This is a genomic window from Alkalilacustris brevis (assembly GCF_003350345.1).
Classification (GTDB): Bacteria; Pseudomonadota; Alphaproteobacteria; order Rhodobacterales; family Rhodobacteraceae; genus Alkalilacustris; species Alkalilacustris brevis.
On the sequence record NZ_QNVJ01000077.1, the window covers coordinates 1 to 56,439 of the forward strand.

The following is a 56,439-nucleotide window of genomic DNA, read 5'->3' on the forward strand; positions in this document are numbered from 1 at the left end:
AACACGCCCAAACGGCAAAAACGACCAGTTTTTCCAAAAATAGCCGAGTTTTCACACACCCTCCGGACTTTGCGGACGTTCACTTGACATGCTGACGAAATCAGGGGCTTCAATACCGAGATTTTCGGGGTTAGACATTCTCAATGGACGAGCATCCGAACATTCATAAGCGCCGGATACGTCTGCTTTATTCGTTGAGAGATGTTCAGCTCGCCCTTAGCGCAGCCGATTTCCTTCGGGAATGTGACCCTGATGCCAAGATCGGTAAAATCGAGCTTCGCCGCTACAAGTGCTACGAAACGACCGCAATCTTAGCTTACGCGCGCCCGTTTTCGGATTCGCGGGGTGGCTTCCCGAAGCTTTCATTGAAGATGATTGATGTTCGACTCGATGACCAAAGCCAAGTGCTGCACGACAAAATTCTAGACCTAAGAAACCGTGTGATAGCACATTCAGATGCCGCGATGATGAGGCTGGCCGTGCGGTTTCGCGAGTTGCACATTGGAAATGGCCAGACGATGGCACACATTGAGACCGCGTTTGACGAGGGGTTGGATTTCGTTGGTTTTGGTTCGGTAACGAAAATGCTGACGCTATTCCATACAGTTTATGACGGGATATTCTCGAAAATACAGGAGGACGCACGCAATAACCCCGGCAAGTATGATTTTCGTCACGACTATCTCGATCCAGATTGCCACTAGTGTGGTGCCGACCGAGCAGCATTCAATTGCTTCAATAAGCACCGACCCGTGTGAGCCGTAGGTCTGCTGTGGACTCAAACCCACCCCACGTCAGCCCATCCCCCAACGCAAAAGGGGCGCCCAATCCCGGGCGCCCCTCTCCATTCCTTGCGGATCAGTCTGGCCCCGCCTCACGCCACCTCGAACTGCAGCGGGCGCACCTGCCGGAAGAACCCGCTTTCGCGCAGTTTCTCCAGCACGTCTTCGGGCGGCTGCTCATCGAGGTAGAGCAGCGCGATGGCCTCCTGGCGGCTGGCCGAGCGGCCAAGGGTGAAGTTGGCGATGTTCACGCCGTTCTCGCCCAGGGTCTGGCCCAGGGTGCCGATGATGCCGGGCACGTCCTCGTTGGTGGTATAGAGCATGTGGCTGCCCACCTCGGCGTCGATGTTGATGCCCTTGATCTGGATGAAGCGCGGCTTGCCATCCGAAAACACCGTGCCGGCGATGGTGCGTTCGCGCGTGTCGGTCACCACTGTCAGCTTGATATAGGCGTCGAACACGCCCGATTTCTCCTGCCGGGTGGTGGAAAGCTGGATGCCGCGTTCTTTCGCAACCACGGGGGCCGAAACCATGTTCACATCGGGGTTGGAGGCCTTCATCACACCCGAGATCACGCCGCAGTTCAGCGCCTCGAGGTTCATGTCGGCCACGCCGCCGTCATAGAGCACGTTGATCGCCTTGATCGGCTCATCCGTCATCTGGCCCACAAAAGCCCCCAGATGGCCCGCCAGTTGCAGCCACGGCCCCATCACGGCGGCCTCTTCGGCGGTGACGGACGGCATGTTGAGCGCGTTCTGCACCGCCCCCGTCAGCAGGTAGTCCGACATCTGCTCGGCCACTTGCAGGGCCACGTTCTCCTGCGCCTCGGTGGTGGCCGCGCCCAGATGCGGGGTGCAGACCACGTTGGGCAGGTTGAACAGCGGGTTCGCAGTGGCCGGCTCTTCCGTGAACACGTCAAAGCCTGCGCCGGCCACATGGCCCGACTTGATCGCCTCGGCCAGCGCGGCCTCGTCGACCAGCCCGCCGCGGGCGCAGTTGATGATGCGCACGCCCTTTTTCGTCTTGGCCAGGTTCTCGGCCGACAGGATATTGCGGGTCTTGTCGGTCAGCGGCACATGAAGCGTGATGAAATCGGCCCGTGCGAGCAGCTCGTCCAGCTCCACCTTGGTCACGCCCAACCGCTTGGCGCGCTCTTCGCTCAGGAACGGGTCATAGGCGATGACCTTCATCTTCAGCCCCTGCGCCCGGTCGCAGACGATCGAGCCGATGTTGCCCGCGCCGATCACGCCCAGCGTCTTGGCGGTCAGCTCGACGCCCATGAAGCGGCTCTTTTCCCATTTGCCGGCGTGGGTCGAGGTGTTCGCCTCGGGGATCTGCCGCGCCACGGCCATCATCAGCGCGATGGCGTGTTCGGCCGTGGTGATCGAGTTGCCGAAGGGCGTGTTCATCACGATCACGCCTTTCTTCGACGCGGCCGGAATGTCGACATTGTCAACGCCGATGCCGGCGCGCCCGATGACCTTGAGGTTGGTGGCTGCGGCCAGAACCTTGTCGCTGACCTTGGTGGCCGAGCGGATCGCCAGCCCGTCATATTCGCCGATCACTTCAAGGAGCTTGTCCTTGTCCTTGCCGATCGTGGGGTCGAAGGTGACGTCGATGCCGCGATCGCGGAAGATCTGCACGGCGGTTTCGGAAAGCTTGTCGGATACGAGAACCTTGGGTGCCATTTTCATGGGCCTCCGATGAATGGGGTCTGTGGGGCCCCCGCAGGCAATGCGGGGACTGGTCATCGTGGAAAACCGGGCTAAAGTGTTTCGGCTTTCCGTTGAAACCCTTTAAACACTTTAACTTCTTGATTTATCACAATTTCGAACCGAAAAAGTCTATCAACTTTTTCTGAAATTGCTCTATGCCCTCAGGATGCCTGTGCGGCGATCTCGGCCTCGAAGGCCCATTCGATCCACGGCATCAGCGCCTCGATATCGGCGGTTTCCACCGTCGAGCCGCACCAGATCCGCAGCCCCGCCGGCGCGTCGCGATAGGCGCCGATGTCATAGGCCACGCCCTCAGCCTCAAGCCGCTTGGCGACGGCCTTGGCGAAGGCGGCACCATCGATGATGCGCGAATCGGTGAACTTGAGGCAGACGCTGGTGGTCGAGGCCGTGGCCGGATCTTCGGCGAGGTTGGCGATCCAGTCGCGGCTGTCGACGAATTTCGCCACCGCCGCGGCATTGGCATCGGCCCGTGCGATCAGGGCCGGCAGCCCGCCGATCTCGCGCGCCCAGGCCAGTGTGACAAGGTAATCTTCCACCGCCAGCATCGAGGGGGTGTTGATCGTGGCGCCTTCGAAGATGCCCTCGATCAGCTTGCCGCCCTTGGTCATGCGAAAGATCTTTGGCAGCGGCCAGGCGGGGGTGTAGCTCTCCAGCCGCTCGACGGCGCGGGGGCTGAGGATCAGCATGCCATGCGCGGCCTCGCCGCCCATAACCTTCTGCCAGGAGAAGGTGGTCACATCGAGCTTGTCCCAGGGTAGATCCATCGCGAAAGCGGCCGAGGTCGCATCGCAAATGGTCAGGCCCTTGCGGTCTGTCGGGATCGCATCGCCACCCGGCAGACGCACGCCCGAGGTGGTGCCGTTCCAGGTAAAGACCACGTCGGCGTCGAAATCGACCTGCGCGATGTCGACGATCTTGCCGTAATCGGCGGTGCGCACCTTGGCGTCCAGCTTGAGCTGCTTGACCACATCGGTGACCCAGCCCGCGCCGAAGCTTTCCCAGGCCAGCATCTCGACCGGGCGCGCGCCCAGCATCGACCACATCGCCATTTCCATCGCGCCGGTGTCCGACGCGGGGACGATGCCGATGCGGTAATCGGCCGGCACGCCCAGCAGTTCGCGGGTTTCTTCGATGGCGGCTTTCAGCTTGGCCTTGCCCACGGCGGCGCGGTGCGAGCGCCCAAGCGCGGCGTCAGACAGTTTGTCGATGGTGAAGCCGGGGATCTTGGCGCAGGGGCCAGAGGAGAAACGCGGGTTGGCCGGCCGCGTCGCCGGTTGTGCGGGTACAGTCATGGTATCCTTCCAGATAAGCGCCCTTCGTTGGGGAAGGGTGTCCCGACACCGCCTTTACGGCGCGTCCGGCTCTGGCGCAAGCGGCAAATCTGCCGTATTGGGCCTGCCGAGCGGCCGAAAACGACAGGCCGGGGCGAAACAATCCACTATCGGAAACCTGCATGTATATCGTGACTCTGCTGACCGACCCGGCCAAACCCTGCCTTGATGGCGCCACTGTCGAGGCCCTGCGCAATGCCTGGGGCGGTGGAGCGGCGGGCTGGCTGGCGCCGGATGTGGCGGCGGAATTTCCTGTGGAGAAAGTGCCCGCGAACCGCTGGGAAATCTGGGAGGAGCTTCAGGCGCGCGGCGTCGATCTTGTGGTGCAGCCCGACGCGGGCCGGCGAAAGAAGATGCTGTTGGCTGACATGGATTCGACCATGATCGAGCAGGAATGCATCGACGAGCTGGCCGATGTCGCGGGTGTGGGCGAACATGTGGCCGAAATCACCCGCCGCGCCATGAATGGCGAACTGGAGTTCGAGGGTGCCCTGCGCGAACGTGTCGCACTGCTGCGCGGGCTGGATGCCGGAGTGATCGAGCAGGTGCTGGCCGAACGGATCAGCTATACGCCGGGCGGTGCCGAACTGATCGCCACGATGCGCGCGCATGGGGCGCACACGGTGCTGGTTTCGGGCGGGTTTACGGCCTTCACCCGCGCGGTGGCGGCGCATCTGGGTTTTGACGAGCAGCGCGCGAACACGCTGCATATCGAAGACGGGCGCCTGACCGGCACCGTGGCCGAGCCGATCCTCGGGCGCGAGGCCAAGGTGGCCACACTGCGCGAGGTCGCGGCGCGCCTGGGCATTGGCACCGAGGATGTCATCGCCGTGGGCGATGGCGCCAATGACTTGGGGATGCTGGGGCTGGCCGGCGCTGGCGTGGCGCTGCACGCCAAGCGCTCGGTTGCCGCGCAATGCGATATCCGCATCAACCATGGCGACCTCACGGCGCTCCTTTTCGTTCAGGGATACACGCAGGCCGAGTTTGGCGGAGCGTAAGCCAGAGGCAAAAGGCGCGTGATCTCGTCCTCCTGCCCGGAGCGTCAGCCGATCATGCTGTCAACGGGCCGGTAGGGGGCGATCCGGGCGGTTTCCGCGCGCAGGCGCCGAGCAAAACCGCAGGCGCGCAGCAATGGCTGGCTGCGTTCGCTGCGGCCCCACAGTCCGCCGGTTTGCAGCCAGTAGCCATCGGGATGAAAGATCATGTGGTGGAAAAGTGTTGTCGGACTGAAGCGAAACACGGTCACGACCGCGCCTGCCGCAAGATGTCTGCGCGCCGCGCGCCGCAGCTTCCGGCCCTGCCAAGTCCAGCCGGCCAGAATGCGCCCGGGCCGTGGCCCGTGGGCGGGCGCGAACAGCCGGAACGGGGCTTGCGGGTCGCCTATGGGCGGCAGGCGCGCGATCTGGCGTTGCTGGCCGTCCGCAACTCCGGCTGCCAGACTTTCGAGAAGCCTTTTCACGTCGCGCGGTTCAAGTCGGCCGGCAACCATATGCTCGAGTGCGCGGCGGCGCTGATCGCGTGCAAGGGCGGCCAGCACCATGTCGTGCCGGGCCGGGGGGGCGTGCTTGCGCAGAAAGACCGCGGTACTGGCGCCGATCTCGAACAGGTCGAGCGGCACCCTGTCGGCCCGTCTGCGGCTGCTGGCGGCAAAGCCATGGTGCACCTGTGCCGTGGGCACGATCGCCGTGATCTGTTCTTCGGCGGCTTGCCGCATGTTCAGGTCTGTTTCATCCAGATAGAAATGAAAGGCGGGGTCGAACCCGCCCATCCGTGCCAGCATCGCGCGGCGGAATGCCATGTTGGTGCCTTCGGTCTTTACCGCCACCCCTGCGCGCCCCTGATGCAGGCTGATTGCGTGGGGGTCAGCCTCAAGCGGCATGGTGCGCCCCAGCGCATCGGCCCAGCCCGCGCGGTGCTGGAACGATATTCCATTGCGCCCACGGACAAACCCGGTCGCGGCGGCGACGCGCTCATCGGTGAAGGCGGTTGCAAGCCGGCTCAGCCAGGTCGGTTCGGGCACTGCATCGTCATCGATGAAGGCGACTATCTCGCCCGCGGCCGCGGCGATGCCGGCATTGCGCGCGCGCGAGATGTTGGCCCATTCGAAAGGCACGGTCTTGACCGCGTCCGCCAGCCCGAGCGACACGAGGGCCGCGCGCCCCTCGGCATCGGCGACCACGACCAGTTCGAAAAATGGATGGTCGAGCTGGGCCACGGCGCGCAGACAGCGGCGCAATTCGGCGGAACGCCCACGGCTGACAATGATCAGGCTGGCGCTGGCCGGGGGGATCATGGCGCGGCCCGGTGCCCCTGTTGGCGAAGGGGATGCAACCGCGCGAATATGGCGCCGCCCCCGCGCATCATGGCGCCTTCAGTTTCACGCCGGGGGCATGGGCGATGAAGAAAGGGTTTTCATAGCCCGGCTTGCCATAGGTAAGCGGCTTGTGATCGTCAAAGCGCACCACCATCCCGCCGGCGCCCAGCAGCACGGCATGGCCGGCGGCGGTGTCCCACTCCATGGTGCGGCCCAGCCGGGGGTAGAGATCGGCCTCGCCCGTGGCAACAAGGCAGAATTTGAGGGATGAGCCGGCGCTGGCGAGATCGCGCACCGCGTAGCCCGCGATATAGGCATCGGTCGCGGCATCGCGATGGGATTTTGACGCCACCACCATCAATGCGCGGTTATCGGGTTCGGAAACGGCCAGCGGGCTTTGCCTGCCGGGGGTCTCGGGGTCGAACGGGCCGCGTTCCTCGACCGCGCTGCCATCGGCGCGGGTGTAGAACATGCGCCCCTTGGCCGGGGCATAGACAATCCCCCGGATCGGCTCGCCCTGATCTACAAAGGCGATGTTGACCGTGAAATCGCCGCGTCGCTTGATGAATTCACGGGTGCCGTCCAGCGGATCGACGATGAGGAAACGGTCCGCACTCTGGCTGTGGGTGGCGGCCAGTTCTTCGGTCACGACCAGAATGTCGGGAAATGCTTCGCGCAGGCCGGCATGGATCAAGGCATCGGCAGCTTCGTCGGCGGCGGTGACGGGGCTGTCGTCGGATTTCGCGCGGATCTCGAAATCGCGGGCCTCGTAGATTTCCATGATGCGATCGCCTGCCTGCAGGGCCAGCCGGCGCATGACCTGCATCAGTCTGTCGAAATTCATCCAATCCTCCTGGCGCGGTGTCGTTCGGATCAGCCGGAGCATTGCGAAAAATCCGGCATCCCCTTATCATCGCCCGACAACGGAACGGCAAGGTTTTCCCCGGAAAATTTCCGGGCCCTTGCAAAGCCGTGGCACGATGGGGCGCGAATGACAGGCATGAACCGCCAGAATTCGGGGCTGGCCGCAGCCTTCAGCATGGCCGAGGTCATCTATCATGCCGCCGTGCGCAGCATCCGCAAGAGCCATGGCAATGCCTTCATCGGGCTGATCCTGAACATCGTGCAGACGGTGCTTCTGGTTGCGGTGTTCTATGCCGTGTTCTCGTTCTTCGATATTCGCGGGGCCGCGATACGGGGTGACTTCCTGCTCTATATCATGACAGGCATCTTCCTGTTCATGTGTCACATCAAGGCGGTGGCGGCGGTGCTGGGGGCCGAGGGGCCAACCTCTCCGATGATGAAGCATGCGCCGATGAACATCATCGTCACGATCTCGGCCGCGGCGCTTGGCTCGCTTTACATTCAGGTGCTGTCGCTGGTGGTGGTGCTGTTCATCTATCATGTCGGCTTCACGCCGATCACCATCTACGATCCGGTCGGGGCCATGGCGATGATGCTGGTCGCCTGGTTTTCGGGCGCGGGGATCGGGGTTGTGTTCATGGCGCTCAAGCCCTGGATGCCCGACCTGGTGCAGGTCAGTTCGCAAATCTACATGCGCGCCAACATGGTGGCCTCGGGCAAGATGTTCGTGGCGAACAACCTGCCTTCGACGATGCTGGTCCTTTTCACCTGGAACCCGCTGTTTCACGCGATCGACCAGGCGCGGGGCTATACCTTTATCAACTACACGCCGATGCACAGCTCGGCCATGTATCCGTTCTATTTCGGCTTGGCCTGCCTGGTGCTGGGGCTCATGGGCACATTTTTCACCCGGCAGCGTGCCTCGATCAGCTGGCAGGGGCGCCGCTGACGCCGCCAAGGCGCGGCCGGACGGCGCGGATGCGACGCCGTGGTCTGGTCCGGGGGAAAATTCGCTGCAATTTCACATCCGCGTGACGGTTGCAGGGGTCTGGCGCCCTCCCTATATACCGCAGCGAAGGATGGACGGGCCGCACGCCCGCCCACAGGGATTGGCGGGCAGGGGCCGAAACGGATCTGTCCGCCTAAACATCGCCGAAGCAAGAGGTAGTAAAAATGGGTAAAGTCATCGGGATCGACCTCGGGACAACCAACTCCTGCGTTGCCATCATGGATGGGGCGCAACCCCGCGTTATCGAAAATGCCGAAGGGGCCCGCACCACGCCCTCGATCGTCGGTTTCACCGAAAGCGAGCGGCTTGTCGGTCAACCGGCCAAGCGGCAGGCCGTGACCAACCCCACCAACACCGTGTTCGCCGTCAAGCGCCTGATCGGCCGCCGGTTCGATGATCCGGATCTGGCCAAGGACAAGAAGAACACCCCCTATGAGGTGATCGACGGCGGCAATGGCGACGCCTGGGTCAAGGTGCGCGACGACAAGTATTCGCCCAGCCAGATCTCGGCGTTCATCCTTCAGAAGATGAAGGAAACCGCCGAAAGCTACCTTGGCGAGGAGGTCACGCAGGCGGTCATCACCGTGCCGGCCTATTTCAACGACGCCCAGCGCCAGGCGACCAAGGACGCCGGCAAGATCGCAGGCCTCGAGGTGCTGCGCATCATCAACGAGCCTACGGCGGCTGCGCTGGCCTACGGGCTCGACAAGAAGGAAACCCGCACGATCGCGGTTTACGACCTGGGCGGCGGCACCTTCGATATCACCATTCTCGAAATCGACGATGGCCTGTTCGAGGTGAAATCCACCAACGGGGACACGTTCCTGGGTGGTGAAGACTTCGACATGCGAATCGTCAACTACCTGGCCGACGAGTTCAAGAAAGAGCACGGCGTCGACCTGACCAAGGACAAGATGGCCCTGCAACGGCTGAAGGAAGCCGCCGAAAAGGCCAAGATCGAGCTGTCCAGTTCCAGCCAGACCGAGATCAACCAGCCCTTCATCTCGATGGATAAGGACACCGGCCAGCCGCTGCACCTGGTGATGAAGCTGACCCGCGCCAAGCTGGAAAGCCTGGTGGGCGATCTGATCAAGAACTCGATCAAGCCGTGCAAGGCCGCGCTCAAGGATGCGGGGCTCAGCGCGTCGGATATTGACGAGATCGTTCTGGTCGGCGGCATGACCCGGATGCCCAAGGTGATCGAGGAAGTGACCAGCTTCTTCGGAAAGGAGCCGCACAAGGGCGTCAACCCCGATGAGGTCGTGGCGATGGGCGCGGCCATTCAGGCGGGTGTGCTGCAGGGCGACGTGAAGGACGTGGTGCTGCTCGACGTGACGCCGCTGAGCCTTGGCATTGAGACACTGGGCGGTGTGTTCACCCGGCTGATCGACCGTAATACGACGATCCCGACCAAGAAAGGCCAGGTGTTCTCGACCGCCGAGGACAACCAGAGCGCGGTGACGATCCGCGTCTTCCAGGGCGAGCGCGAGATGGCCGCCGACAACAAGCTGCTGGGCCAGTTCAACCTGGAAAACATCCCGCCTGCCCCGCGCGGAATGCCGCAGATCGAAGTCACCTTCGACATCGACGCCAACGGGATTGTCAATGTCTCGGCCAAGGACAAGGGCACCGGCAAAGAGCAGAAGATCACCATTCAGGCTTCCGGCGGTCTCTCCGATGACGAGATCGAAAATATGGTCAAGGAGGCCGAAGCCAACGCCGAGGCCGACAAGGAGCGCCGCGAACTGGTAGAGACCAGGAACCAGGCGGAAAGCCTGATTCATTCGACGAACAAGTCGCTGGAAGAGCACAAGGACAAGGTCGACCCCTCCACTGTCGAGGCAATCGAGCTGGCCGTGAAGGCGCTTGAAGAAGCGGTTGAAACGGATGACGCCGGAAAGATCAAGGGCGCCATCCAGAACCTGACCGAAGCGTCGATGAAGCTGGGTGAAGCTATCTACAAGGCCCAGGCAGCCGAGGCCAGCGAGGCAGACGATGCCGAAAGCGGCGCGGAAGAACCCCGCGGCGTGGATGAGGACATTGTCGATGCCGATTTCGAGGATATCGACGACGACAAGAAGCGTTCGTAAGCGCGCATAAAACTGACGGGCCGGCCTGCCGCCGCGGCGCGGGCCGGCCCGATGTTTCACGAAGGGGTCAGGCATGGCAAAGCGGGATTTCTACGAGGTTCTGGGGGTTGATCGCGGTGCTTCGTCCGAGGAGATCAAGAAGGCCTATCGCAAGAAGGCTCGCCAGTTTCATCCCGACAGCAACGCCGATGACCCTGACGCCGAAGCCAAGTTCAAGGAAGTCAACGAGGCCTACGACGCCCTGAAAGACCCCGAGCGCAAGGCCGCCTATGACCGGTTCGGCCACGCGGCCTTTGACGGTGGTATGGGCGGCGGCCCGCGCGGTGCCCGCGGCGGGATGCACCCGGGGGGCGACTTCGCCTCGGCCTTCTCCGATGTGTTCGAGGACCTGTTCGGCGATTTCATGGGCGGCGGCCGCGGCGGCGCCCGGCAGCGCGCCAGCCGCGGCTCGGACTTGCGTTACAATCTGTCGATCAGCCTGGAAGAGGCGTTCACCGGGGCGCACAAGACGATCAATGTCACCACCCTGGCGGAATGCGACGCCTGCAATGGCTCGGGTGCCGAAGGCGGGGCCGAGCCTGTTGCCTGCCCCACCTGCGGCGGCATGGGCAAGGTGCGGGCACAGCAGGGTTTTTTCACTGTCGAGCGTACCTGCCCCACCTGCAGCGGCGCGGGGCAGATCGTCAAGAACCCCTGCAAATCCTGCGCCGGTGCGGGCCGTGTCGAGAAAGCGAACACTCTGGCCGTGGACATCCCGCCGGGCGTCGAAACCGGCACGCGCATGCGCCTTGCCGGCAAGGGCGAGGCCGGGCTGCGCGGCGGGCCGCAGGGTGATCTCTATATATTCATCCAGGTGCGCGAGCATCCGTTGTTTCAGCGTGACGGGGTAAACCTCTTTTGTCGCGTGCCGGTCAGCATTGCGTCTGCGGCGCTGGGCGGCGATGTCGAGGTGCCCACGATCGACGGCGGGCGCGCGCGGGTGAAGGTGCCTGCCGGCAGCCAGACCGGGCGGCAAATGCGCCTGCGCGGCAAGGGGATGCCTGCCCTGCGCGGTGCCGGGCGCGGCGACATGATGATCGAGCTGGCCGTCGAAACCCCGGTGAACCTGACCGCGCGGCAAAAGGAACTGCTGCGCGAGTTCGAGGAATTGAGCGAGGACAACAACCCGGAATCCTCGTCCTTCTTTTCCAAGGTCAAGGGGTTCTGGGACGGGATGAAAAGCTGATCCGCGATCTGCGGCTCGGGTGTTAACCCTTCTTTCACCAAGTGACGCAAACCTGCGGGTATGACCCCGCCTGACGCATTCCATGATGTTGCGTTGCCGCTCTTTCCCCCCGCTGCGGAGAGGGCGGGCGCCGGCGCGGAGGATGAAGCCGCGACGGCAGGGCAGCCTGCCGGGCGTCTGCCGTCCTATATCCGTGATCACCGCAAACGCCTGCGCGCCCGTTTCATGCAAGGGGGCGCGGCGGCCATGCCGGATTACGAATTGCTTGAACTGGTGCTCTTTCGGGCGATTCCCCGGCAGGATGTCAAGCCGCTCGCCCGTCGCCTGCTGGAAACATTCGGCGATTTCAACGCGGTCCTCGCCGCCCCCGCCGCACGGCTGTTATCCGTCCCCGGTGCGGGTGAGGCCGTGGTGCAGGAGCTCAAGATCGTTGAAGCCGCCGCGCAACGCATGGCCCGCGCGCGGGTGCTGAACCGCCCGGTGATCTCAGGCTGGAATGCGCTTGTCGATTACTGCCACACCGCAATGGCCCATCGCGAGACCGAACAGTTCCGCGTGCTCTACCTTGACCGCAAGAACACCCTCATCGCTGATGAGGAACAGGCGCGCGGCACCGTCGATCATGTGCCGGTCTACCCCCGCGAGGTGGTCAAGCGTGCGCTGGAACTCAATGCCTCGGCCCTGATCCTCGTGCACAATCACCCGTCGGGCGACCCGACGCCAAGCAGTGCCGACATCGCCATGACGGCGCAGGTCCAGGCTGCGGCCGAGGCGCTGTCGCTGACCTTGCACGATCATCTGATCATCGGCCGCGAACGCGAGTTGAGCTTTCGCGCCGAAGGGTATCTTTCCGGCCCTTCCCTTTCCCGTTGAACGGCCAAAGCCGCGTCGCCACCGGATGAAGCCGTTATGGCACCGGAACGGGCAACATGGGCATGGCCGGCACCGCCGGTTGCCGCGGCGGCCCGGGTCTTGCCGCTGCGCTGGAGTAGTGCAGGCCCCGGGCATGTTCGCGACCGTGCTGCCTGCAAATTACCGCCAAATTGCCACAACTCGCCCCAAGCGCTGCCCGGGTGATCTGGTGAGACACCTTGACCGGCACCGGGGAGGGCGCGCCGGAGGCATTCTTGCAGTTCTTGAGGAGACATGATGAAACGCTGCGTCACCAAGGCCGTATTTCCGGTTGCCGGGCTGGGCACCCGTTTTCTGCCCGCAACCAAGTCGATCCCCAAGGAAATTCTCACCCTCGTCGACCGGCCACTGATCCAGTACGCCATTGACGAGGCCCGCGCAGCCGGGATTACCGAATTCATCTTTGTCACGTCGCGCGGCAAGAGCGCGCTTGAGGATTATTTCGACGAGGCGCCGGTTCTCGAACAGACGCTTGCCCGCACCGGCAAGACGGCGCTCCTGGAAACGCTGCGCGCGACCAATATGGAAAGCGGTGCCATTGCCTATATCCGGCAGCGGCAGGCGCTGGGGCTGGGCCACGCCGTGTGGTGCGCGCGAAAGCTGATCGGGGATGAGCCTTTCGCGGTGATTCTGCCCGATGACGTGATCGCCGGCGAGACCGGGTGCCTGAAACAGATGGTCGATGCCTATGCCGAAACCGGCGGCAACATGGTGGCTGCGATGGAAGTGCCGCAGGACAAGGTCTCGGCCTATGGCGTTCTCGATCCGGCGGGTGAGCAGGGGGACGTTCTGCGTGCCCGCGGCATGGTCGAGAAACCCGCTGTCGGCGCGGCGCCTTCGAACCTCGCCGTGATTGGCCGTTATATCCTCACCCCGGCGATCCTGCGCAACCTGGAACGGATGCAGCCGGGCGCCGGGGGCGAGGTGCAGCTTACCGATGCGATCGCCGACGAGATTTCCGCCGGCGGCGATGTTTACGGCTTCCGGTTTCGCGGAACACGTTTCGATTGCGGCTCCAAGGCGGGGTTTCTTCAGGCGACGATTGCCTTTGCGCTGGCCCGCGATGATCTGCGCGACGAGCTGTTTGATTTCATCGGTGACGTGATATCGATGCGGCAGGCAGCCCAATAAGGGGCGGGGCGGGAGGTCGTCATGCCTTCTTCAGGCGCAACACCGAAGGCTCGGTTGCTTGACCTGACGCGGCTTGTCTCGCGGGTGGGCCGTGGCCCGTTCACAGGCATCGACAGGGTCGAGATGGCCTATCTCGAGGCGCTCTTGCAGCGGCCCGAGCCTGCCTTCGGGCTGGTGCGTGGTGCGACGGGCCGGCTGCATGGTTTGCTGGCCGGGCACCTGCTGCTTGGTCGCGCGGGGCTGGCCGGGCTGCGCGACCGGCTGGCGGGCCGTGCCGGTTGGGGGCGGCCCGACTGGGTTGCCCGGCTCCACCTGCGGCAGCAAAGCTCGCGCAGGCGCGCGCTGTCCGACCTGCGCCGCATGGCCCTGGCACAAGCCACGACACCCGCGCTGGGCAAGATGCTGCGCCAGCATCTGCCTGCGGGGGTGCTGTATCTCAATGTCGGGCACAGCAATCTAGCCGCCGATACGTTCGCTGCGGTGCGCGAAGTGCCGGACGCGCGGATCGAGGCTTTCGTGCATGATACGATCCCGCTGGATTTCCCCGAATTCACCCGCCAGGGCGAACCGGAGAACTTTGCGCGCAAGCTGCGGATGATCGGAGCGCGAGCCGATCGCGTGATCTATAATTCGCAGGTCAGCCGTGACGCGGCCGAGACCCATTTTGCCCGATGGGGGCGCGTGCCGCCGGGGCTGGTGGTCCATCTGGGGGGCACGCCGGCCCGCCCAGATCCGGCGGCACTCGCCGCGGTACGCCCGGCGGCGCTTAGGCCGGGGCGGCCCTATCTTGTGGTGTTGGGCACCATCGAGCCACGCAAGAACCATGCCTTTCTTCTCGATTTGTGGGAGGGGATGGCCTCAAGGCTGGAGGCTGGCAAAATGCCGGCGCTGTGTATCGCGGGTGCGCGTGGCTGGTGCAGCGCGGCCCTGTTCGCCCGGCTCGATGCAAGCCCGCTCACGGGCAGGCATGTTTTCGAGCTTCCGGGCCTGGGTGATGGCGCGGTCGCGGCGCTGTTGCAGGGTGCTTGCGGATTGCTCTTTCCCAGCCATGTCGAAGGGTTCGGCCTGCCCGCGCTGGAAGCGGCGGCACTGGAGGTGCCGGTGCTTTGCAACGACCTTCCGGTGTTCCACGAGACGCTGGGGGATTACCCGGTTTACGTGCCGACAACCGATGACTATCAATGGCAGCGGCAGATTCTGGCGTTGGCCGGTGGTCAGGTGCCGGTGTCTGGTGGCGGCCGTCCGGCCATTCCCACCTGGGACGAGCATTTCGCGGGCGTGTTCGGCGCTGCGGGACGGTGCCGGGATAACAGCGTTGGCAGGGCAGTTTGAACATTATCGAGAAATACGGCCTGCGGCTTTCGCGTAAGCGCGCGCGATTACGTGCCTACCGCAAGGGGCTGCAATTGCGCAGCGTGGCCGACCGGACGGCCAGGATCGGTGGCCGCGATATCCTTGCCTTCACCACGCTGCGCAACGAAAGACTCCGCCTGCCATATTTTCTGAACTATTACCGCGACCTGGGTGTGAATCACTTTCTGATGGTCGATAACGCCTCGGAAGATGGCAGCCGCGAGTATCTTGCCGAACAGCCTGATGTTTCACTGTGGTCGACTACGGGCAGCTACAAGCGGGCGCGCTTCGGGGTTGATTGGCTCAATCGCCTTCAGATGCGCCATGGTCACGGGCATTGGTGCCTGACTGTCGACCCCGATGAATTCCTGGTCTATCCGTTTTGCGATACCCGGCCTTTGCCCGCGTTGACCGACTGGCTGGAGGCGTCGGCGCTGCGCTCGTTCGGGGCGATGCTGCTCGACATGTATCCAAAGGGGCCGATCGATGCGCACCCCTACCGCGAGGGGCAGGACCCATTCGAGATTGCCTGCTGGTTCGACAGCGGAAATTACACCATTCAGCGCAACCCGCGTTTCGACAACCTTTGGATACAGGGCGGCCCGCGGGCACGTGTCTTCTTTGCCGACGAACCAGCGAAGGCGCCTGCACTCAACAAGATCCCGCTGGTCAAATGGCACCGCCGCTATGCCTATGTCAGTTCGACGCACACCCTGCTGCCGCGTGGGTTAAACCACGTTTATGATGTATGGGGCGGAGAAAAGACTTCAGGTTGCCTTCTTCACGCCAAGTTCCTGCATACATTCGTGGAGAAATCGGCGGAAGAGCTTGAACGGCGCGAGCATTATGCCGGCAGCCGGGAATATCTCGCCTATGACAGGGCGCTGAAAGAGAACCCGGACCTGTGGTGCGAATGGTCCGAGAAATACATCAACTGGCGTCAGCTTGAATTGCTCGGGCTGATGTCAAAGGGAAACTGGGCCTGAAACGCTGAAATGACTGTCGGTTTCATCATGCTGTGTCACACGGCCCTGCACCGCGCCGAACAGGTTGCGCGGCATTGGGCTGTGCAGGGATGCCCCGTCGTGATTCACGTCGACAGGTCGGTTTCGCAGGCCGGTTACGCGCGGATGGTCGAAAACCTCGCACCGTTCGAGAATGTGCGTTTCTGCGCCCGCTATCGTTGTGAATGGGGCACGTTCTCGCTGGTCGAGGCGATGCAGGCGGCCTCCGCGATGATCCTGCGCGAGTTTCCCAAGGTGCGCCATGTCTATGCGGCGTCCGGGTCGTGCATGCCGCTCAGGCCGGTGGAGGAGCTGCGCGCCTATTTACAGGAGCGTCCGCATACCGACTTCATCGAATCGGTGACGACCGCAGATGTCGCCTGGACGGCAGGCGGCATCAGTTACGAGCGTTTCGTGCTCAGATTCCCGTTTTCATGGCGGCGGCAGCGCTGGCTGTTCGACCGGTGGGTCGACCTCCAGCGGCTCTTCGCAATGCGGCGGAAGCTGCCCGAAGGGATCGTGCCGCACCTTGGGTCGCAATGGTGGTGCCTGACCAGGCAGACCCTTTCGGCAATCCTGCAAGACCCGCGCCGCCGGATCTATGATGACTATTTCCGCTATGTCTGGATACCAGATGAATCCTATTTCCAGACGCTGGCGCGGCTATACTCGAACGATATCGAAAGCCGGTCGCTGACCCTTTCGAAGTTTGATTTCCAGGGCAAGCCGCACGTCTTCTATGATGATCACTTGCAGCTTTTGCGTCGGTCCGACTGTTTCGTGGCGCGCAAGATCTGGCCACGGGCTGACAAGCTCTACCGTCATTTTCTGCTGCGCGAGACCGGCACCAGGCCCCGGGCCGAACCGAACCCCGGCAAGATCGACAGACTTTTCGCCAAGGCGATCGAGCAGCGCACCCGTGGGCGCGCGGGCCTGTACATGCAAAGCCGATTTCCCAATCCGGGCTGGGAGAACGGCCGCACCGCCGCGCCCTATTCGGTTTTCGAGGGTTTCTCCGAGCTTTTCGAGGATTTCGAAACATGGCTGGGCAAGATGGCCGGAAGCCGGGTGCACGGCCACCTTTATGCGCCCGATCGGGTCGAGTTTGCTGGCGGGGATCCCGTTTTCAACGGCGCGCTTTCGGCCTCGCCCGCGCTGCGGGATCACAACCCGAATGCCTTTCTGACCAACCTGACCTGGAACACGCGGGGCGAACGCCAGTGCTTTCAGTTCGGACCGCGCGACAATCAGGAAATAAGCTGGCTGATCGCGGGTGATCCCAATGCGCAGGTTTCGGTCATTACGGGGGCCTGGGCGCTGCCATTGTTTCGCGCCAACATAGACTTCGGCGAAAAGCGGCGTGCGGCCGCCCGGCTGCAGCAGATCGAGACAGAGCATGTCCAGGTGTTGCGCTCGCCCCACGTCAAGGCGCGGGTGCGGATCTGGTCACTGGCCGATTTTGTTGCCGCCCCGATGGAGCCGTTGCAACAGGTGCTTGACGAGATCACTCCACGTGCGCTGCACCGGCCGATCGTTGCGCCGCGAATGGTTGACCTGTCAGGTTTCGGACAGTTTCTGCAGAATCTGCGGAACCAGGGGATGCAGCCCACCTTGATGGGCGAGTTCCCCCTGAATGACGAACCGTTCCCGGCCCTGCCTGTGCGCCGCAGGCCCTATCTGGTGAAATGAAGCCGATGCAGCGCCGCTTCGATTATTTCGTGATTCTCGCCGAGATGCGCACCGGCTCGAATTTCCTGGAAGAGAACATTAACGCCTATCCCGGCCTGCGTTGCCATGGCGAATTGTTCAATCCGGTCTTCGTGGGGCACCACAATCAAAGCGATTTCATGGGGCTGACACTGGAAGACAGGGTGGCTGACCCGCTGCCCTTTCTTGCGGCGTTGCGCGTGCAGCCGCAGCTTTCGGGTTTCCGGTTTTTTCACGATCACGATCCGCGCGTTCTGGATGCCTGCCTGCCTGACCCGCGCTGCGCCAAGATCATCCTCACGCGCAACCCGCTGGACTCTTACGTCTCGCTCAAGATCGCAAAGGCAACAGGGCAGTGGCGGCTGACCAATGTGACCCGGCAGAAGACCGCCGCGGCCGAATTCGACCCGGTCGAGTTCGAGCGCCACATGCATCAGTTGCAGGAATTTCAGCTCAGGATTCTGCATGGTTTGCAGGTGAGCGGGCAGACCGCGTTCTACATCGCCTACGAGGATCTGCACGATATCGATGTGCTCAACGGGCTGGCGCGTTTTCTGGGAGAGGAGGCGCAGCTTGATGCGCCTGCCTCGAAGCTGAAAAAGCAAAACCCCGAGCCGATCGAGGCCAAACTGGCGAACCCCGAGGCGCTTTCCGAAGGAATCGCGCGGCTTGACCGCTTCGACCTGGCTCGCACGCCCAATTTCGAACCCCGGCGCGGCCCCGGGGTGCCTGGCTTCATCGCTGCGGCCAAGGCGCCGCTGCTGTTCATGCCGGTGCCCGGCGGGCCGCGCGAGGCGCTGCTCGAGTGGATGGCCGCGCTGGATGGAGTTCAGGCTGATGACCTTCAGCAGGATTTCACGCGCAAGACCCTGGGGGGGTGGCTGCGCGCGCAGCCGGGGCATCGCAGCTTCACCGTGCTGCGCCATCCGGTGGCGCGTGCCCATGCCACCTTTTGCGATAACATCCTGAGCGGTCGCTTCGCTGGCATTCGTGCCGGGCTGCGCCGCAACTATGGGCTGAGCCTGCCCGAGCCGGACCAGCGCGCAGGCTATGATACCGCCGCCCGGCGCGCTGATTTTCTGGGTTTCCTGCGGTTTCTCAAGGGCAATCTGGCGGGGCAGTCGGCCATGCGGGTCGATGCCTCATGGGCAAGCCAGGGGGCCGTTCTGCGGGGCTTCTGTGAAGTTCTTGTGCCCGACCTGGTGCTGCGCGAAGAGTCTCTTGACGCGGCCCTTGGGCCGTTGTCCGAGGCGCTGGACCGCCCCGCGCCGCCAGCCGTCGTGGCCGATCCGCAGCCGGGACTGGCAGAGCTGTATGATGACGAGGTAGAACAGGCCGCACAGGCCGCCTATCAGCGCGATTACACCGAATTCGGCTTTGGCCCCTGGCGCGGATGACAGGCGAAGGGGTGCTCAGGCCGCCTGGCTGGTCGCGCCCTCGGTCAGGATGGCATGAAGCGCGACGGGATCGGCATTCGCCCGCAGCTTGGCGCAGATGTTGCTGTCGCGCATCGTGCGCGAGACCAGCGCCAGCGCCTTGAGATGCTCCACCCCCGAATCGCGCGGCGCGAACAGCCCGAACACCAGATCCACCGGCTGCTTGTCGACCGAGCCGAAGTCGATGGCCTTCTCCAGCCGGAAGAACACGCCGACAACGCGCTCCAGCTTGCCGACGCGCGCATGGGGCAGGGCGATTCCGTGCCCCACCCCGGTGGGGCCCAGGCTTTCACGTTCCTGCAGGCTGTCGACCGCCTCGCTTGCATCCAGCCCGTAAAGGCTGGAGGCCACGTCGGCCAGATCCTGGAAAAGCCGTTTCTTGCTGGTGAGGTGTCCGACGACCCGAACTGCTTCGGGTTTGATCAGGCTCGAAAGTTGCATTCGCCAATCCTGTGTCGCGCCGCGCGGGTCAGCGCGCCAATGCCCTGTTTGGCGCGCGGCTGTCGTGGGGCCGCGCGCTGCACTTGGGCAGCCTGGCGGCTCGTGTCACTTGTCCTGCGGGTCTATCCAGCCGATGTTCCCGTCTTCGCGACGGTAGACGACATTGACCCCACCATGCCTTTCGTTGCGGAACACGAGAACGGGCGTCTCTGCCAACTCCATCTGCATCACTGCCTCTCCGGCGGAAAGTGCGGGAACGCGTGTCTGCATTTCCGCAATGATGATTGGCTGCAGCGACTCCGGCTCAGATTCGTCCCCGTCTTCCGTTGAGGCGAGGATATAGGAGGAAGCGCCGCCAAACTCAACCGGCTGTGCACGGGTTCTGTGATGATCTTTCAGCCGGCGCTTGTAACGGCGCAGCTGTTTTTCCATCTTGTCGCGGCAACTGTCGAAGGCGGCATAGATTTCGGCCGCCTGGGCCTTGGCCTGCGCCGTAAGCCCGGTGGAAAGGTGCACCGTCGCTTCGCACGCATACTGATGGGCGTTGCGTGAAAACACCACGACCGCTTCGGTCGGACGCTGGGCATATTTTCCCACCACCTCGTCGATTTCGGTCCTGACATGCGTCTGCAAGGCATTCCCCACATCGATCTGTTTGCCGCTGATCTGATACCGCATCTTGCCTCCTCACGGTAAGGCGCCGGCCGGGGGCGCTCCCATCCGGGTGCGGCCGGTCGGCAGGCGTGTCGCCAAGGTGGCGCGGACTGCTTGCCTTGCGCGGGTTCACGGCCTCGCTTCGCGTTGCGTGACGCCGTCCGTGCAATGCCGGCAGGTAGCATCCACCTCCGGGTATTTGGCGACAGGTCACCGGGCAATGTCAACGTCTTCCGGGGCAAGAATTGCCGCAATCTTGCGGCAAGCCGGATGGGGGGCATCGCGGCTGCGAAGTCAATGCCGAAAAGTCACGAGATGCGAAAGCTCTGTCCGAGATACACGCGCCGGACATTTTCGTCCTGCACCACCTCGCTGGCGGTGCCGCTCATCAAGACGACGCCGTCGTGCAGGATGTAGGCCCGATCGACGATTTCCAGCGTTTCACGCACGTTGTGGTCGGTGATCAGCACGCCAATGCCGCGCCGGCGCAGGTCGGATACCAGGTTGCGGATATCTCCCACCGCGATGGGGTCGACCCCGGCGAAAGGCTCGTCCAGCAGCAGATACTTGGGTTTTGCCGCCAGACAGCGGGCGATCTCGACGCGTCGCCGTTCGCCGCCGGAAAGGGCGAGCGCGGGTGCGCGCCTCAGGTGGCTGATAGAGAACTCTGACAGCAATTCTTCCAGACGGTCGCGGCGCAAGCGGCGGTCGCGCTCGGTGATCTCGAGCACGGCGAGGATGTTGTCTTCGACGCTGAGGCCGCGGAAAATCGACACTTCCTGTGGCAGATAGCCGATGCCCAGCCGCGCGCGGCGATACATCGGCAAACCAGTAATATCCTGCCCATCGAGCATGACGGTCCCGGCCTCGGGCGTGATCAGGCCGGCTATCGCGTAAAAGCAGGTCGTCTTGCCCGAACCGTTCGGCCCCAACAGCGCGACGACTTCTCCGCGCCCCAACTCCAGGCTCACGTCGCGGATTACCGGGCGGCGGCGATAGCTTTTGCGCAGGCCGATCACTCGCAGGCCGGCATTGCCCCCTGCGATTTCAAGCTCGGGCCGATTCACGGAGTGCCGCCGCTGCCTTGCAGGATCGTGCGCACCCGGCCTTCCATGCGTGCCGTGCCGGCGGTCAGGTCAATCACCATCCGGTCGCCGCTGAGCGCGTTGCCTGCTTCTGTCAGCATCACGTTGCCGCTCATCAGCACCTGGCCGCCCTCGATGTCATAAACGGCGCTTTGCGATTCGGCGGCCTCGTCGCCGCTGACGAGCGTCACACCCCCGTCGGCGTGCATCCGGGCGATGGCGCCACCTTCGTCATACTCCACCCTGACGCTCCCCGCCGAAAGCCGCATTTCGCCCTGGCCTATCACCACATTCCCGGTGAAGATTGCGGTTCCGTCGCCCTGATTGACGCTCAACTCGTCGGCTGTCACCTCGACCGGCGCGGCGGTGTCATGGCTCAATCCGCCGAAGGGCACGCGCGCGCCCTGGGCCTGGGCCAGCGCGGGCAGCAGGATCAGCGCGAGCGCGGCGAAAAGGGAAAAACGGCGATAAGGCATGATTACTCCTGTCTATCAGGCAGATATAGCAGCTTTACCCCGTCTGTGAACACCAGAAGATGTCCGCCTCCGGTGGGGCCGTCTTCGGTGTCAGAGTTGTCATCCGCGGTCAGGATGTCGGTGTGTTTCAGAATCATTCCACCTGCGGTGATCTGCCCCGGAGGGCCTTCGGCGCGCACCGGGGCGTGGCCTTCCAGCCAGGTGCGATCTGTCGCGGCGCTCAGGCGCTCGGTCCAGAGCCGATACCCCGCCGCGCTGCGCATATGTACGGCGCCTTCCAGCTCGAGCACGCCGCCGGCCCGATCCAGATACGCATTGTCGGCGACAATCGTGCTGACCTGGCCCGCGCCGGATTCCATAATCAGTTCGATCATTTCTGCCGACATCCATTCGCCCGGCCCCGCGGGGCTGGCGCGCACGATACGGGCCGCGACCGTCATTGCCGTTCCGTCTTCGGTGACGCTGGCAAAGCGTGGCGCGCCGACTTGTGGGTCGCGGGTCAGTTCATCGACATCGATATCCGCATAAGGCAGGGCGTTGGTCGGTTCGATCTGGCGTGGAAACAGGAATATCGTGGCCAGTATGCCCAACCCGACCAAAGGCAGCAGGATCTTGAGCCCGGCGACAAGCCGGGAATACCGGTTGGATTGCGGGGTCATGTGCGGCCCGGCCCCGGCGGCACCGCCACCCTGACACTGACGGATGCCTGCCGGCAGGCGCCGCGCATGCCGCCTTGATCGGGTGTCGCTCTGGCTAGGGCATTGGTCATCGGTGCCTCGGCACAGCTACGCATATCCAGACGTCCGGCCCCGGCGCGAGCGTCAATGCGCGAAAACATCCGTTTCCGGCCATCCCGCAAGGTCGAGTGCCGCCCGCGTGGGCAGAAAATCGAAACAGGACTGCGCCAGTTCCGAGCGGCCTTCGCGGGCCAGCATTGCATCGAGCGCATCCTTCAGTCGATGCAGATAGAGCACATCCGAGGCTGCATAGGCAAGTTGCGCTTCCGTGAGCGCGCCCGCGCCCCAATCGGAGCTTTGCTGCTGTTTGGAAACATCGATGCCCAGCATCTCGGCCAGCAGAAACTTCAGCCCGTGCCGGTCGGTATAGGTGCGCACCAGCTTCGAGGCGATCTTGGTGCAGTAAACCGGCGCCGTCACCGCGCCGAACGCATTTTGCAGCGCCGCAATGTCAAACCGCGCGAAATGAAAGAGCTTGAGCACGCCCCGGTCGGTCAGCAGGCGTTCGAGGTTGGGCGCGCGGTCCTGACCCTGTGCAATCTGCACCAGGTGGGCCGTGCCATCGCCCGAGGAAAGCTGCACCAGGCAGATCCGGTCGCGATGCGGGTTGAGGCCCATGGTCTCGGTGTCGATGGCCACCACAGGGCCGAGGTCGAGATCGTCGGGCAGATCGTTCTGGTGCAGGTGGATTGTCATTGCGGCTTCCCCGGCTGCTGCAAGGCGCGTGATGCGATGCGCGGACATGGCCGCCCTAATAGGCTGCCCGGCAGGGGCAAGGCAAGCGCGGCGCACGATTTGCATGGGGCAGAGGCCGGTTTTGCGGGTGATTGCCCCTTTCGAGACGGTTCTGGAGGTTGACCACGGGGCAGTAAAGTGGCTCCATGCGGCGCAAAGCTGAACCATAACCTGAGTGGGGGACGAAAACATGACATTCGCCGGAAAGGCCGCAGCGGGGATCGCTGCGCTGACACTGAGTATGGCTGCGGCCCAGGCCGAAACCGTGACCGTGGGCATGATAACCACGCTTTCGGGCGGCGGCGCCGGGCTGGGCGTTGATGTGCGCGACGGCTTCCGGCTGGCACTTGAAAAGTCGGGTAACGAGAACCTGCACCTTGTCGTCGAGGATGACGCGCAGCGCCCCGAACTGGCGGTGCAGATCGCCGAGCGGATGATCCAGTCGGAACGCGCCGATATCCTGACCGGGATCATCTGGTCGAACCTCGCGATGGCGGTGGTGCCCTCGACCGTGGCGCAGGGGGTGTTCTACATCTCGCCCAATGCGGGGCCTTCGGCGCTGGCCGGGGCAAACTGCCATCAGGATTATTTCAACGCCGCCTGGCAGAACGACATGCTGCACGAGGCTGCCGGGCAGACAGCGAACGAGCTGGGCTATGAAAACACCTTCATCATGGCGCCCAACTATCCGGCGGGCACCGATGCGCTGACTGGTTTCAAACGCTATTACGAGGGCGAACTGGCAGGCGAGCTTTTCACCCAGGTCGGCCAGACCGACTATGCTGCCGAGATCGCGCAGATCCGTGCCTCGGAGGCGGATTCAGTGTTCATCTTCCTGCCCGGGGGTATGGGTATCAGCTTCATGCGGCAATACGCCGAATCCGGGGTTGATCTGCCCATCGTCTCGGCGGGTTTCAGCTTCGATCAGGACGTGCTGCCCGCGATGGGTGAGGCGGCGCTTGGCGTGATCAATACCGGGCAATGGTCGCCCGACCTGGACAACGCGGCCAACCGCGCCTTCGTCGAGGCGTTCGAGGCTGAATACGGCCGCCTGCCCTCGATCTACGCCAGCCAGGGGTTCGACACCGCGAACCTGATCCTTTCGGCGATGGAGACGGCAAGCGTTTCGGATCGCGATGCCTTCCGAGAGGCGCTGCGCGCGGCCGATTTCGCCTCGGTGCGGGGCGATTTCGCCTTTGCCGACAACCAGCACCCGATCCAGAGCGTCTATGTCCGCGAGGTGGTCGAGGTGGATGGTGTTTTGCAGAACCGGATCATTGGCACGGCCTTTGAAGAACATCAGGACGTGCACGGCGCCGACTGCCAGATGTGAGCAGTTCTTACACATGACCGGCGCGTGCCCTGACCCGGCGCGCGCCGTGGCGATTTCAGGAAAGCCCCCGCATGAGCCTTGCCCTGATCCTTGAGCAGTTGCTCAATGGTGTTCAGTTCGGATTGATGCTGTTTCTCATGGCCGCCGGCCTGACGCTGGTGTTTGGCGTGATGGGGCTGATCAATCTGGCACATGGCTCGCTTTTCATGATCGGCGCTTTCGTCTGCGCGGCGGTCGCTGGTGTGGCGGGCAGCTTCTGGGTGGGGCTGGTGGCAGGGCTTGCCGCCGCCGCTGCGGCCGGGGCACTGATCGAGATTCTGGTGATCCGCCGGCTCTACGGGCGCGACCATCTCGACCAGGTGTTGGCCACCTTCGCACTGATCCTCATCCTGTCTGAGGGCGTGCGGATGATCTTCGGGCCCTTTCCGCTGTATCTTTCGGTGCCCGATGCGCTGCGCGGCACGCTCGATCTGGGTGTGGTGGAGTATTCGCGCTATCGCCTTGCGCTGATCGGCTTTGGGATCGCCACCGCCATCGGTCTTTGGCTGCTGATCGCGCGCACGCGGCTGGGCATCCGCATCCGCGCCGGCGAAAGCGACCGCGAGATGATCGCTGCGCTGGGGGTCAACATCCGCGTGCTCTATACTGTGGTTTTCGCGTTGGGCGCGGCACTGGCGGGGATGGCGGGCGCGCTGGTGGGCGCAATCCAGTCGGTGCAGGTGGGTATGGGCGAGCCGGTGCTGATCCTTGCTTTCGTGGTGATCGTGATCGGCGGCATCGGCTCTATCAAGGGGGCTATGGTCGGGGCGCTCATGGTGGGCGTGATCGATACGATGGGGCGTTTTCTGCTGCCGCGCGCCTTCGCGCTGGTGCTGGAGCCTGCCCAGGCAACCGGCGTTGGTGCGGCACTGGCCTCGATGCTGATCTATGTGCTCATGGCACTGGTGCTGGTGCTGCGCCCCAAAGGACTGTTCCCTGCCCATGGTTGAAAAGCGCCGCGAATGGACCCTCAACGCCGTGCTTGCCATCGCGCTGTTCGCGGTGCCACTGGCGGCGCTTTGGCTTGACGAGCCGTTCTACATCACGCTGGCCACCCGCGTGGCGATCCTGGCGCTGGCGGGCGTGGGGCTGAACATCGCGCTGGGGCTGGGCGGGATGGTGTCGTTCGGCCATGCGGCCTATTTCGGGATCGGTGGCTATGTGGCAGGGATTCTGGCGCATCATGCCTTTTCGGGGCAGCCGTTATTTCTGGGGCTGTCGGGCAGCAACCAGATGCTGGTGATCTGGGCCGTGGCGATGGCCATTTCGGCGTTGGCCGCGCTGGTGATCGGGGCGCTGAGCCTGCGTACCTCGGGTATCTTTTTCATTATGATCACGCTGGCCTTTGCGCAGATGATCTTCTATTTCGCGCTATCCTGGCCGGCCTATGGCGGCGAGGACGGGCTGCCCATCTTCCTGCGCAACCAGTTTCCCGGCCTCAATACAATGCGCGGATGGGAAATGTTCGTGCTGTCTTACGCAGTTCTGATGCTGGCGCTGGCGCTGTTCGCGATGCTGCGGGGCGCGCGCTTTGGCGCGGCGCTCATGGCGATCCGGCAGAACCCGGCGCGGGCGGCGGCGGTGGGGATCTCGCCCTTCGGCATCAAGCTGACGGCCTTCGTGATCTCGGGCATGATTACCGGGCTGGCGGGGGCGATGATGGCGGAACTGACACGCTTTGTCAGCCCGGCGATGATGACCTGGCAGATGTCCGGCGAGTTGATCGTGATCATCATTCTCGGCGGCGTGGGGCGGCTGTTCGGTCCGGTGGCGGGGGCCGGAATTCTGGTGGCGTTCGAGGTGCTTTTCGGCGGGCTGACCGAGCACTGGCAGTTTTTTCTGGGCCTCGTGCTGCTGGGGGTGGTGCTGTTCGCGCGCGGCGGCCTGATCGGCCTGCTGGCAGGGAGGGAGCGCCATGGCTGATCCCGTTCTGCGGCTGGAGGGTGTCAGCAAGTCCTTCGCTGCGCTTCGCGCGGTGCAGGACGTGTCGCTGAGCCTGGCGCCCGGCGAGATTCACGCGCTGATAGGCCCGAACGGCGCGGGCAAGTCCACCCTCATGGCGCTGGTCAGCGGTGCACTGGCGCCCGATGCCGGGCGTATCGTTTTTCGCGGGCAGGATGTGACGCGGTTGTCGGTCGCGCAGCGGGCCCGCATGGGGCTTGGCCGCAGCTTTCAGGTGTCGTCGCTGATCCCGGAATATTCGGCGCGGCGCAATGTGATGCTGGCACTTCAGGCGCGGCAGGGTCATTCCTGGCGGTTCTTCCACCCGGTCTCGCGCGACAGGTCGCTGATGGATCCCGCGCGCGAGATCCTGCGCCGTGTGGGGCTGTCGGGGCGGGCCAGCGTGCCCTCGGCCGAGTTGAGCCATGGCGAGCGGCGGCTGCTGGAAATCGCCCTGGCGCTGGCGCTGCAGCCTGCGGCCTTTCTGCTGGACGAGCCGATGGCAGGCATGGGCACCGAGGGCACGCGACAGCTTACCGGCTTTCTGGACGGATTGCGCGCCGAGGCGCCGATCCTGCTGGTCGAGCATGACATGGATGCGGTCTTCGCACTGGCCGATCGGATTTCGGTGCTCGCGGGCGGGCGGGTGATCGCCAGCGGGACAGTGGCCGAGATCCGCGCCGATGCCGATGTGCGCCGCGCCTATCTGGGCGAGGAGGAAGGCGCATGACCGCGTTGCTGGACGTCGAGGAGCTTGAAGTCTTCTATGGCGCAAGCCAGGCACTGTTCGGCGTGAACCTATCCGTGGCCGAGGGGCAGGCGGTCGCCCTGATGGGGCGCAACGGCATGGGCAAGACGACCACCATTCATGCGCTGTGCCGGATGCTTCCGATCCGTGGCGGGCATGTGCGTTTTGCCGGGCGCGACATCACGGCGCTGCCCTCGTTTCGCGCTGCGCGGTTGGGGATCGGGTTGGTGCCCGAGGGCCGGCGCTGTTTCCCCAACCTCACGGTGACCGAAAACCTGATTGCCGCCGCCCGCCCCGGCCCCTGGACCTTGCGGCGCGTGCGCGATTTTTTCCCCCGATTGGCAGAACGCGAAGGGCAGTATGCTGCCACCCTGTCGGGGGGCGAGCAGCAGATGCTGGCGATCGGCCGGGCGCTGATGACCAATCCGCGCCTTTTGGTGCTGGACGAGGCGACCGAGGGCCTTGCCCCCGTGATCCGGCGCGAGATCTGGGCCGCCATCGCCGCGCTCAAGGCGCAGGGGCTGTCGATACTGTTGGTGGACAAGACGCTATCTGAAATTTTGCCGCTGGCCGATAGCTGTGTCGTGCTGGAACGCGGGCGCAGCATCTGGCGCGGTCCGCCCGGCGATGTTACCGAAGAGGTCAAGCGCCGTTATCTGGGGCTCTGACATTGAGGCTGCACCATGACGACCCCGCCCGAGTTGCGTTTCCTGAAATGGCTGGTCACGGCGCTGGCCGGGGTAATGATGGTGGGGATTGCGGTGATCGTCGGGGTGCTGGTGCTCCGGCTGGGCCCGGCGGTGACGCCCCCGCCGCTGCCCGCGTTGCCCGATCATGTCAGCCTGCCCGCCGACAGTCGCGCCAGCGCCGTCACCTTCGGGCAGGGGTGGATCGCGGTCGTGACCGAGGGGCAGGAGATCCTGATCTTCGACGCCGCCAGCGGCGACCTGCGCCAGCGCTTCGTCATCGAGTGAAATACCCCTCAAGGCTTTGCCGTCTTGCAGTGGCCGGAAAACAGGAAAGGGGCCGCCAGTCATGCCCAAGCGCCCTGTTCACAGCCGTGACCGGCACGGCAGCGCGCGCCGGACCGTGCGCGCGCTTCTGCTGGTGTTGGCCGTGCTTCTGGTGCTTGCGGCGGCAACCTGGGCCAGCATCCGCCACGCACCCTTTTACTTGCCCCGGATCGGCCCGCCTGCCATCACCGAGATCGAAGAGCCAATCCCCGTTTTCGGATATGCCACGCTGACCAGCCCGCTGGTGCGTTTCGTCGTGATAGGGCGTGCGGTGCCATCCCGCGCGGCCCGCCTGGATGGATACCGCCAGCAGGGGCGGGCGATCTTCGCCGATCCGGGCGGAACAGTGTCAGGCCGGCTTTTCGAGGTCACGGCGGCCGAACTGCATCGGATCGACCGTTACGAACGCCTCGGAACACGCTATGATCGTTCTGCGCTGGTTTTACGTGACGGTGCCGAGGCGCAGGTCTACATTTCGTTGCGCTGACTGCATCGGTGGTTTGATCGTCGGGCGGTGGATTGTCACAAATCTATTGCAATCGGCGGTTAGAAGGTGGCGAACGGGATCGTGATCGGCCTTTTGCCGGGGCGGTCTGCCATATTGTTCCGGCTTCAGGAAAGCTTTGCCATGACCCAACCTCATACTGCTTCGGCCTTCGACAAGGACATGAAGAACCTGCAAGCCATGGTCCTTTCGATGGGCGGGCTGGTCGAGACCGCGATTGACGAGGCGGTGATCGCCCTGGATCAGCGCGACGACGAGCGCGCGGCCGCCGTGCAGCGCAACGATGGACGGATCGACCAGCTTGAAGACGAGCTGAACGCCGCCGTCGTGCGGATGCTTGCGCTGCGCCAGCCGATGGCCAGCGACCTGCGCGCCGCCGTCACCGTGATGAAGATGGCCGGCGATCTGGAGCGCCTCGGCGACTATGCAAAGAACCTGGCCAAGCGCGTGCCGGTTCTGGCGCAAAGCGTGCCGGTTTCCGGGGCGACCGGCGCGCTGCGCCGACAGGCCAAGCTGGTGCGGCTGATGCTCAAGGATGCGCTTGAAGCCTACGCGCGCGAAGATGGCGACATGGCGCGTGACGTGATTCTGCGTGATCTCGAAGTCGATCAGATGACCAACGCGCTGTTTCGCGAATTCCTGACCCACATGATGGAAGTCCCGCGCAACATCACGCCCTGCATGCATTTTCTGTTCATCGCCAAGAATGTCGAACGCATGGGCGATCATGTGACGGAAATCTGCGAACAGGTGATCTTTCTCAACACGGGCACGCGCCCCGGAAGCCGGCCCAAAGCCGACAACACCTCGTCGCTGATTGGTCCCGACACCGGAGAGGGGGGCTGATCGATGGCGGCCCGCCGAGGCGATTCCTCCAAACCGGCGCGCGCGACCGGTGCGGGGCTGGCGCCGCTGGTGCTGGTGGTCGATGACGAGCCCGCGCAACGCACACTTCTGGGCTATAACCTCGAGGCGGCGGGCTTTCGCGTGGTGACTGCGACCGATGGCGAAGAGGCGCTTCTGCTCGTGGCCGAACATGGCCCTGACATCATCCTGCTTGACTGGATGCTGCCGCATCTTTCCGGCGTCGAGGTCTGCCGCCAGCTCAAGGCGCGCGACGACACGCGCGACATCCCGGTGCTGATGATCTCGGCCCGCAGCGAAGAGGATGATCGTGTGCGTGGGCTGGAGATCGGTGCGGATGACTATGTCACCAAGCCCTATTCCGTCAACGAACTGGTGGCGCGGGTCCGCGCGAATCTGCGCCGCACGCGCCCCGGTGCTGTAGGCCGGGTGCTGGAAGTGGGAGACATCACCCTCGACCCGGAACGTCATCAGGTGTTTCGGGCAGGCGCGGAAATCCACCTCGGACCGACCGAATATCGTCTGCTTGCAACCTTCATGGAGCGCCCGGGCAGGGTATTCAGCCGCGAGATGCTGCTCGACCGGGTCTGGGGGCGCGACATCTATGTCGACAGCCGCACCGTCGATGTGCATGTGGGCCGCCTGCGCAAGGCATTGCGCGCCCATGGCGGAGACGACCCTCTGCGCACGGTGCGCGGCGCGGGATACGCGCTGGGCTGAACAGCACGGCCCGTTGCGTCAACGGGCCGCAGCCGGAACGCGTATTCCGGCGCTTGTTCGTGGCTTCGTGATCTTGCCATGCTCGCCATCACGGCGCATTCTATCGGGGCCCTGAAAGGTTGAAGACCGTGGCTCCGATGCGGATCTGGTGCAGCATTGTTCTTGCCTGCGCGCTTGCGCTGGGTAGCGTTACCATGACGGTGGCGCGGGGCATGGCGCCGCCCGATTATACCGCGACCCTTTGCACCGAAGCCGGGATCGTCACAATCCACCTTGATGCCGAGGGCAACCCCACCGGCCCGGGCCATATCTGCCCCGATTGCGTGATCGTCCATGGTGCGCTGCTGCCCGATCAGGCCGAGGTTGTCCATCTGGCCCGGTTGTCCTTTCTGCGCCTCACGCTGCCTGCCGAACCCGCGCCGCGGCTGCGCGAGGTCTGGTTCTTCCATCCGCGCGCGCCACCCCTGCCTGCCTGATTGCCTGCAACCCAATGCAATCCACAGACAGGATACAGATAATGAAACGCACAGTCTTTCTTGCGGCCGCGATCGCCGCGACTCTTCCCGTGGCGGGCTTCGCCGGCGGCGATATCGAGATCCACGATGCCTTTGCGCGCGCTTCCACCGCGGCCTCGGTGTCGGGGGCGGCCTTCATGGTGGTCGAGAACCACGCCGCGCAGGATGACCGCCTGGTCGCGGTCAGTTCGGACGCCGCCGAACGTGTCGAACTGCACACCCATATCGAAACCGACGGGGTGATGCGGATGGTCGAGGTCGAAGAGGGGTTCGTGATCCCCGCTGGCAGCACTCATGCGCTGGCACGCGGCGGCGATCATGTGATGTTCCTCGGGCTGACCGCGCCCTTCGTGCATGGCGAGACCGTCACGGTCACCCTGACCTTCGAGCAAGCGGGTGATCTGGTGGTCGATATTCTGATCGACCTCGAGCGCGGCGTCGATCACGGGCACGGTTCGGGCGGCATGATGGGGCACTGACCCGAACGTGCTTCGCGAGGGGGCGCGCCCGGCGTGCCTCCTTCAGCCTTGCTCGCGGCCCTGAATTTCAGACCCGACGGCCCCAGAGGTCGTAATCGCTGGCTTCCTCGACCTCGACGCTCAGGATCTGCCCGGGCACCAGATCGGCGAAATCACGGTCGATGAACAGGTTTCCATCAATCTCGGGCGCGTCGGCCTTAGTGCGGCAGACGGCGCCCTCGTCATCGACGGCATCGACGATCACCTCGACCCGCTTGCCGACCTTCGCGGCCAGCCGGTCAGCCGAAATCGCCTGCGCCTTTTCCATGAAGCGCTCCCAGCGCTCCTGTTTCAGGGCCTCGGGCACATGATCCGGCAGCGCGTTCGAGCGCGCGCCGGCGACGTTCTCGTACTTGAAACACCCCACCCGGTCGAGCTGTGCCTCGTCCAGCCAGTCGAGCAGGGTCTGGAACTCGTTCTCGGTTTCACCGGGATAGCCGACAATGAAGGTCGATCGCAGGGTGATTTCGGGGCAGACGCTGCGCCAGCGCGCGATCTCATCAAGCGTGTGCGCCGCTGCGGCTGGCCGCGCCATCCGCCTGAGTGTCTCGGGGTGCGCGTGCTGAAACGGGATGTCCAGGTAGGGCAGGATCAGCCCCTCGGCCATGAGCGGGATCAGGTCGCGGACATGCGGGTACGGATAGACATAATGCAGCCGCACCCAGGCGCCCAACTCTCCCATGGCGCGCGCCAGATCGGTGATATGGCTGCGCACGGTGCCGCCGCGCCATGGGTGGCTGTCGTGCTTGCGGTCCACCCCGTAGGCCGAGGTATCCTGACTGATCACCAGTAACTCTCCGACACCGCTGGCAACCAGCCGCTCGGCCTCGCGGAGCACGGCATGGGCGGGGCGGCTGGCCAGACGACCGCGCATATCGGGGATGATGCAGAAGCGGCACTTGTGATTGCAGCCCTCGGAAATCTTCAGGTAGCTGTAGTGGCGCGGGGTCAGCTTTACCCCCGAAGGCGGCAGCAGATCGACGAAAGGGTCGGGATCGGGGGGCACTGCCGCGTGCACGGCATCAAGCACTTGTTCGTACTGGTGTGGTCCGGTGACGGCCAACACCCTGGGATGCGCGCCGGTGATGTATTCGGGGTCGGCGCCGAGGCAGCCTGTCACGATCACCCGTCCGTTTTCTTGCAGCGCCTCGCCGATTGCGTCCAGGCTTTCGGCCTTGGCGCTGTCGAGAAACCCGCAGGTGTTGACGATCACCGCATCCGCGCCCGCGTATTGCGGGCTGACGGCATAGCCCTCGGCGCGCAGGCGCGTGAGGATACGCTCGCTATCGACCAGTGCCTTGGGGCAGCCCAGGCTGACCATGCCGATCGACGGCTGGCCCGAGCGCCGGCTATCGGGAACCTGCGCGCGCGCGCGGTCGGGGCGAAGGTCTGGCGGGTTCGCTTTCATAGATTGCCATATAACGGACTGTTTCGCGCAGGCAAAGGGCCTGACAAGGGAGTGATCGGTGTTGTTGCGCGGCTGCTTGCCGGTGGCGGCAGGCGGCCCTATCCTGACATGTAGCAGGCAGGAGACATCATGCGCTGGATTTTCAGGACACTCGGGGCCCTTGTCGTGTTTGCGGTGCTCGGGACTGGCGCGTTACTGCTGATCCCCGGCGAGCGCATCGCCAGTCTGGCCGCGCAGCAGTTCGAGGCGGCCACCGGACGCACACTCGAATTCTCGGGCGAGGTGCAGCCGACCCTCTGGCCGGTTGTCGGGGCCGTCAGCGGGCCGGTGCGGCTGGCCAATGCCGACTGGTCCGACGAAGGCCCGATGCTGGAGGCCGAGGGGCTTGAGATCGGGCTTGATGCGCTGGCGCTGATGCGCGGCGAACTGGCTATCCGCAATATCCGGGCGGTGGCGCCGCGCATCGTGCTTGAGCGCGCGACCGACGGGCGCGAAAACTGGAATTTCGGCGATGTTGGCGGTGCCGCCGCCGATCCGGCGGGAGGCACGCCCTCAGCCGCATTTTCAGGGCGCGGGTTCACTCTTGACCGTGCCGAGATCGAAGATGGCGCTCTGGTCTTTATCGATCACGGCGCGGGCATGCGGCTTTCGCTGAGCGCTCTGAACGCCGCCATGTCGCTGCCTGATCCTGCCGGGCCGGCCAGCCTGGTGGCCAGCGGGCAGCTGGGGCGCGAGGCCTTTGCCATCGATACCCGTGTCGAAGGGCTGGCGCGCGCGCTCGACGGGGCTGTCGTGCCCTTGCGTGTCGCGCTGGAGGCGGCAGGCTCGTCGCTTTCCTTTGATGGCCGGGCTGGCAGCACGCCGCTTTCCGTGGATGGCCCGCTCGAGCTTGCGCTTGCCGATCCGGCGCGGCTTTTCGCCATGTTCGGCCTGCCCGCGCCCGATCTGCCGCCCGAGCTTGCGGGCGGGGTGCAGGCATCGGGCCGGGTCACGCTGACCGGCGAGGGGGCGCTTTACCTGCGCGGGGCCGCGCTTTCCCTTGCCGGGGTCGCGCTTGAGGCGCTCGACCTCGATCTCACGCCCCCTGCCGAAGCGTCAGGGCCGGCGCGCCTTGTGGCCTCGGGGCGGCTTGACGGGCAAGCGCTGTCGCTCGACGGGCAGAGCGGTGCGCTCGATGCGGCGTTGTCCGGGGCGCAGGGGCCGCTGGCGCTGACCGTCAGGCTGGGGGAAAACCGGCTGCGATTTGATGGCCGGGCCGGGCATGCGCCGCTGGCCGCCGAGGGCCGAATCGAGGCCAATGTTGCTGATCTGCCCCGCCTGCTGCGCAGCGTTGGACAGCCTGCCCCTGACCTACCCCCCGCGCTGCGTGCGCCGTTGGCCGCGACAGGGCAGTTGCGATACGGTGCCGATGGCACGGCCAGCCTGAGCGACGCGGCAATCTCGCTGGGGTCGAACAGGCTGAACGGGCAGCTTGTCTTCGTGCCGGGGGGCGAACGCCCGCGCCTGACAGGCAGCCTGTCAGGTGGCGCGCTCGATTTCAGTGGTTTCCTGACGCCTGCGGCACCTGGTGGCGCGGGGGCCGACGGGCAGGCGCAGGGCTGGCCAACCGATTCGATCGACGCCTCTGCGCTTGGGCTGTTTGACGCCAACCTCAATCTTGCGGCGCAATCGGTCAACCTGGGCGAAGTGCAGCTTGGCGCGACGCGGCTCAACTTTGCGCTAGACCGTGCGCGGGCGGTCACGACCTTGCACGAGATGCGCATTTATGACGGCAACCTGACCGGCGAATTTGTCGTGAACAACCGCAGCGGCCTGTCGATGGGGGGCGAACTGCGGCTGGCCGATGCGGCGCTGTTGCCGCTGCTGCGCGATACGGCCGATTTTGAGCGGCTTTCCGGCCGCGCCTCGGGGCAGTTGAATTTCCTGGCTGTCGGCAACAGTGTCGATGCGCTGCTGCGCAGGCTGTCGGGGCAGGGGCGGATCGAGTTCGGCCAGGGCGAGATCATCGGCTTGGATCTTGCCGGGATGCTGCGCAATCTTGACCTGTCCTACATGGGCGAGGGTAACCGCACCATCTATGACAGCGTCACTGGCAGCTTCACCATCGCGGACGGGGTGCTTTCGAACAGCGATCTGCGCATGGATGCACGGCGCGTGACGGTGGACGGGCGCGGAACGGTCGATATCGGCCGCCAGCAGCTGAATTACCGCGTGACTCCGCGCGCCTTTACCGGTGACGAAGGCAGCGGGCTGCGGGTGCCGCTCCTGATCGCAGGCGCCTGGGCCGCACCGCGGGTGCGCCTGGATCTGGAGGCGCTGGCCGAAGAGCGCCTGCGGCTGGAGCGTGAAGACCTGGAGCAACGCGCCCGCGAAGAGGCGGCCCGTGCCGAGCACCGCGCCCGCGAAGCGGCCGAACAGGCGATCCGCGACCGCATCGGGGTTGAGGTGGAGGAAGGCGAAAGCGCCGAAGACGCCCTGCGCCGCCGGTTCGAACGCGAGATCGAGCGCAGCCTGCGCGGCCTGCTCGGCGGTAACTGACACATCCGGGACTGCCGCCCCGCAATTCACATGAGGCGTTTCCTGAAAGTGGGCAGCGCCCGAAGGCGGCTTACCCCGTCAGCGCCGGCGGTCGCGGCGGGTGGACATCGGCTGGAACGCCAGCGACACATGCGCCTCGCAATAGGGTTTTCCCGGTTGCGAAGGCAGCCCGCAAAACCAGAAATCATCGGTCGCGGGGTCGCCGACAGGCCATTTGCAGGTGCGCTCGGTCAGTTCCATCAGCGACAGGCGCAGCGCACGCTTTTCGGTTTCGCGCACGGTTTTCAGCGCCTCGGGGCTGACTTCGTTGGCCGATGGCTGCGGCGGCAGCGGCTGGCCCGCGGGGATGATCTGGCGGCGCGGCGGTGTTGGCGCGGCGGCCGGGCGCGGCTCGGGGCGGGCAGCGGTGTTTTCGCTGCGGCCATTGCCGCCAGGCGTGGCCTTTGCTTTGCCCGGGTCGGCTTCGGTGGGCTTGCCGCCGTTTTCGCTTGTGCCGGGGTTTGCCCCGGCCGCCGGACGGGACCGTGCACCCTGCGGCGCTGCGACAGCGGCTGGTTGACTGTCTTCGACCGTTTCTTCGGTGGATTTTGCCACTGGCCCCGCTGCTGAGGCAGCCCGGTTTGAAAGGCCCAGCCGGTGCACCTTGCCTATAACCGCATTGCGTGTGACCCCGCCCAGTTCCTTGGCGATCTGCGAGGCAGACTGCCCCTCGGCCCACATGCGCTTGAGCGTTTCGACCCGCTCGTCCGTCCAGGACATGATCCGTGCCTCCGGATTGAAAATTGGCCCCCGCGCCGCTATTGGGGCGAGGTCATCGAGGATGATTTCCCGTGCGCCCCTATTGTAAGGGCGACGCAGTGAGATACAAGCCGAACAGGCCGAATGCAAGCAGCGAGGACGCGCGATGGATACCCGCCCGACCGAAATGGCGGCCAGTATAGCAAGGTCGATGGGGGTGCGGCGTTTTGGCCGGGTCAACTGGATCGGCCTGTGGTCGCTCTGCGAGCGCGAAGTGCGCCGCTTTCTGGCTGTCTGGACGCAGACACTCGCCGCGCCGCTGATTACCGCCGCGCTGTTCCTGGCAGTCTTCAGCCTGGCGTTGGGACCGACGCGGGGCGAGGTGATGGGCGTGCCCTTCGTGCAGTTCCTTGCCCCCGGCATCCTGATGATGACGGTGATTCAGAACGCCTTTGCCAACACCTCGTCATCGATCATGGTCTCGAAGGTGCAGGGCAATATCATCGACACGCTGATGCCGCCGCTTTCTCCGATCGAGCTGGTGCTGGGCTATCTGGTGGGCGGGGTGGCGCGCGGGCTGCTTGTGGCGGTGGCCGTGGCTCTGCCTATGGCGCTGCTTCTGGGGGTGGGGCTGGCCAATCCCGGATGGGCGCTGGTCTTCGTGCTGCTCGGATCGGCCTTCCTGGGCGCGCTTGGCGTGCTGGCGGGGATCGTCGCGCACAAGTTTGACCATATGGCTGCGATCACCAATTTCATCATCACGCCGCTGTCGTTTCTTTCGGGCACCTTCTACTCGGTTGAGTCGGTGCCGCCGCTGATGCAGACAATCCTGCACTGGAACCCGGTGTTCTACCTGATCGACGGGGTGCGCTACGGCATGATCGGGCAATCGGATTCATCGCCGTGGCTGGGGCTGGTGGTTGTCAGTCTTGCCACATTGGCGGCGACGGCGCTGTGCTGGCACTGGTTCCGCACGGGCTACCGGCTGAAATCCTGACGTGCCGCAGGGTGAGGGGCCACGGGGCGGAGGGCCGCTTGCCCCGCCGGATGCAAACGGGCATGACAGAAGGGCAGGGCCGGGCAAGGCAGGACGGGATGGCATGGACATAGCCGAGTGGAGCCGCAAGATCAGCGCCGGAGACCGGCGCGCGCTGGCGCGGGCGATCACGCTTGTCGAAAGCGGGCGCGCCGATCACCGTGCGCAGGCCGCCGCCCTGCTCGAGGCCTTGGCGCAGGACGGGCGCGAGGCCCTGCGGCTGGGGCTGTCCGGCACACCCGGCGTGGGGAAATCCACCTTCATTGAAGCTTTCGGCCTGATGCTTGTGGAACAGGGGCTGCGGGTGGCGGTGCTGGCGGTCGATCCGTCCTCGGCGCGTTCGGGTGGCTCGATCCTGGGCGACAAGACCCGGATGGAACGGCTTTCGCGCGATCCGCGCGCCTTTATCCGCCCGTCACCCAGCCAGACGCATCTGGGCGGTGTCGCGCGCCGCACGCGCGAGGCCGTGGCCCTGTGCGAGGCGGCCGGCTTCGACGTGGTGCTGATCGAGACCGTGGGTGTCGGCCAGTCGGAAACCGTGGTGGCCGAGTTGTCGGATGTCTTCGTTCTGCTGATCGCGCCGGCGGGCGGGGATGAGCTTCAGGGTGTCAAGCGCGGCATCATGGAAGCGGCTGATCTGATTCTGGTGAACAAGGCCGATGGCGAGTTGAAAGACGCCGCCCGCCGCACCTGCGCCGATTATGCCGGGGCGCTGCAGCTCTTGCGCAAGCGCAGGCATGACCCGGAGGGCTTCCCCAAGGCGCTTTGTGTCTCGGCACTCGATGCCAGCGGGCTGAACGAGGCCTGGGCCGAGATCACCGCGCTTGCCAGCTGGCGCAGGGAGCAGGGGCACTGGAAAGCCCGCCGCGCGGCGCAGGCCCGCCACTGGTTCGAGGAGGAGGTGCGCGAGGCGCTGCTCGCGCGTCTGCGCGCCAGCGGGACGGCCCGCGCGCGCATGGACCGGCTGGGCGAGGCGGTTGCCGAAGGGCGCATGAGCCCGGCCGCCGCGGCCGCCGACGTGCTGGCCGCCTTTTCCGCGCCGCCCGTGGCGGACACTTCACCGCGCAAAGGGGGATGAATCGCTTGACGCTGTGGCGCTTTGCCCGTAAATCGCCCCGATGAAATGCCAAGGGGACGCCATGTGCGACCCCTCACAACCGTCTGAACAAGGATCACCATCATGTCGCGCGTCTGCGAACTGACCGGCAAGGGGCCGATGAGTGGCAACAACGTGAGCCACGCCAACAACAAGACGCGGCGCCGCTTTCTGCCGAATCTGAACGATGTCACGCTGATTTCCGATGCGCTGGGCCGCTCGTTCAAGCTGCGTATCTCGGCGGCGGCGCTGCGCACCGTCGATCATCGCGGCGGGCTGGATGCCTTTCTCGCCCGCGCCAAGGATGACGAACTTTCGCCCACCGCGCTGAAGATCAAGCGCGATATCGCCAAGGCGCAGGCTTCCGCCGCCGCCTGATCGGGTGCAATGATCGAGAAGTGTACACGGCCCCGCCTTCCGGCGGGGTCTTTTGCGTTGACGGTGCGCATCCGGCAGGCGCTGGCGGTTGCAACGGGATGGACAGCGGGGCCAAAGGGCGCTATCGGCAGGGCATGAACAGATGTGCCCATATCACCCTGCTGCCGCTGCGCCGACGCCGCCGCGCGTGATCCGGCCAGGCGCGCGCCTGCTGCCGCTGTTCCTGCACTTTTCCCGCCTCACGTTGACTTGCCCTTGCGCCTTTGGCACTTGATGGGCTTCCGCAAAAGGATTTTCCACATGATCCCTGCCGTTTTGCCGACCTATAACCGCGCGCCGCTGTCCTTTGTCGAGGGGTCGGGCAGCTGGCTGACCGAAGCCGGGGGCGCGCGTTATCTGGACATGACTGCGGGGATCGCGGTGAATGCGCTGGGCCATGCTCACCCAGCACTTGTTGCGGCGCTGACCGAGCAGGCCGGCAAGCTGTGGCATGTGTCGAACCTCTATCGTATCCCCGCGCAGGAGGCCCTTGCCGAGCGGCTGGTGGCCGAGAGTTTCGCCGATACGGTCTTTTTCACCAACTCGGGCACCGAGGCCGCCGAACTGGCGATCAAGATGGCGCGCAAATACTGGTATGACAAGGGCCAGCCCGAGCGCGTCACGATCCTGACGTTCGAGGGCGCCTTTCACGGCCGTTCGACCGGGGCGATCTCTGCCGCGCCGTCGGAAAAGATGGTCAAGGGCTTCGGCCCGCTTCTGCCCGGCTTTCGGCAGCTTCCCTGGGCCGACCCGGCGGCGATCGAGGCGGCGATGGATGAGACCGTGGCCGCCGTGATGATCGAACCCGTGCAGGGCGAAGGCGGCATCCGGCCGCTGCCCGAGGACCAGCTCAAGGCCCTGCGCGCGCTGTGCGACCGCACCGGGACGCTGCTGATCCTCGACGAGGTGCAATGCGGCATGGGCCGCACGGGGCGGCTGTTTGCGCATGAATGGGCCGGGGTCACGCCCGACATCATGATGGTCGCCAAGGGCATTGGCGGCGGCTTTCCGCTGGGCGCGGTGCTGGCCACCGAAGACGCTGCGCGCGGCATGGTTGCTGGCACGCATGGCTCGACCTACGGCGGCAATCCGCTGGCCTGCGCGGTCGGGCTGCGCGTGACCGAGATCGTCTCGGACCCCGGCTTTCTGGATGCGGTGCGGCGCAAGGCAGGGCGGCTCAACCAGGGGCTGGCGGCGCTGGTGGACGCGCACCCGGACGTATTCGAGGGGTTCCGCGGCATGGGCCTGATGCTGGGCCTGAAATGTCGCGAGGGCGTGGCCGCGGGCGATGTCGTCGCGGCGGGCTACGGCGCGCAGCTGCTCACGGTGCCCGCAGCCGACAATGTGGTGCGGCTGCTGCCGCCGCTTAACATTACTGACGAAGAGATCGACGAGGCCCTGGCCCGGCTCGATCGCGCGGCAACCAGTGTTGCCGCACCGTCAGGCTGACCTGCCCCGACGTTGCAGCGGCACATAATGAAAGCAGGGCAGGACCCCAAAAGGAACAGGGACATGAAGCATTTTCTCGACATTCACAAAACCCCGGCGGATGAGTTGCGGGCGATGATCGATCAGGCCCGCGCGATGAAAGCCGCGCGCGCCGGTCAGCCCCGCGGCACGCCCGACAGCCAGCAGCCGCTGGCTGGACGCATGGTGGCGCTGATCTTTGAAAAGCCCTCGACCCGCACGCGCGTCAGCTTCGATGTCGGGGTGCGCCAGTTGGGCGGCGAGACCATGGTGCTATCGGGCAGCGAGATGCAGCTTGGCCACGGTGAAACCATCGCCGATACCGCACGGGTGCTGTCGCGCTATGTCGACCTGATCATGATCCGCACATTCGAGGAGGCCACGCTTCTGGAACTGGCCGAATATGCCGATGTTCCGGTCATCAACGGGCTGACCAACCGCACGCATCCCTGCCAGATCATGGCCGATATCCTGACCTACGAGGAACACCGCGGCCCCATCGCCGGGCGCAAGGTGGTGTGGTCCGGCGATGGCAACAATGTCTGTGCCTCGTTCCTGCATGCTGCCGGGCAGTTCGGCTTCGATTTCACCTTCACCGGCCCGCCCGAGCTTGACCCGGAACCGGCCTTTGTCGATGGCGCGCGCGCGGCTGGCGTCACCGTCGAGATCGAGCGCGACCCCCTGCGCGCCGCCCAGGGCGCCGACCTGATCGTCACCGACACCTGGATTTCGATGCATGACAGCCAGACAGCCAAGGAGCGCCGCCACCGGCTGCTGCGCCCCTATCAGGTGAATGAGCGCCTGATGGCGGCTGCCGGCTCCGATGCGCTGTTCATGCATTGCCTGCCCGCGCATCGCGATGAAGAGGCCACAAGCGGCGTCATGGACGGCCCGCAATCGGTGATCTTCGACGAGGCCGAAAACCGCCTGCACGCGCAAAAGGCGATTATGCGCTGGTGCCTCGGGGCCTGAGGCGTCAGCGCCGCGGCTTTGCGCGTAGCGTCGGCGCGGCCTCGGTCGGGTCTTCGGGCCAGGGGTGTTTGGGATACTGGCCGCGCATGTCCTTGCGCACATCGGCATAGCTGGTTTTCCAAAACCCCGGCAGATCGGCCGTCACCTGCACCGGGCGCTGCGCAGGTGACAGCAGCGTCAAGCGCAAAGGCAGGCGCTGCGGCCCCACGACCGGATGCTCGGTCACGCCGAACACCTCCTGCAGGCGCACCGCAGCGGAAGGAAACTCGCCGCTGTAGTCGATCGGCACCCGCCGCCCCAGGGGCGTGGTGAAATGGGCAGGCGCCAGCCGGTCGAGCATTTGCAACGCATCCCAGCCAAGGCTCTGGCGCAGCGGCTCATGCAGGTCGAGCGCGCGCAGATCATCCGCCGTGCGGCAACCGGCAAGATGCGGCAGCAGCCAATCCTCGGCACGGTCCATCAACGCCGCATCCGAGAAATCCGGCAGATCGGCGCCTTGCCCGCGCAACAGCATCACCCGCGCCTGCAACCGCCGTGCCGCCGGCGTCATGCCGCAAGCATCAAGCGACAGCTCGCGCACCCCTTCAAGCGCGGCGCGCGCCACTGCCTCGGGCGGGACGTCGCGCCAGATCCTGTCGACCAGCACCAGCGCGCCCAGCCGCTCCTGCTGTCGTGCGATGACACGGCGTTCGCGGCGCGACCAATCGCAAACATCCACCCAGCCGATCTGCCCGGCGAACAGCACGCGCAACTCGGATTCGGTGATCTGCGCCGCCTGCCTGATCCGGGCCTCGCGCGCGTCGCCGTCCAGATCGGTCGCCACGATCAGCCGCGCGCCCGCCAGCGGGTCATGCGCATCCATCACGGCCCCCTTGCCGCCCGAAAGCACCCAGCGCGGCGCCTCGCCCTTGCGGCGCAGGCCGATGCGGTCGGGATAGGCCAGTGCCGCCATCGCACCGGGGCTTTCGGCATCGTCCTGTGGCGCATCGGGTGCCATCCGGCGCAACCGCCGCACCTCCTGACGGATGCGATCAAGTGTGCCACGGTCGGCCTGCATGCCGTGCTCGGCGGCAAAGCGGGAAGGGTCCGCAAGCGCCGACAGCCGCAACCCCAGATCCACGGGCGCGCCCCGCAACGGGTCACGCTCTGACAGGAGCGCGGCCAGCGGCGCGGCCTGAGCGCCCGCGCGCAGCAGCATATGCGCCAGACGCGGGTGCAACGGCAGCGCCGCCATCGCCCGCCCGTGTGCGGTGATCCGCCCCGCCGCATCCAGTGCCCCAAGATCGCGCAATAACCGCCGCGCGGCGGCCAGCGGCCCCTCGGGCGGTGGCGTCAGAAAGGCCAGCCCCGCGCCATCGCCCACGCCCCATAGGGCGAGTTCCAGCGCCAGCCCGGACAGGTCAGCCACTTCGATCTCGGCCGGGGCGAAGGCGGGCAGCGCCCCTTCCTCGCCACGTGTCCAGAGCCGGTAACAGACCCCCGGCGCAACCCGCCCGGCGCGACCCCGGCGCTGCTCGGCCTCGGCGCGGCTGACACGTTCGGTCACCAGCCGCGACATGCCCGAACCGGGGTCGAAACGCGCCCGCCGCGCGCGGCCGGCATCGACCACCACGCGGACATCTTCAATTGTCAGCGATGTTTCGGCAATCGCGGTGGCCAGCACGAGCTTGCGCCCCTGCGCAGCGGGCGTAATCGCGGCGCGCTGGTCGCGGAAAGGCATCGCGCCGTAAAGCGTATGGAGCACGCAGTTTGCGGGCAGTTGCCCCTTCAGGCGCGCGGTGACCTGCCTGATCTCGCCCTCGCCCGGCAGAAAGACCAGCAGGCCGCCCTCGGTCTCGTCCAGCGCGCGCAGAACGAGGTCGGCCACCGCCTGATCGAGCCGCGCCCCCACCCGCAACGGCTGATCCAGCCAGCGGGTTTCTACCCGATGGCTGCGCCCTTCGGCGGTGATCACGGGTGCATCTCCCATCAGCGCGGCAACCGGCGCGGCATCCAGCGTTGCCGACATGACCAGCACCCGCAGATCGGGGCGCAGCGCCGCGCGGGCCTCGAGCAGCAGCGCAAGGCCCAGGTCGGCGTTCAGCGAGCGCTCGTGAAACTCGTCGAAGATGACGGTGCCGACATCCTCTAGCGCAGGGTCGGCCTGGATCATCCGGGTCAGGATGCCCTCGGTCACAACAATGATACGTGTGCGCCGCGATACTTTCGCCTCGCCCCGGATGCGATACCCCACGGTATCGCCCACGGCCTCGCCCAGACTGGCGGCCATGTGCTCGGCTGCGGCACGGGCGGCCAGCCGGCGCGGCTCCAGCATCACGATGCGGGAGGAGAACCCGGCTTCGACCAGCGCCAGTGGCACGCGCGTCGTCTTGCCGGCGCCGGGCGGTGCCTGCAACACGGCACGTCCGGCCCGGGCAAGCGCCGGAACCAGGGCAGGCAGAACCGCGTCTATGGGAAGCTCTTGCCGCATGTCTGCCCTTATCGGGAAATTTCGCGCCCCTGGCCAGTGCCGCCTGGCCGGACAAAAGCGCATTTGGCGACCCCGGCAGGACTCGAACCTGCAACCATCGGTTTAGAAGACCGGTGCTCTATCCGTTGAGCTACGGGGCCGCGATACCGGCGGTTGGCCGGTGCGGGGCAGATTTACCCCGCGCGGCCGGGCACTTCAAAGGCAAAATGCGTGCCTCCGGGGCGCGGTGGTGTGAACAGACCGGCTTGAGCCTGCGCGCGTGCGCGGATAAAGCAGCCTCAAGGGAGTGCGCGCCATGAGCTTCAACACCTACGGTCATCTTTTCCGCGTCACCACCTGGGGCGAAAGCCACGGGCCGGCACTAGGCGCCACGGTGGATGGCTGTCCGCCGGGCATTCCGCTCGAGGCCGCGATGCTTCAGCACTGGCTTGACCGGCGCAAGCCGGGGCAGAGCCGTTACACCACCCAACGCCGCGAAGCCGACGCGGTCGAGATCCTTTCGGGCGTCTATGAGGGCCAGACCACCGGCACGCCGATCCAGCTGATGATCCGCAATACCGACCAGCGCTCGAAGGATTATTCCGAGATCGCGCAGAAGTTCCGCCCCGGACATGCCGATATCACCTACTGGCAGAAATACGGGCTGCGCGATCCACGCGGCGGCGGGCGGTCGAGCGCGCGGGAAACGGCAGCGCGGGTGGCGGCCGGAGGTGTCGCGCGCGAGGTTCTGGCGGCGCTGATGCCAGGGCTGAAGATCACCGGTTACATGGTGCAGATGGGGCCGCACGGGATCGACCGCGCGCGTTTCGACCGCGATGAGATCGGGCGCAATCCATTCTGGGTTCCGGATGCGCAGGCTGCGGCCCAATGGGCCGAATATCTGGATGGGCTGCGCAAATCCGGCAATTCAGTGGGGGCGGTGATCGAGGTGGCCGCTTCGGGTGTGCCGGCGGGGCTGGGTGCGCCGATTTATGCCAAGCTCGATAGCGAACTGGCCGCGGCGATGATGACAATCAACGCGGTGAAAGGCGTCGAGATCGGGGCGGGCATGGCGGCGGCGGCGCTGACGGGTTCGGAAAATGCCGACGAGATCCGAATGGGGGCAGACGGGCGGCCGGAGTATCTGTCAAACCATGCCGGAGGCGTGCTGGGCGGTATTTCGACAGGGCAGGAGGTTGTGGTGCGTTTCGCGGTCAAGCCGACCTCTTCGATCCTCGATCCGCGCCGCACCGTCACGGTGAATGGCGACGAGACGGATATCATCACCAAGGGCCGCCATGACCCCTGCGTCGGCATCCGTGCGGTGCCGGTGGGTGAGGCGATGATGGCCTGTGTGCTGCTCGATCAGCTGTTGCTGCACCGTGCGCAGGTTGGTGAAGGGCCGCGCGGCGCCATCGGCTGAACGCTTCGAGGGGTGTCTGGCCTGCATAGCGCAAGCATCGGCTGTCAATCGATCTCGCGCGCCTGATCGACCAGCATGATCGGAATGCCGTCACGAATCGGATAGGCCAGATGCGCCGCGCGCGAGACAAGCTCCTGCCGGTCGGCGTCATAGCCCAACTGCGCCTGGGTGGCGGGGCAGACCAGCGCTTCTAGCATCCGCCGGTCGAACCGGGGATGGGCGGGCGTTACGGTAGCCTCTTGCGGGCTTTCGGCCTGTGTGTGGCTTTGATCGTCGGGCTGGTTCATTGCATCGTTTCCTCGCCATGTCCGCTGCGCAGGGCGAACTCGATCAATGTTATCAGGGTTTCGCGCCGTATGGCCAGCGAGGGGGCTTCGAGCAGCGCCTGCCTGTCCTCCGGGTCGAAGGGGCAGAGCATCGAGAGCGAGTTGATCAGAAGCTCGTCCTCGGCATCTTTCAGGCTGTCCCAGTCGGTTGAAAGTTCCTGCGCGGCAAAGAACCGCCCCAGAAGTTCGAGAAACGTCTCACGGTCGAAATCCGGGTCGCTTTCCGGCCCGGCGCGATCACGCTCGAACCCTTGCCACGAGACATCTGCCCGCCGATAGGGCGCAAAGCCGGAAACCTCGCGCCTGAGCCGAAAGCGCGAGATGCCCGTGAGAGTGATCATGTAGCGGCCATCTTCGGTTTCCGAGAACCCGGTCAGCCGCCCGGCGCAGCCGATACTGTGCAGGGGTGGGGCACTGCCGCCGGCGCGCTGTGCGGGGCCGGGCGCCGCGCGTGGTTGGACCATCCCGATCAGGCGGTGCGTGGTCTTCATCGTATCGTCGAGCATGGCGAGGTATCGCGGCTCGAAGATATGCAGCGGCAGCCGGGCACGCGGCAGCAGCAGCGCCCCCGGCAGGGGAAAGATCGGTATGGCGTCAGGCAGATCGGCTTTCAACATGATCAAGACCTAGCCCGCCCCACCGGCTCAGGCAAATATCATCGAGCTGAGCCGGCGGCGCCCCTTCTGTGCGATCGGGTCGCCGGGCTTGAGCGCCTCGAAGATGGTGAAGAGCTGCGCCTTGGCCGCGCCGTCATTCCAGTCGCGGTCGCGGCGGAAAAGCTCGAGCAGTTCTTCGACCGCCTCTTCGACCTCGCCATTGGCGTGCAGCGCCTGAGCGAGGTCGAAGCGGGCCTGATGGTTGTCGGGCTCGGCCCCGACCTTGGCGCGCAATTCGTCGATGGGGCCCGCATCCGCGGCCTGGCGGGCCAGCGCAAGCTGGGCACGAGCGGCCTCAAGCTCGGGGCTGTTTGCGATTTCGGGCGCGGCTGCGTTGATCAGTGCCTCGGCCTTGTCCAGATCGCCCATGGCGATATGAGCGCGCGCCAGCCCGCCATGCGCGGCGGCGCTGCCTGGTTCCTGCCCGAGAATTGCGGCAAAGGTCTGGGCCGCATCTGCTGCGGCGCCTTCGGAAAGCATGGCCTCGGCGGCATCGATGGCCTCGCCCAGGCCGTCATCGCCGCCAGCCAGAGCGGCGATCTTGTCGACAAAACTCTTGATCTCGCTGGGGGGCAGGGCGCCCTGGAAGCCGTCGGCCGGTTGCCCCTGCCAGAAGGCATAGACCGTGGGAATGGATTGGATGCGCAACTGCGCGGCGATCTGCTGGTTTTCATCGACGTTGATCTTGACCATCCGCACCTTGCCGCCCGCAGCCTGCACGGCGGCTTCGAGCGCGGGGCCAAGGGTCTTGCAGGGGCCGCACCAGGGCGCCCAGAAATCCACGATCACGGGCACTTCGCGGCTGGCCTCGACAACCTCGGCCATGAAGTTCTGCTCGGATCCGTCGGTGATCAGATCACCTTTCGCCTGCGGCTGTTGGTTGCCGCTGCCAAGTTCCAGCATCTTTTTTTCCTCAATCTGGTGTCGCGTGTTGCGCCCTATATGTGCGCCGGCGCCTCAAAGGCCAAGGGGGAAGTGCCGACGCGGGCGATCAGATGTCGAACCGCGCCAGCACCGGCGCATGGTCCGAGGGGCGATCCCAGCCGCGCACATCGCGCAGGATCCGGCTGTCATGCCCGGCACCCGCGATGTCGCGGCTGGCCCAGATGTGATCCAGCCTGCGCCCCTTGTCGGCGGCGTCCCAGTCGCGCGCGCGATAGGACCACCAGCTGTAAAGCTGCCCTTCGGGGATGTCCTGTCGGGTGATGTCCACCCACCCGCCGGCTTCCTGCGCGGTGCCCAGATGATCGACCTCGACAGGGGTGTGGCTCACTACCTTGAGCAACTGCTTGTGGCTCCAGACGTCATCTTCGCGCGGGGCGATGTTGAGATCGCCCACAAGGATTGCCTTTTCCGGCCGACTGTCGCCGAAATGGGCGCGCATCTCGGTCAGGAAATCGAGCTTGTGGCCGAATTTCTCGTTCACTTCGCGGTCGGGCACATCGCCGCCTGCGGGAATGTAGAAATTGTGGATGGTGACGCCGTTTTCCAGCCGCGCGGCCACATGGCGTGCATCGCCCCGCCCGCACCAGTCGATGTTCCCGGCGTCCTCGAGCGGCAGACGCGACAGGATCGCCACGCCGTTGTAGCCCTTCTGCCCGCGCGCCACCATGTGTCCATAGCCCAGCCTGGCGAACATCTCGGCGGGGATCTTCTCGACGGGGCTTTTGCATTCCTGAAGGCACAGGATATCGGGCGCCTGCTCGTGCAGCAGGCGCTGCACCAGTTCGGCGCGCAGCCGGACCGAGTTGATGTTCCAGGTGGCGATGGTGAAGGGCATGGGTGACTCCGTGTGATCCGCCGGCGGTGAAAGCATGGATGCCGGGCGCGATGCAAGGGTGCCCGTCACGGCAAGGGTCAGCCGCTTCCCCCCGCAGGGTCCACAAGTTCCAGAAGCGCCTCCACCGTCGGGCCGATGGCCTCGACGATCTGGCGCACGCCCTCGGCGTTTGGGTGGATGCGGTCGTCCTGCATCAGGTCGGCAAGCGACATCCCTGAAAGGGCCTTTTCGCTGACCGGGCCGAGGAAATCGGGGTAGAGCAGCGCGCCGTATTCTTCGGCCAACTCGGGATACATGCCCTCAAAGTCGCGCTTGAACTCGGGACCGTAATTTCCGGGCGCGGGCATCCCGGAGATCAGCACCGGCACCCCTGCGGCGCTGGCCGCCTCAAGGATTGCAGCAAGGTTGGCGCGGCTTTCCGCCGGGTCGAGCCCGCGCAGCAGGTCGTTGCCGCCCAGCGTCACGATCAGCGCATCGGGATTGTCGGCGAGGGTCCAGTCGATACGGGCGCGGCCGCCTGCCGTGGTGTCGCCCGACACGCCCGCGTTGATCACATTCACGTCATGGCCGCGCGCGCGCAGCCAGTTTTCAAGCACGGGCACGAAGCCCTCGTCCTGCGGCAATCCGTAGCCCTGGATCAGGCTGTCGCCCAGTGCGCTGATGGTCAGAGTGCCGTCATTGGCGGCAGTGGCGCCGGGCAGGGCAAGCCCCACCACGGCGGCAAGTGCAATCAGCGGCTTGCGCAGGGTGCCCCATGCCCCATATCCCCGTGATATGGCCAGCCAAAGGACAGTTTTCATGACCGACCCCATACTTTCGCTCAAGGAGGCCCGGCTGACCCTGCAAGGCAATGCCGGGCCGGTCGAGATATTGCGGGGCATCACCCTGGACGTGGGCACGGGCGAAACACTCGGGCTGGTGGGGCCTTCGGGCTCTGGCAAGTCTTCACTCCTCATGTTGATGGGCGGGCTCGAGCGCGCCACCGGGGGGGTGGTCATGGCTTTGGGCCGCGACCTGACCGCGATGAACGAGGACGCGCTGGCGCGCTTCCGTCGTGACAATATGGGAATTGTTTTCCAGTCCTTCCACCTGATCCCCACCATGACGGCGCTTGAAAATGTCGCGACCCCGCTTGAACTGGCCGGCGCGCCCGATGCGTTCGAGCGCGCCGAGCAGGAGCTGCGCTCTGTCGGGCTGGGCGCGCGGATTGACCATTACCCCAGCCAGATGTCGGGGGGCGAGCAGCAGCGCGTGGCGCTTGCGCGTGCAGCTGCGCCACGACCCAAGATTCTGCTGGCCGACGAGCCGACCGGTAACCTTGATGCTGCCAACGGCAACGCGATCATGGACATGCTGTTCGATCTGCGCGACCGGCACGGTGCCACGCTGATCCTTGTGACCCATGCGCCGGAACTGGCCGCGCGCTGCGACAGGGTCGTGCGGCTCGATGACGGGCAGATCGCCGGCGAAGACCTGCGGAGGGCGGCAGAGTGATGTTGCCACTATGCCTACCTCAGTTCGTGAAGCTGGCTCGCAATGAAGAGCTTGAGCCGGGTATCGATATTAGCCGGGCGGATTTGCGCGTTAAAGGTGAATACCCTCGCGTAGGAGTCGTTAGGGGAAACTCCTCGAGCGAGCAATATCGCGGCGTAGCCCTCGATGAACAGGTCGCCTTGCAACTTTGGAACCTCCATGCTTCTTGCGTGGAGGGCAATTTCGGTCACGCTTCTTCGGCTCCAAATGCACAAGGTCCCGCCCCCTCGCGGGAGGTCCGGCCATGAACCTTGCCGTGGCATTCCGCATCGCCCGGCGCGAGCTGCGCGGCGGGCTGAGGGGCTTCTGGATATTCCTGGCCTGTCTGGCGTTGGGGGTCGGGGCGATTGCCGCCGTGGGTTCGGTGCGTGCGTCGATCGAGGCCGGGCTTGCGCGCGAAGGGGCCGTGCTTCTGGGGGGCGATGCGCAACTCAGCTTCACCTATCGCTTCGCCACTGAGGACGAACGCGCCTGGATGGAGGGCCGCGCCGCGCGCGTGTCCGAGATCGTCGATTTTCGCTCGATGGTGGTGATCGATGGCGCCGAGGGGCCGGAACGCGCCCTGAGCCAGGTGAAGGGCGTCGATGACGGCTGGCCACTGGTCGGCGCAGTGGTGCTGGAGCCTGACATGCCGGTTGGCGACGCGCTGGGTGAACAGGCCAGCGGCCTGCCCGGCGCGGTGATGGACCGGCTTCTGGTGGATCGGCTGGGGCTGGTTCCGGGCGATACCTTCCGGCTGGGCACCCAGGAATTCGAATTGACCGCCATCCTGGTCAGCGAACCCGACCGTGCCACCGGGGGGTTCGGTGTTGGCCCACCCACAGTGGTGCGCACGGAGGCGCTGGCAGGCTCTCAACTGCTGGAACCCGGCACGCTGTTCGATTCGCGCTACCGGCTGCAACTGGCGCCGGGCACTGACCTTGAGGCCCTGCGCGCCGAGGCCGAGGCCGCCTTCAGCGACACCGGGATGCGCTGGCGCGACAGCCGACGCGGGGCGCCGGGGATCGAGCGTTTCGTGGACCGGATCGGTGCGTTTCTTGTGCTTGTCGGGCTGGCGGGCCTGGCCGTGGGCGGGGTGGGCGTTTCGGCCGCCGTGCGCGCCTATCTCGACGGTAAGACCGCCGTGATCGCTACGCTCAAGACGCTGGGCGCCGAGGGGCGCACGATCTTTGCCGTGTATTTCTTCCAGATCGGGGCGCTGACGCTGCTGGGTGTGGGGCTGGGGCTGGGGCTGGGGGCAGGGCTGCCGCTGGTGCTTGCGCCGGTCCTCTCGGCGCAGCTGCCGGTGCCGGCCGTTTTCGCCGTTCATCCCGCGCCGCTGGCCGAGGCCGCGTTCTACGGGGTGATGACGGCCCTGATCTTCACGCTCTGGCCGCTGGCGCGCACGGGTGAGGTGCGCGCGGGCGCGCTGTTTCGCGACTCGGGTGGCGGGGGGCGCCGCGCGCTGCCGCATCCGGTCTATCTGCTGGTCACGCTGGCCTTGGTGGTGGCGCTGGTGGGGGCCGCGACCTGGTTTTCGGGCGTGCCGGTGCTGGCGCTGGGCAGTGCCGGGGGCATTATCGGCGCGCTGCTGGCGCTGATGCTGGCGGCCTATCTGGTCGCGCGGCTGGCGCGCCGGGCGGCACGGTCGCGGTGGGTGCGCGGACGCTCGGCGCTGCGGCTTGCCCTGGGAGCGGTGGGCGGCCCGCGTGAAGAGGCGGCGTCAGTGATCTTGTCGCTGGGGCTGGGCTTGTCGGTTCTGGCCGCCGTGGGGCAGATCGAGTCGAACCTGCGCATGGCGATCGAGCATGAACTGCCCGAACGCGCGCCGTCATATTTCTTCGTCGATATCCAGAACGATCAATTGCCCGGCTTTCTCGAGCGGCTGGACGGCGACCCGATGGTGTCGAATGTGGAAACCGCGCCGATGCTGCGTGGGGTCATCACCCGGATCAACGACCGCCCCGCGCGCGAGGTTGCAGGTGAGCACTGGGTCTTGCGCGGCGATCGGGGCGTGACTTATTCGGCGCTCCCCCCGGAGGGCACCCAGATCACCCAGGGCGTCTGGTGGCCGCAAGATTACGACGGCCCCCCGTTGCTGAGTTTTTCCGCCGATGCGGGCGAGGAACTGGGCCTTTCGATCGGCGATACCGTCACCGTCAACATCCTCGGCCGCGACATCGAGGCCGAGATCGCCAATTTCCGCGTGGTCGATTTCTCGACCGCGGGAATCGGCTTCGTCATGGCGGTGAACCCGGGCGCACTGGCGGGGGCGCCGCATACCCACATCGCCACGGTCTACGCGGCGCCAGAGGCCGAGGCCGAAATCCTGCGCGATCTGGCGGGGGCTTACCCGAACATCACCGCCGTGCGCGTGGGTGATGCGATCGAACAGGTGGCCGAGGCGCTTTCGGGCATCGCGGCGGCCACGACCTATGCCGCGGCGGCGACGCTGCTGACGGGCTTCATCGTGCTGATCGGGGCGGCGGCTGCCGGCGAGCGTGCGCGGGTGTTCGAGGCGGCGGTGCTCAAGACGCTGGGCGCGACGCGCGGGCGCATTCTGTCCAGCTTTGCGCTGCGCTCCGCGATGCTGGGCGCAGCGGCGGGTGGGGTGGCCATCGTTGCAGGCGGGCTGGCGGGCTGGGCGGTCATGACCTTCGTCATGGAAACCGGCTACCGGTTCGAGCCCGTTTCGGCCATCGCCATCGTGCTGGGCGGGGTCGTGGCGACATTGCTGGCCGGGCTGGGCTTTGCCTTGCGTCCGCTGGCGGCGCGCCCGGCTTCGGTGCTGCGCGCGCAGGAGTGAGAGGGGCAAGTTGGCGTTCCTGGCCGCGGGAGTGCCCTTCGCTTTGGCTGTCGCACGGTTGACAGCCGGAACAGGGCCTCCGGCGGGGATATTTTTCTCACAGTGAAGAGGCGGGCAGGATGCGCATCTGGCATGGCGGCGGGCCAGTGATCCGATCGGTGAACCGAGGCGGTTCATGCTGCCAACTCCGTGTGAGGTGTGAAGGATGCGCCTGCTTCGGCAAACCGCCAGGCCAAGAGGGCGGCAGGAACGAATGGCGCGGTGGGCCTGCGGCCTTCGTTCCACGCCGGCGGTTTCCTTCTGCGCATGTCCTGGGATAAAGCTTCATGATGCCCTACGCACCTGCCACGCTTGCCGAACTTCTTGCCGCCGGTTTCGATGACATCATCGACGTGCGCTCGCCCGCGGAATACGCCGAGGATCACATCCCCGGCGCGGTGAACCTGCCGGCCCTGAGCAACGCGGAACGCGCCCGCGTCGGGACCGTCTATGTGCAGGAAAGCCGTTTCATGGCGCGTCGAATGGGGGCGGCACTGGTGGCGCGCAATGTGGCGGCGCATCTGGAGGGGCACCTGGTCGGCAAGGGGCCGCGGTATCGCCCGTTGGTCTATTGCTGGCGCGGGGGGCAGCGCTCTGGCTCGGTGGCGACGATCCTGCGCCAGATCGGCTGGCAGGCCGAAACGCTGGAAGATGGCTGGCGGGGGTATCGCCGGATGGTGGTGGAGATGCTTTACAAGGCGCCGTTCCCCGCGCCTCTGGCAGTGCTCGATGGCAATACCGGCACGGCGAAGACCGAGCTTCTGCACCTGATGGCTGCGCGCGGCGTGCAGGTGATCGACCTTGAGGGGCTGGCGCGGCATCGCGGTTCGCTTTTTGGGGCGCGCGCCGGCGGCCAGCCTTCGCAGAAGGCGTTCGAGACGGCGCTGGCGCGGGCGATGGCCGGGTTGGACAGCGCGCGCCCGGTGGTGGTCGAGGCCGAGTCGAACAAGATCGGCGATCTGTTCCTGCCCCCTGCCCTGTGGCAGGCGATGCAGCGCGCGCCTCGTGTCGCGCTTGCCGCGCCGCTGGCAGAACGCGCGGCCTATCTGGCGCGCAGCTATGCCGACCTGACCGAGGATCGCGCGGAACTGGCAGCGGTGATTGACCGGCTCAGACCCTATCATGCGGCTGAACGGATCGAGACCTGGCACGCCCTTGCCCGCGAGGGGGCGTTCGAGGCGCTGGCCGCCGCGTTGATGGAGGTTCATTACGACCCCCGCTATGCCCGCAGTGCCCTGCGCCGCGCCGAACCCCCGCAGCACAGGATCGAGATGACCGACATGCGCGCTGAGGGTCTTGCCGCCACGGCGGACAGGCTGGAGCAGGCGGTCGCGCGGCTCAGGCAGCCAGATGCGGGCGGAACCGTTCGATCAGCCGGGCATAAACATCGCGCTTGAAGGGCACGATCCCCTCAAGCAACTCAGCCGCGCGCAGCCAGCGCCATTCGGAAAACTCGGGATGTTCGGTGTCGAGGGCGATCTCGCTGTCGGTGCCGGTAAAACGCATCAGGAACCAGCGCTGCTCCTGCCCCCGGTAATCGCCGCCCCAGATCTTGCCGACCAGGTGGTCCGGCAGGTCATAACGCATCCAGTCCTCGGTTTCGTCGAGGATATCGACCTGGCCGGGGGGGATCCCGGTTTCCTCTTCCAGCTCGCGCAGGGCGGCGGTGCGCGGGTCTTCGCCCGAGTCGATTCCGCCTTGGGGCATTTGCCAGGCCGGGATTGCGCTGTCGAAGCGCTGCCCGGCAAAGATCAGCCCGTCGCGGTTGATCAGCATGACGCCCACACAGGGGCGATAGGGCAGGCGGTCATGGGCAGCGGTCATGGGCAAGTGCTTTGTTCGGGAAAAGAAATGGCAGACCGGCAGCTGGGCTGCCGATCTGATCGCGTTATCCGGGCCGCGCTGTTTGCCGCATCGGGAGCGCGAATCAGCGCCGGCCGTTGATTGCCGACAGGCCGCGCAGAATGTCCAGCGCATAGGCAAGCTGGTAGTCTTCTTCGCGCAGGCGTGCGGCCTCTTCGGCGGCGCGGCGCTCTTCTTCCAGCACGCGCAGTTCGTCTTCCGACATGCTGTCATTGTCGAGCCGTCCGCGCAGATCGGCCTCGGAGCGCGGTGGCAGCACCGAGCCATTGTCGTTTTCATCTGCGGGGCTGCGGCGCGGCGGTTGCTCGACCACGATATCCGGCGAGACACCGAGCGCCTGAATCGACCGCCCGGAGGGCGTGTAATAGCGCGAGGTGGTCAGCCGCATGGCACCGTCGCCGCGCAGGGGCATCACCGTCTGAACGGAGCCCTTGCCGAAGCTGCGGGTGCCCACGACGATGGCGCGGCGGTGATCCTGAAGCGCGCCCGCCACAATCTCGGAGGCCGAAGCCGAGCCGCCATTGATCAGCACGACGATCGGCTTGCCTTCGATCAGGTCGCCCGCCGTGGCGTTGAAGCGTTCGCTGTCTTCGTCGCGCCGCCCGCGGGTCGAGACGATCTCGCCCTGGTCGAGGAAGGCATCGGCCAGCCGGATTGCCTGGTTGAGCAGCCCGCCGGGGTTGTTGCGCAGGTCGAGCACCACGCCGCTGACACTGTCCAGCCCGCCGGCGGATTCAACCGATTCCATCAGCCCGTCACGCAGGTTGGGCCATGTCTGGTCGTTGAAGGTGGTGACGCGCAGCACCACGCTGTCGCCTTCCATGCGGGTGCGCACGGCGGTCAGGGTGATGGTGTCGCGGATGATCGAGATTTCGAAAGGTTCGGGCTGGCCTTCGCGCACCACGGTTATCACGATTTCCGAGCCGACCGGCCCGCGCATCATGTCCACAGCCTGATCCAGGGTCAGCCCCATGACCGATTCGCCGTCGATATGGGTGATGAAATCGCCCGCCTCTATGCCGGCGGCAGCGGCCGGGGTGTCATCAATGGGCGAGACGACCTTGACGAAGCCGTCTTCCATCGTGACCTCTATGCCCAGTCCGCCGAACTCGCCGCGCGTCTGCACGCGCATGTCCGAGAAATCCTTGGGCGGCAGATAGCCCGAATGCGGATCGAGCGAGGTGAGCATCCCGTTGATCGCGGCCTCGATCAGATCGGCGGGATCGACCTCTTCGACGTAGTTGGCGCGGATGCGCTCGAAAATATCGCCGAACAGGTCAAGCTGCTGATAGACGGACTGGCTGTTGCGGGTCTCCTGGGCGACCAGCGGCCCGGCGATCTGCGTTGTCAGAAGGGCTCCGGCCATTACACCGCCGATCGCGGCGAACAAGAACTTTTTCATGGCGTCTTCCTATTCCCTTGTCTGTGCGAACCACGCGGCGGGGTCCAACGGCTCTGCCCCTTGCCTCAGTTCTATATAGAGCGTTTCCGTCCTGTCGCCGCTGCCCTGGCGGGCCAGCACGAGAAATTCCTCGGCGCCGGGCTCCTGACCGCCCATAAGGCCCAGGGGAGTTCCCTCGGGCACCACTTCACCCACGTCACCATATACGATGTCAAGCCCGGCGATCACTAGCAGATAGCCCTCGGCCGGTTCGAGAATCATCACGTTTCCGTAGTCGAGCAGCGGGCCGCGGTAGCGGATCGTGGCGGCCGAGGGGGCCGTGACCAGCGCGCGGGGGCGGGTGGCCAGCAGCAGGCCGGGGCGGCGGATGCCGGCGGCGTCGGCCTCGCCCGCGCGGCGCAGAACGGTGCCCTGCACCGGCAGCGGCAGGGTGCCGCGCGCAGCTTCGAAGGCCGCGGTGCTGGTGGTGTCGCCGGGGGCGCCTTCATCGCCCGGCAGGGCAATGCCCGCAAGCCCGCTGGCAAAGCTGTCCAGCGTGTCGGCGGAGTCGAGCAGGGCGCGCAGTGCCTCGGGGTCGTCGACGATCCGCTGTGGCAGGTCGCGGCGGTCGGCGATTGCCTGCGCAAGCGCGACGCGGGCCTGCTGCACCTGCACCAGCCCCGCCTCAAGCGTATGCGCAGCACTTTCCTGAAGCGCGCGGATCATCGCGATCTCTTCGAGGTTCGCGCGGATCGCGGTGGCCTCGGCGGCCAGCGCGGGCGCGACCTCGGCCAGCATCATGCCCGAGCGTGCGGTGCCCAATGGCCCCGAAGGGTGCAGCAGAAGAAGCGGGCCATCTGTCCGCTCGACCGTCGCAAGCACACCCAGAAGCTGCGACAAATCGGCCGAGCGGGCGTCAAACTGGCGGCGGATGGCGGTTTCGCGGATAGCGGCGCGGCGCAGCCCGTCGCGCAGGGCGGCCAGCCCCTCTTCATAGGCGGCGATGGTGCGGCTGAGCGCGGCGACGCGGTCGCGCGCGGCTTCGGCTTCGGACAGTGCCTCGATGGCCTCCTGCAACTCGCGGGTGGCGTGTTCGGCCGCTTCCGCTGCGCCCGCCCCGGATTGTGCCTGCGCAGGCAGCGGCGACAACAACACGGGCGCCGCCGCCAAGGCGATCACGATCAGCACCCCATGCAGCAAAACCCGCAGCCGCCATCCCCGCCGGGGTTTCCCGGCTCGGGCAGCGGAAGGCGGCCGCGGCGCAGTCACGGTCCCTCAATCAGATTCCGGCCCGTCATTTCGGGCGGCTGT

At 65.6% G+C, this 56,439-nt stretch carries 54 protein-coding genes and 1 tRNA gene (1 of these 55 only partly in view); 32 read left to right on the forward strand and 23 right to left on the reverse strand.

What is annotated here, in order from left to right:
* The first annotated feature begins 143 nt into the window (after positions 1–143).
* Positions 144–704 carry a hypothetical protein gene (locus DQ229_RS12325; protein ID WP_114966565.1) on the forward strand — a complete coding sequence of 187 codons (561 nt, stop codon included), beginning with the start codon at positions 144–146 and terminating at the stop codon, positions 702–704.
* Between the two features lie 170 nt (positions 705–874).
* Here the strand turns inward: DQ229_RS12325 and serA are convergent, their stop codons facing one another.
* Both serA and DQ229_RS12335 read right to left on the reverse strand, forming a co-directional pair.
* Positions 875–2,470, reverse strand: a complete 1,596-nt coding sequence (serA, locus tag DQ229_RS12330; protein WP_114966608.1) for a phosphoglycerate dehydrogenase — start codon at positions 2,468–2,470, stop codon at positions 875–877.
* A 188-nt stretch (positions 2,471–2,658) separates the two neighbouring features.
* Positions 2,659–3,810 (reverse strand): phosphoserine transaminase, encoded by a 1,152-nt coding sequence (locus DQ229_RS12335; protein WP_114966566.1) that lies wholly within the window; start codon positions 3,808–3,810, stop codon positions 2,659–2,661.
* Between the two features lie 161 nt (positions 3,811–3,971).
* Here DQ229_RS12335 and serB point away from each other — a divergent pair, with 161 nt between their 5' ends.
* A complete protein-coding gene (gene serB, locus DQ229_RS12340; RefSeq protein ID WP_114966567.1) occupies positions 3,972–4,850 on the forward strand; it encodes a phosphoserine phosphatase SerB in 879 nt (292 codons plus the stop codon).
* Between the two features lie 44 nt (positions 4,851–4,894).
* On the opposite strand, the gene DQ229_RS12345 is transcribed toward serB, so the two are convergent.
* Together DQ229_RS12345 and cysQ are read right to left on the reverse strand one after the other, a co-directional pair.
* A complete protein-coding gene (locus DQ229_RS12345; protein ID WP_114966568.1) occupies positions 4,895–6,145 on the reverse strand; it encodes a glycosyltransferase family 2 protein in 1,251 nt (416 codons plus the stop codon).
* Between the two features lie 67 nt (positions 6,146–6,212).
* Positions 6,213–7,010, reverse strand: coding sequence for a 3'(2'),5'-bisphosphate nucleotidase CysQ (gene cysQ / locus DQ229_RS12350; RefSeq protein ID WP_114966609.1), 798 nt, complete (start codon positions 7,008–7,010; stop codon positions 6,213–6,215).
* A 147-nt stretch (positions 7,011–7,157) separates the two neighbouring features.
* Between cysQ and DQ229_RS12355 the strand changes: the two genes are divergently transcribed.
* From DQ229_RS12355 to DQ229_RS12395, 9 genes are all read left to right on the forward strand, one after another.
* A complete protein-coding gene (locus DQ229_RS12355) occupies positions 7,158–7,979 on the forward strand; it encodes an ABC transporter permease (RefSeq protein WP_114966569.1) in 822 nt (273 codons plus the stop codon).
* A gap of 224 nt (positions 7,980–8,203) precedes the next feature.
* Positions 8,204–10,129, forward strand: a complete 1,926-nt coding sequence (gene dnaK / locus DQ229_RS12360) for a molecular chaperone DnaK (protein WP_114966570.1) — start codon at positions 8,204–8,206, stop codon at positions 10,127–10,129.
* A 73-nt stretch (positions 10,130–10,202) separates the two neighbouring features.
* Positions 10,203–11,354, forward strand: coding sequence for a molecular chaperone DnaJ (dnaJ, locus tag DQ229_RS12365; protein WP_114966571.1), 1,152 nt, complete (start codon positions 10,203–10,205; stop codon positions 11,352–11,354).
* A 60-nt stretch (positions 11,355–11,414) separates the two neighbouring features.
* The gene (gene radC, locus DQ229_RS12370; RefSeq protein ID WP_114966572.1) at positions 11,415–12,227 is read left to right on the forward strand and encodes a RadC family protein; all 813 of its coding nucleotides are present in this window, start codon (positions 11,415–11,417) and stop codon (positions 12,225–12,227) included.
* Positions 12,228–12,503: 276 nt separating this feature from the next.
* Entirely contained in the window at positions 12,504–13,397 is an 894-nt protein-coding gene (gene galU, locus DQ229_RS12375) for a UTP--glucose-1-phosphate uridylyltransferase GalU (RefSeq protein WP_114966610.1), read from the forward strand.
* A 21-nt stretch (positions 13,398–13,418) separates the two neighbouring features.
* On the forward strand, positions 13,419–14,729 hold the full coding sequence (locus tag DQ229_RS12380) for a glycosyltransferase family 4 protein (protein WP_114966573.1): 1,311 nt from the start codon (positions 13,419–13,421) through the stop codon (positions 14,727–14,729).
* The gene (locus DQ229_RS12385; protein WP_114966574.1) at positions 14,726–15,736 is read left to right on the forward strand and encodes a glycosyltransferase family 2 protein; all 1,011 of its coding nucleotides are present in this window, start codon (positions 14,726–14,728) and stop codon (positions 15,734–15,736) included. Before DQ229_RS12380 ends, DQ229_RS12385 begins: the two co-directional genes overlap by 4 nt.
* A gap of 9 nt (positions 15,737–15,745) precedes the next feature.
* Complete coding sequence (locus tag DQ229_RS12390) at positions 15,746–17,443, forward strand: DUF5927 domain-containing protein (protein WP_114966575.1); 1,698 nt, start codon at positions 15,746–15,748, stop codon at positions 17,441–17,443.
* A gap of 5 nt (positions 17,444–17,448) precedes the next feature.
* Positions 17,449–18,858, forward strand: coding sequence for a nodulation protein NodH (locus DQ229_RS12395; protein ID WP_114966611.1), 1,410 nt, complete (start codon positions 17,449–17,451; stop codon positions 18,856–18,858).
* Positions 18,859–18,873: 15 nt separating this feature from the next.
* Here DQ229_RS12395 and DQ229_RS12400 read toward each other — a convergent pair whose 3' ends face one another.
* From DQ229_RS12400 to DQ229_RS12425, 6 genes are all read right to left on the reverse strand, one after another.
* Positions 18,874–19,338 (reverse strand): PTS sugar transporter subunit IIA, encoded by a 465-nt coding sequence (locus DQ229_RS12400; RefSeq protein ID WP_114966576.1) that lies wholly within the window; start codon positions 19,336–19,338, stop codon positions 18,874–18,876.
* Between the two features lie 105 nt (positions 19,339–19,443).
* Positions 19,444–20,016, reverse strand: coding sequence for a ribosome hibernation-promoting factor, HPF/YfiA family (gene hpf / locus DQ229_RS12405; protein ID WP_114966577.1), 573 nt, complete (start codon positions 20,014–20,016; stop codon positions 19,444–19,446).
* A 284-nt stretch (positions 20,017–20,300) separates the two neighbouring features.
* Positions 20,301–21,059 carry an LPS export ABC transporter ATP-binding protein gene (gene lptB, locus DQ229_RS12410; RefSeq protein WP_114966578.1) on the reverse strand — a complete coding sequence of 253 codons (759 nt, stop codon included), beginning with the start codon at positions 21,057–21,059 and terminating at the stop codon, positions 20,301–20,303.
* Entirely contained in the window at positions 21,056–21,553 is a 498-nt protein-coding gene (locus tag DQ229_RS12415) for an LptA/OstA family protein (protein WP_114966579.1), read from the reverse strand. The genes lptB and DQ229_RS12415 overlap by 4 nt, the downstream gene beginning before the upstream one ends.
* Positions 21,554–21,555: 2 nt before the next feature.
* Complete coding sequence (gene lptC / locus DQ229_RS12420; protein ID WP_114966580.1) at positions 21,556–22,212, reverse strand: LPS export ABC transporter periplasmic protein LptC; 657 nt, start codon at positions 22,210–22,212, stop codon at positions 21,556–21,558.
* A gap of 162 nt (positions 22,213–22,374) precedes the next feature.
* Positions 22,375–22,986 carry a ribonuclease D gene (locus DQ229_RS12425; protein WP_114966612.1) on the reverse strand — a complete coding sequence of 204 codons (612 nt, stop codon included), beginning with the start codon at positions 22,984–22,986 and terminating at the stop codon, positions 22,375–22,377.
* A 229-nt stretch (positions 22,987–23,215) separates the two neighbouring features.
* On the opposite strand from DQ229_RS12425, the gene DQ229_RS12430 reads away from it, so the two are divergent.
* From DQ229_RS12430 to DQ229_RS12480, 11 genes are all read left to right on the forward strand, one after another.
* The gene (locus tag DQ229_RS12430) at positions 23,216–24,358 is read left to right on the forward strand and encodes an ABC transporter substrate-binding protein (protein ID WP_114966613.1); all 1,143 of its coding nucleotides are present in this window, start codon (positions 23,216–23,218) and stop codon (positions 24,356–24,358) included.
* Positions 24,359–24,429: 71 nt separating this feature from the next.
* Entirely contained in the window at positions 24,430–25,347 is a 918-nt protein-coding gene (locus tag DQ229_RS12435; protein ID WP_114966581.1) for a branched-chain amino acid ABC transporter permease, read from the forward strand.
* Positions 25,340–26,320: a branched-chain amino acid ABC transporter permease gene (locus DQ229_RS12440; protein ID WP_114966582.1), complete on the forward strand. Its 981-nt coding sequence runs from the start codon at positions 25,340–25,342 to the stop codon at positions 26,318–26,320. Before DQ229_RS12435 ends, DQ229_RS12440 begins: the two co-directional genes overlap by 8 nt.
* Positions 26,313–27,068: an ABC transporter ATP-binding protein gene (locus DQ229_RS12445; protein WP_114966583.1), complete on the forward strand. Its 756-nt coding sequence runs from the start codon at positions 26,313–26,315 to the stop codon at positions 27,066–27,068. Before DQ229_RS12440 ends, DQ229_RS12445 begins: the two co-directional genes overlap by 8 nt.
* Positions 27,065–27,754, forward strand: coding sequence for an ABC transporter ATP-binding protein (locus tag DQ229_RS12450; RefSeq protein ID WP_114966584.1), 690 nt, complete (start codon positions 27,065–27,067; stop codon positions 27,752–27,754). Before DQ229_RS12445 ends, DQ229_RS12450 begins: the two co-directional genes overlap by 4 nt.
* Positions 27,755–27,769: 15 nt before the next feature.
* Entirely contained in the window at positions 27,770–28,060 is a 291-nt protein-coding gene (locus DQ229_RS12455; RefSeq protein WP_114966585.1) for a DUF6476 family protein, read from the forward strand.
* A 61-nt stretch (positions 28,061–28,121) separates the two neighbouring features.
* Positions 28,122–28,586: a gamma-glutamylcyclotransferase family protein gene (locus tag DQ229_RS12460; protein ID WP_114966586.1), complete on the forward strand. Its 465-nt coding sequence runs from the start codon at positions 28,122–28,124 to the stop codon at positions 28,584–28,586.
* Between the two features lie 141 nt (positions 28,587–28,727).
* On the forward strand, positions 28,728–29,450 hold the full coding sequence (gene phoU, locus DQ229_RS12465; RefSeq protein ID WP_114966614.1) for a phosphate signaling complex protein PhoU: 723 nt from the start codon (positions 28,728–28,730) through the stop codon (positions 29,448–29,450).
* A gap of 3 nt (positions 29,451–29,453) precedes the next feature.
* Entirely contained in the window at positions 29,454–30,188 is a 735-nt protein-coding gene (gene phoB, locus DQ229_RS12470; RefSeq protein WP_114966587.1) for a phosphate regulon transcriptional regulator PhoB, read from the forward strand.
* Positions 30,189–30,325: 137 nt separating this feature from the next.
* Positions 30,326–30,664: a DUF2946 family protein gene (locus DQ229_RS12475; RefSeq protein ID WP_114966588.1), complete on the forward strand. Its 339-nt coding sequence runs from the start codon at positions 30,326–30,328 to the stop codon at positions 30,662–30,664.
* 41 nt (positions 30,665–30,705) lie between these two features.
* Positions 30,706–31,182: a copper chaperone PCu(A)C gene (locus DQ229_RS12480; protein WP_114966589.1), complete on the forward strand. Its 477-nt coding sequence runs from the start codon at positions 30,706–30,708 to the stop codon at positions 31,180–31,182.
* A gap of 67 nt (positions 31,183–31,249) precedes the next feature.
* Here DQ229_RS12480 and rimO read toward each other — a convergent pair whose 3' ends face one another.
* Positions 31,250–32,629: a 30S ribosomal protein S12 methylthiotransferase RimO gene (gene rimO, locus DQ229_RS12485; protein WP_114966590.1), complete on the reverse strand. Its 1,380-nt coding sequence runs from the start codon at positions 32,627–32,629 to the stop codon at positions 31,250–31,252.
* A gap of 129 nt (positions 32,630–32,758) precedes the next feature.
* Between rimO and DQ229_RS12490 the strand changes: the two genes are divergently transcribed.
* Positions 32,759–35,167 (forward strand): AsmA family protein, encoded by a 2,409-nt coding sequence (locus DQ229_RS12490; protein ID WP_114966591.1) that lies wholly within the window; start codon positions 32,759–32,761, stop codon positions 35,165–35,167.
* Between the two features lie 78 nt (positions 35,168–35,245).
* Here the strand turns inward: DQ229_RS12490 and DQ229_RS12495 are convergent, their stop codons facing one another.
* Positions 35,246–35,926, reverse strand: coding sequence for a GcrA family cell cycle regulator (locus DQ229_RS12495; protein WP_114966592.1), 681 nt, complete (start codon positions 35,924–35,926; stop codon positions 35,246–35,248).
* A gap of 145 nt (positions 35,927–36,071) precedes the next feature.
* Between DQ229_RS12495 and DQ229_RS12500 the strand changes: the two genes are divergently transcribed.
* The 5 genes from DQ229_RS12500 to argF all read left to right on the forward strand — a co-directional run bounded on the left by DQ229_RS12500 (position 36,072) and on the right by argF (position 40,893).
* Complete coding sequence (locus tag DQ229_RS12500) at positions 36,072–36,902, forward strand: ABC transporter permease (RefSeq protein WP_238381068.1); 831 nt, start codon at positions 36,072–36,074, stop codon at positions 36,900–36,902.
* A gap of 103 nt (positions 36,903–37,005) precedes the next feature.
* Positions 37,006–38,019, forward strand: coding sequence for a methylmalonyl Co-A mutase-associated GTPase MeaB (gene meaB / locus DQ229_RS12505; RefSeq protein WP_114966593.1), 1,014 nt, complete (start codon positions 37,006–37,008; stop codon positions 38,017–38,019).
* Positions 38,020–38,121: 102 nt separating this feature from the next.
* Complete coding sequence (gene rpmB, locus DQ229_RS12510) at positions 38,122–38,415, forward strand: 50S ribosomal protein L28 (RefSeq protein WP_114966594.1); 294 nt, start codon at positions 38,122–38,124, stop codon at positions 38,413–38,415.
* Between the two features lie 300 nt (positions 38,416–38,715).
* On the forward strand, positions 38,716–39,903 hold the full coding sequence (locus DQ229_RS12515; protein ID WP_114966616.1) for an aspartate aminotransferase family protein: 1,188 nt from the start codon (positions 38,716–38,718) through the stop codon (positions 39,901–39,903).
* A 63-nt stretch (positions 39,904–39,966) separates the two neighbouring features.
* The gene (argF, locus tag DQ229_RS12520; protein ID WP_114966595.1) at positions 39,967–40,893 is read left to right on the forward strand and encodes an ornithine carbamoyltransferase; all 927 of its coding nucleotides are present in this window, start codon (positions 39,967–39,969) and stop codon (positions 40,891–40,893) included.
* 4 nt (positions 40,894–40,897) lie between these two features.
* On the opposite strand, the gene hrpB is transcribed toward argF, so the two are convergent.
* On the reverse strand, positions 40,898–43,363 hold the full coding sequence (gene hrpB, locus DQ229_RS12525; protein WP_114966596.1) for an ATP-dependent helicase HrpB: 2,466 nt from the start codon (positions 43,361–43,363) through the stop codon (positions 40,898–40,900).
* Positions 43,364–43,427: 64 nt separating this feature from the next.
* Positions 43,428–43,503, reverse strand: a tRNA-Arg gene (locus tag DQ229_RS12530).
* A 155-nt stretch (positions 43,504–43,658) separates the two neighbouring features.
* On the opposite strand from DQ229_RS12530, the gene aroC reads away from it, so the two are divergent.
* On the forward strand, positions 43,659–44,765 hold the full coding sequence (gene aroC / locus DQ229_RS12535; RefSeq protein WP_114966597.1) for a chorismate synthase: 1,107 nt from the start codon (positions 43,659–43,661) through the stop codon (positions 44,763–44,765).
* A 44-nt stretch (positions 44,766–44,809) separates the two neighbouring features.
* On the opposite strand, the gene DQ229_RS16840 is transcribed toward aroC, so the two are convergent.
* From DQ229_RS16840 to DQ229_RS12560, 5 genes are all read right to left on the reverse strand, one after another.
* The gene (locus tag DQ229_RS16840) at positions 44,810–44,962 is read right to left on the reverse strand and encodes a Trm112 family protein (protein WP_238381069.1); all 153 of its coding nucleotides are present in this window, start codon (positions 44,960–44,962) and stop codon (positions 44,810–44,812) included.
* Positions 44,963–45,048: 86 nt separating this feature from the next.
* Positions 45,049–45,711, reverse strand: a complete 663-nt coding sequence (locus DQ229_RS12545) for an LON peptidase substrate-binding domain-containing protein (protein ID WP_114966617.1) — start codon at positions 45,709–45,711, stop codon at positions 45,049–45,051.
* Between the two features lie 24 nt (positions 45,712–45,735).
* Positions 45,736–46,650, reverse strand: a complete 915-nt coding sequence (gene trxA, locus DQ229_RS12550) for a thioredoxin (RefSeq protein WP_114966599.1) — start codon at positions 46,648–46,650, stop codon at positions 45,736–45,738.
* Positions 46,651–46,738: 88 nt separating this feature from the next.
* Positions 46,739–47,527, reverse strand: a complete 789-nt coding sequence (locus tag DQ229_RS12555; protein ID WP_114966600.1) for an exodeoxyribonuclease III — start codon at positions 47,525–47,527, stop codon at positions 46,739–46,741.
* Between the two features lie 77 nt (positions 47,528–47,604).
* Positions 47,605–48,327 (reverse strand): arylesterase, encoded by a 723-nt coding sequence (locus tag DQ229_RS12560; RefSeq protein WP_114966618.1) that lies wholly within the window; start codon positions 48,325–48,327, stop codon positions 47,605–47,607.
* On the opposite strand from DQ229_RS12560, the gene DQ229_RS12565 reads away from it, so the two are divergent.
* From DQ229_RS12565 to mnmH, 3 genes are all read left to right on the forward strand, one after another.
* Positions 48,326–49,021, forward strand: coding sequence for an ABC transporter ATP-binding protein (locus tag DQ229_RS12565; protein ID WP_114966601.1), 696 nt, complete (start codon positions 48,326–48,328; stop codon positions 49,019–49,021). The two genes, DQ229_RS12560 and DQ229_RS12565, sit on opposite strands and share 2 nt — an antisense overlap.
* A 283-nt stretch (positions 49,022–49,304) precedes the next feature.
* Positions 49,305–51,845 carry an ABC transporter permease gene (locus tag DQ229_RS12575; protein ID WP_114966603.1) on the forward strand — a complete coding sequence of 847 codons (2,541 nt, stop codon included), beginning with the start codon at positions 49,305–49,307 and terminating at the stop codon, positions 51,843–51,845.
* A gap of 329 nt (positions 51,846–52,174) precedes the next feature.
* Entirely contained in the window at positions 52,175–53,281 is a 1,107-nt protein-coding gene (gene mnmH, locus DQ229_RS12580; RefSeq protein WP_114966619.1) for a tRNA 2-selenouridine(34) synthase MnmH, read from the forward strand.
* Here mnmH and DQ229_RS12585 read toward each other — a convergent pair.
* The 4 genes from DQ229_RS12585 to gpmI all read right to left on the reverse strand — a co-directional run.
* Positions 53,223–53,714, reverse strand: coding sequence for an RNA pyrophosphohydrolase (locus tag DQ229_RS12585; RefSeq protein WP_420796870.1), 492 nt, complete (start codon positions 53,712–53,714; stop codon positions 53,223–53,225). The two genes, mnmH and DQ229_RS12585, sit on opposite strands and share 59 nt — an antisense overlap.
* Before the next feature lie 97 nt (positions 53,715–53,811).
* Positions 53,812–55,149, reverse strand: a complete 1,338-nt coding sequence (locus DQ229_RS12590) for a S41 family peptidase (protein WP_114966605.1) — start codon at positions 55,147–55,149, stop codon at positions 53,812–53,814.
* A gap of 9 nt (positions 55,150–55,158) precedes the next feature.
* Positions 55,159–56,298, reverse strand: coding sequence for a murein hydrolase activator EnvC family protein (locus DQ229_RS12595; RefSeq protein WP_114966620.1), 1,140 nt, complete (start codon positions 56,296–56,298; stop codon positions 55,159–55,161).
* Between the two features lie 95 nt (positions 56,299–56,393).
* Positions 56,394–56,439: the final stretch of a 2,3-bisphosphoglycerate-independent phosphoglycerate mutase gene (gpmI, locus tag DQ229_RS12600; protein ID WP_114966606.1), read on the reverse strand. Its footprint extends 1,481 nt past the window's final position; the window shows 46 of its 1,527 coding nt (coding positions 1,482–1,527); its start codon lies off the right edge, out of view; its stop codon occupies positions 56,394–56,396.

Coding starts and splice junctions, on each gene's coding strand:
- DQ229_RS12430 (WP_114966613.1), top strand. CDS start 23,216: ATGACATTCGCCGGAAAGGCCGCAGCGGGGATCGCTGCGCTGACACTG.
- DQ229_RS12390 (WP_114966575.1), top strand. CDS start 15,746: ATGACTGTCGGTTTCATCATGCTGTGTCACACGGCCCTGCACCGCGCC.
- aroC (WP_114966597.1), top strand. CDS start 43,659: ATGAGCTTCAACACCTACGGTCATCTTTTCCGCGTCACCACCTGGGGC.
- trxA (WP_114966599.1), bottom strand. CDS start 46,650: ATGCTGGAACTTGGCAGCGGCAACCAACAGCCGCAGGCGAAAGGTGAT.
- dnaK (WP_114966570.1), top strand. CDS start 8,204: ATGGGTAAAGTCATCGGGATCGACCTCGGGACAACCAACTCCTGCGTT.
- DQ229_RS12335 (WP_114966566.1), bottom strand. CDS start 3,810: ATGACTGTACCCGCACAACCGGCGACGCGGCCGGCCAACCCGCGTTTC.
- argF (WP_114966595.1), top strand. CDS start 39,967: ATGAAGCATTTTCTCGACATTCACAAAACCCCGGCGGATGAGTTGCGG.
- cysQ (WP_114966609.1), bottom strand. CDS start 7,010: ATGAATTTCGACAGACTGATGCAGGTCATGCGCCGGCTGGCCCTGCAG.
- DQ229_RS12425 (WP_114966612.1), bottom strand. CDS start 22,986: ATGACAATCCACCTGCACCAGAACGATCTGCCCGACGATCTCGACCTC.
- DQ229_RS12590 (WP_114966605.1), bottom strand. CDS start 55,149: ATGAAAAAGTTCTTGTTCGCCGCGATCGGCGGTGTAATGGCCGGAGCC.
- DQ229_RS12345 (WP_114966568.1), bottom strand. CDS start 6,145: ATGATCCCCCCGGCCAGCGCCAGCCTGATCATTGTCAGCCGTGGGCGT.
- DQ229_RS12495 (WP_114966592.1), bottom strand. CDS start 35,926: ATGTCCTGGACGGACGAGCGGGTCGAAACGCTCAAGCGCATGTGGGCC.
- rpmB (WP_114966594.1), top strand. CDS start 38,122: ATGTCGCGCGTCTGCGAACTGACCGGCAAGGGGCCGATGAGTGGCAAC.
- DQ229_RS12455 (WP_114966585.1), top strand. CDS start 27,770: ATGACGACCCCGCCCGAGTTGCGTTTCCTGAAATGGCTGGTCACGGCG.
- dnaJ (WP_114966571.1), top strand. CDS start 10,203: ATGGCAAAGCGGGATTTCTACGAGGTTCTGGGGGTTGATCGCGGTGCT.
- DQ229_RS12475 (WP_114966588.1), top strand. CDS start 30,326: ATGCGGATCTGGTGCAGCATTGTTCTTGCCTGCGCGCTTGCGCTGGGT.
- DQ229_RS12565 (WP_114966601.1), top strand. CDS start 48,326: ATGACCGACCCCATACTTTCGCTCAAGGAGGCCCGGCTGACCCTGCAA.
- serA (WP_114966608.1), bottom strand. CDS start 2,470: ATGGCACCCAAGGTTCTCGTATCCGACAAGCTTTCCGAAACCGCCGTG.
- lptC (WP_114966580.1), bottom strand. CDS start 22,212: ATGACCCCGCAATCCAACCGGTATTCCCGGCTTGTCGCCGGGCTCAAG.
- rimO (WP_114966590.1), bottom strand. CDS start 32,629: ATGAAAGCGAACCCGCCAGACCTTCGCCCCGACCGCGCGCGCGCGCAG.
- DQ229_RS12325 (WP_114966565.1), top strand. CDS start 144: ATGGACGAGCATCCGAACATTCATAAGCGCCGGATACGTCTGCTTTAT.
- DQ229_RS12575 (WP_114966603.1), top strand. CDS start 49,305: ATGAACCTTGCCGTGGCATTCCGCATCGCCCGGCGCGAGCTGCGCGGC.
- DQ229_RS12355 (WP_114966569.1), top strand. CDS start 7,158: ATGACAGGCATGAACCGCCAGAATTCGGGGCTGGCCGCAGCCTTCAGC.
- serB (WP_114966567.1), top strand. CDS start 3,972: ATGTATATCGTGACTCTGCTGACCGACCCGGCCAAACCCTGCCTTGAT.
- DQ229_RS12480 (WP_114966589.1), top strand. CDS start 30,706: ATGAAACGCACAGTCTTTCTTGCGGCCGCGATCGCCGCGACTCTTCCC.
- DQ229_RS12490 (WP_114966591.1), top strand. CDS start 32,759: ATGCGCTGGATTTTCAGGACACTCGGGGCCCTTGTCGTGTTTGCGGTG.
- DQ229_RS16840 (WP_238381069.1), bottom strand. CDS start 44,962: ATGCTAGAAGCGCTGGTCTGCCCCGCCACCCAGGCGCAGTTGGGCTAT.
- DQ229_RS12460 (WP_114966586.1), top strand. CDS start 28,122: ATGCCCAAGCGCCCTGTTCACAGCCGTGACCGGCACGGCAGCGCGCGC.
- DQ229_RS12395 (WP_114966611.1), top strand. CDS start 17,449: ATGCAGCGCCGCTTCGATTATTTCGTGATTCTCGCCGAGATGCGCACC.
- hpf (WP_114966577.1), bottom strand. CDS start 20,016: ATGCGGTATCAGATCAGCGGCAAACAGATCGATGTGGGGAATGCCTTG.
- hrpB (WP_114966596.1), bottom strand. CDS start 43,363: ATGCGGCAAGAGCTTCCCATAGACGCGGTTCTGCCTGCCCTGGTTCCG.
- DQ229_RS12440 (WP_114966582.1), top strand. CDS start 25,340: ATGGTTGAAAAGCGCCGCGAATGGACCCTCAACGCCGTGCTTGCCATC.
- DQ229_RS12380 (WP_114966573.1), top strand. CDS start 13,419: ATGCCTTCTTCAGGCGCAACACCGAAGGCTCGGTTGCTTGACCTGACG.
- DQ229_RS12500 (WP_238381068.1), top strand. CDS start 36,072: ATGGATACCCGCCCGACCGAAATGGCGGCCAGTATAGCAAGGTCGATG.
- DQ229_RS12435 (WP_114966581.1), top strand. CDS start 24,430: ATGAGCCTTGCCCTGATCCTTGAGCAGTTGCTCAATGGTGTTCAGTTC.
- DQ229_RS12450 (WP_114966584.1), top strand. CDS start 27,065: ATGACCGCGTTGCTGGACGTCGAGGAGCTTGAAGTCTTCTATGGCGCA.
- galU (WP_114966610.1), top strand. CDS start 12,504: ATGAAACGCTGCGTCACCAAGGCCGTATTTCCGGTTGCCGGGCTGGGC.
- phoU (WP_114966614.1), top strand. CDS start 28,728: ATGACCCAACCTCATACTGCTTCGGCCTTCGACAAGGACATGAAGAAC.
- DQ229_RS12400 (WP_114966576.1), bottom strand. CDS start 19,338: ATGCAACTTTCGAGCCTGATCAAACCCGAAGCAGTTCGGGTCGTCGGA.
- DQ229_RS12555 (WP_114966600.1), bottom strand. CDS start 47,527: ATGCCCTTCACCATCGCCACCTGGAACATCAACTCGGTCCGGCTGCGC.
- phoB (WP_114966587.1), top strand. CDS start 29,454: ATGGCGGCCCGCCGAGGCGATTCCTCCAAACCGGCGCGCGCGACCGGT.
- DQ229_RS12415 (WP_114966579.1), bottom strand. CDS start 21,553: ATGCCTTATCGCCGTTTTTCCCTTTTCGCCGCGCTCGCGCTGATCCTG.
- meaB (WP_114966593.1), top strand. CDS start 37,006: ATGGACATAGCCGAGTGGAGCCGCAAGATCAGCGCCGGAGACCGGCGC.
- mnmH (WP_114966619.1), top strand. CDS start 52,175: ATGCCCTACGCACCTGCCACGCTTGCCGAACTTCTTGCCGCCGGTTTC.
- DQ229_RS12560 (WP_114966618.1), bottom strand. CDS start 48,327: ATGAAAACTGTCCTTTGGCTGGCCATATCACGGGGATATGGGGCATGG.
- DQ229_RS12515 (WP_114966616.1), top strand. CDS start 38,716: ATGATCCCTGCCGTTTTGCCGACCTATAACCGCGCGCCGCTGTCCTTT.
- DQ229_RS12445 (WP_114966583.1), top strand. CDS start 26,313: ATGGCTGATCCCGTTCTGCGGCTGGAGGGTGTCAGCAAGTCCTTCGCT.
- radC (WP_114966572.1), top strand. CDS start 11,415: ATGACCCCGCCTGACGCATTCCATGATGTTGCGTTGCCGCTCTTTCCC.